This is a genomic window from Bradyrhizobium sp. 172 (assembly GCF_023101065.1).
GTDB lineage: Bacteria > Pseudomonadota > Alphaproteobacteria > Rhizobiales > Xanthobacteraceae > Bradyrhizobium > Bradyrhizobium canariense_D.
Window position 1 is genome coordinate 620,648 of the sequence record NZ_CP064701.1, and the last position, 57,671, is coordinate 678,318.

The window sequence follows — 57,671 nt, forward strand, 5'->3', positions numbered from 1 at the left end:
TTCACGATCGCCGCATAGTCGTTGCGGGAGAAGCCGAGGTCGATCACGAACGGCGCGGTCATCGTGCCGGAAAAGGCATCGGTGAACTTGAACAGCACGACGAAGGCGAGTGCCGCAAGCGCGTCCTTGCGCGTCAGGAATTCCGAGAAGGCGCCGATTGCCGCGTGCAGCACGCGCGCGAGCGCGGTCTGCGTCTGCGTCGCGGCTTCCGCCCGCAATGACTGCTCGGGCTCGGTCGCGACCAGCGCCGTGATCGTCCCGATCAGGACCATCGCCGCCATCACCACATAGCCCCACATCCAGGCGGACGTGCGGGTGATGCCGGTGCTCTCGAAGCCGGAGACGATGAACAGCGCGCCGGCGGTCGAGACCAGCATGCCGATGCGATAGGCCGCGACATAGGACGCCATGCCGGCGGCCTGCTCGCTCTCCGGCAGGCTCTCGACGCGGAAGGCGTCGACCACGATGTCCTGCGTCGACGAGGCCGTCGCCACCAGCAATGCGCCGAGCGCGACGTAGAACGGCGAGCGCGCGGGATCGGTCAGCGCCAGCAGCAGGATCGCTGCGATCAGCAGCAATTGCGAGAACAGCAGCCAGCCGCGGCGCCGCCCGAAGGCGCGCGTGAACAGCGGCACATGCATCGCATCGACCAGCGGCGCCCAAAGGAATTTCAGCGTGTAGGGCGTGCCGACCAGCGCAAACAGCCCGATGGTCTTGAGATCGACGCCGGATTCCCGCATCCACACCAGCAGCGTCGAGCCCGACAGCGCCAGCGGCAGCCCGGACGAGAAACCGAGGAACAGCACGATCAGCACCCGCGGCTGCAGGTAAACGGCAAGGCTGTCACGCCAGGAGGTGGGGGCCGTGCCGGGGCCGGCAGGGGAGGTCGCGTCGGGTGCGGTCATGGGGTGGTGTTAGCAGATTCTGAGAGCCACAAGTGAGGTGTCGTCGCCCGGCTTGACCGGGCGACCCAGTATTCCAGAGGCCGGAGTTATGGAGGGCCCGCGATCTCCGCATAGAGATCGTTCCAATCGGGATTATCCTTCTCGATCAGCGCAATCTTCCAGGCGCGCGTCCATTTTTTCAGGCGCTTCTCGCGTTTTATCGCATTCTCGGGATCATCGAATTGCTCGAAATAGACTAGCTTCACAACGCCCTATTCCTTCGTGAAGCTCTCGACTAACTGCAATTTGTGTTCGGCCACACGGCGGATGAGATCGTTCGTTACGCCAATGTAGAGCGTGTCGCCCATCTTGCTGGCGAGAATGTACACGTAGTAGCAGCGCCCGCCCATCTGCCGTCTCTGGGATACTGGGTCGCCCGGTCAAGCCGGGCGACGACAGTGTGTTCTATATTCTACTCCCCCGCCTGGAGCTTCCTCGGGAACAACTCGGCAGCGCCGGTCGCCACGAGATGCGGGGCTTCGGGGGCATCGCTCTTGCTGAAATCGAGCTCTTCGATGCGCCCCGCGCGCTTCTCGATCTTGTCGGCGGAGATCAGGATCTGGCGGACGTCCTCGTTCGCGTCGGCAAAGTGCTTCTGCAATTTCAGCACGCGATCGCGCAGGCGGCCGAGGTCGTCGCCGAGCTTGATCACTTCGGTCTGGATCTGGTCGGCGGCATCGCGCATGCGCGCGTCCTTCATGATCTGCTGCATCACCTGGATTGCGAGCATCAAAAGCGACGGCGACACCAGCACGACGCGGGCGCGATACGCCTTCTGGATCACGTCGTCGAAACCGTCGTGGATCTCGGCGTAGACCGATTCCGACGGCACGAACATCAACGCCATTTCCTGGGTCTCGCCGGCGACGAGATATTTTTCGGCGATGTCGCTGACATGCTTCATCACGTCACCGCGCAGCCGCTGCGTGGCGATGCGCTTTTCCTCGTCGGTGCGCGCATCATGCAGCGCGGTCATCGCCTCCAGCGGAAATTTCGCGTCGATGCAGAGCGGACGCTGGTCGGGCAGGAACACGACGCAGTCCGGACGCTTGCCGGTCGAGAGCGTGAACTGGAACTCGTAGGCGCCCTTCGGCAGACCGTCCTGGACGATCGCTTCCATCCGCGCCTGACCGAAGGCGCCGCGCGACTGCTTGTTGGCGAGCACGTCGCGCAGGGTCGTCACCTGCGTGGTGAGGTCGGTGAGGTTCTTGTGTGCGCTGTCGATGATGCCGAGCCGCTCGTGCAGCGCGTGCAGGCTCTCCATGGTGTTGCGGGTCGAGTGCTCCATGGACTGGCCGACGCGGTGGGTCACCGAATCCAGCCGCTCGTTGACCGCGCGCGCCATGTCGGCCTGGCGGCCGGCCAGCGTCTGGGTCATGGCGTCGACTCGCCCCGAAGCCTCGCTCTGGGCGTGCAGCATCTGGCTGATGCGCTCCTCGAGCTCGTCGGCGCGGATGGCGTTGGCCATCGCGAGTTCCGCGCCGCGCCGCCCTGACCGCGCGATCACGACGGCAATCACGAGCAGCAGGATAAGGACCAGGGCGCCGAAGCCGATCAGCGCGTCCACGGTGCGCACCGGCCAGTCGCCAAGCATGAAAATGATCTCGTTCATGCCCCTGCTTCTAGCCGATTCGCTTCGAGACACGAACGAATAGCGAACATTTATGGTAAATGCTCTGTTAATTTTTATGGTTAACGAAACCTGAAGTTTTATGGTTAGCGGAGGGTTAACGGGGTTCCCGGCCGCATTGACCGCATCGAACGCGCGGCTTAAATCGCGGCCATGGCCCTCAGAGAAATCATCATCCTGCCCGACAAGCAGCTGCGTCTGGTCTCCAAGCCGATCGAGAAGGTCACGCCGGAGATCCGCAAGCTTGCCGACGACATGTTCGAGACCATGTACGACGCGCCCGGCATCGGGCTCGCGGCGATCCAGATCGCGCAGCCGTTGCGGCTGATCACCATGGACCTCGCCAAGCCCGACCAGGACGGCGAGACCAAGCCCGAGCCGCGCGTCTTCATCAATCCGGAAATCATCGCCTCTTCGGAGGACCTGTCGGTCTACGAGGAAGGCTGCCTGTCGATCCCCGAATATTACGAGGAGGTCGAGCGCCCTGCGAAGGTGCGGGTGCGCTACACCGATCTCGACGGCAAGGTGCACGAGGAGGACGCCGAAGGCCTCTACGCCACCTGCATCCAGCACGAGATCGACCATCTCAACGGCGTGCTGTTCGTCGACTATCTGTCAAAGCTCAAGCGCGACCGCGTGCTGAAGAAGTTCGAGAAAGCCGCCAAGCGCGCGGAGTGAGGTTCTCTGTCGATGCCCCTCCGCCTGATCTTCATGGGCACGCCCGATTTCTCCGTGCCGACGCTGCTCGAGCTCGTCGCGCATGGCCACGAGATCGCGGCCGTGTACACGCGCGCGCCGAAGCCCGGCGGACGGCGCGGGCTGCAATTGCAGCCGACCCCGGTGGAAGAGGCCGCGCGAAAGCTCGGTGTGCCCGTGCTGACGCCGAAGACTTTGAAAACGCCGGAGGCGCTGGAAGAGTTTCGCGCCTTTGACGCCGATGCGGCCGTCGTCGTCGCCTATGGCATGATCCTGCCGCAGGCGATCCTCGATGCGCCAAAGCTCGGCTGCTACAACCTGCACGCCTCGCTGCTGCCACGCTGGCGCGGTGCCGCTCCCATCAACCGCGCGATCATGGCCGGCGATGCCGAGAGCGGCGTGATGGTGATGAAGATGGATGTTGGCCTCGACACCGGCGACGTCGCTATGGCGGAACGGCTCGCGATCACGGACAACATGACCGCGCTCGATCTGCACGATCGTCTGTCGCGGCTCGGTGCCGATCTGATGGTGCGCGCCATGGCCGCGCTGGCGCGCGGCGGGCTTCAGCTGAAGCAGCAGAGCGAGGACGGCGTCACCTATGCCGCCAAGATCGACAAGGCCGAGGCGCGGATCGACTGGACCAGGCCCGCGCGCGAGGTGCTGCGCCATATCCACGGCCTGTCGCCGTTTCCCGGCGCCTGGGCCGAACTTGAGAATGCGCGGGTCAAGATCCTGCGCTGCGAGCTGGCGAAAGGCACGGGCGCACCCGGCGAGGTGCTCGACGATCACCTCACCATCGCCTGCGGCGAGGGTGCAATCCGTCTGATCGAGCTCCAGCGCGAAGGCAAGGCACGCATGCAGGCCGCGGACTTCCTGCGCGGCGTGCCGTTGAAGACCGGCGCCAAATTCACCTGACGCTGTCATACCCTGCGAAGGCGGGGTATCCAGTACGCCGAGGCTTCTCGGTCGAACGGATAGGCTGCGGAGTACTGGATTGCCCGGTCGAGCCGGGCGATGACAGCGAAACTGGACAAGATGCCCCGCTACAAGCTCACCATCGAATATGACGGCGCGCCGTTCTTCGGCTGGCAGGTGCAGGAGACGCTGCCCTCGGTGCAGGGCGCGTTGGAGGCCGCTGTGAAGGCGATGACCGGCGCGGATGCGCGCGTCCATGGTGCCGGCCGCACCGATGCCGGCGTGCATGCGCGCGGCCAGGTCGCGCATGTCGATGTCGGCAAGCAGTTTCCGCCGGGCCGTTTTCGCGACGGCTTGAATGCGCATCTGCGCCCGCATCCTGTCGCGGTGCTCGAAGCGGATATCGTGCCTGATAGTTTCGAGGCGCGCTTTTCAGCCATCAAGCGCCACTACCGCTACCGTATCGTCAACACTCGCGCCAATCTCGCACTCGATGCCGGCCACGCCTGGCGCGTGCCGCGCCGGCTCGACGCCGATGCGATGCATGCGGCGGCACAACGCCTGCTCGGCAAGCACGATTTCACCACCTTCCGCGACACCGAGTGCCAGGCCAGGTCGCCGGAGAAGACGCTCGATCAGCTCGACGTGCTGCGCGACGGGCGCGAGATCACCATAGTCACCTCGGCGCGCTCATTCCTGCACAGCCAGGTGCGTTCGATGGTGGGGTCGCTGATGTGGGTCGGCGAAGGCCGCTGGACCGCCGATGATCTCTCCGCAGCGCTCGCCGCACGCAACCGCGCCGCCTGCGGCATCGTCGCCCCGCCGGACGGGCTGTATCTGATGCAGGTGGATTACTGATGGGATGAGGGCGCGTACTCTCGCTACATCCCCCCACTGTCATGCCCCGGCTTGACCGGGGCATCCAGTAGCCGTGGCCTCTCGGCTCAGTCACTGTCGTCTCTGGAATACTGGATCGCCCGATCAAGTCGGGCGATGACAGCGGAGTGGGCAGGCGGAAGAGCCTACCCAAAATACCTCGCCAAAATCCCGCGATACACCTTGGTCAACCGCTCCAGGTCCCTGACCGGCACGCGTTCGTCGATTTGGTGCATGGTCTGGCCGACCAGGCCGAATTCGATCACCGGGCAATAGCTTGAGATGAAGCGCGCGTCCGAGGTGCCGCCTGAGGTCGACAGCTCCGGCTTGCGGCCCGTCACTTCTTCGATCGCGGACACCGCGAGATCGGTGAACGGGCCGGGCTTGGTCACGAACACGTTCGAGTTCGAGGGCTCCCAGACGATGCGGGCGCGAATGCGGTTGCCGCAGGCTTTTGTCAGCCGCATCTCGACCAGCTCGCGCAGGCTCGCCTGAGTGTGGTTGTCGTTGTAGCGGATGTTGAATTTTGCGCGCGCTTGTCCCGGGATGACGTTGTTGGCGGTGTTGCCGACGTCGACCGAGGTGAATTCGAGGTTGGAGGCCTGGAACTGCGCGCTACCATGGTCGAGCGGCTCGTCCGAGATGGCCACGATCAGCCGCGCGATATCAGGCACCGGATTGGCGGCGCGGTGCGGATAGGCGACATGGCCCTGCACGCCGTCGACATACAGCGTGCCGGATTGCGAGCCGCGGCGGCCGACCTTGATGGTGTCGCCGAGGGTCTCGACATTGGAGGGCTCGCCGAGCACGCAATGGTCGAATTTTTCGCCGCGCTCGGCCGCCCACTGCAGCAGCTTGATGGTGCCATTGATGGAGACGTCTTCCTCGTCGCCGGTGATCAGGAAGGAGATCGAACCTTTGCCGTCGCTGCGCGGCTTGCCGTCGTTCGCGGCCAGATGCTCCAGCACCGCGGCGACCGAACAGGCGATGCCGCCTTTCATGTCGACCGCGCCGCGGCCGTGCAGAAAGCCGTCCTTCACCTCGCCCGAGAACGCGCCGACGCTCCAGGCGCTCTCGTCGCCCGGCGGTACCACGTCGGTGTGGCCGGCAAAGGTGATGTGCGGCCCGTCAGTGCCGATCCGCGCAAAGAGATTGTCGACGTCGGCGGTGCCGGGCTCGCTGAAAGTCACGCGGTGGCATGTGAAGCCTGCCGCATTGAGGGCTTTTTCGAGCACGCCCAGTGCACCGGCATCGGCGGGGGTTACCGAGGGGCAGCGGATGAGATCGCGGGCAATCGAGAGAGCATCGGTCATGCGCCCCGCTTAACATGCATGCCGCCGGGTGGGCTAGCACTGGGCGGGACAAATTCGATCTCGCTCTGCTGGTCCCAGCTTTTCGTCGAAGGTGCGGGCGCGGAGCCATCTTCAAGGACGGCCAGTGGATCGGGGCCGAACCGGTTGTCGCCCGAGGTGCCGGGCACAATGAACATTTCCACGAGGCCCCAAAACCACGGAATGTGCACGGCCCAGGCGACGGCAAGAACCCAGTTTGAATTGGTGGGCAGCAGGTCCGAGAACTGGTCGAACAACGCAGGCACGACGAAGAACGGAACCAGCCACCAGCCGCTCCGGTCGCGATCGTGCAGCCGCTTGGTCGCGGTTGCGAGATAGATCCACAGGAATAGCAAAGTGCCGAACACTTTGAGGATGAGGGTCGCGCGATCGGCCGTAGCCAGCTGACGATAGGCCCTGGGATCGACCACGTTGAAGATGTCGTCGACACCGAAATCGAAGTCGACCTTGAAGTTGAAGGCGAAAGTTGCCGCCCCGTTCAGCACCTTGATGGCCTGGTCGATCATCCCGAGCATGCAGGCCAGCATCATGACGAGCAGCAGCGCCTGCCACAGCAGCGCGCGGTTGATGCGGCCGTCGAAGCGGAAGAGATACCAGATCCAGTCCATTCCAAAGGCTCCGGGCGGGAAAGGTCGCCCGGATGTTGGTCGCGATGGGGGGAGGGCGGGTTCGATGGACCCTCGGTGTCGTACGGCAGCTGGTGCCGCGAATCAATCCCGCAGCAGCTCGTTGATGCTGGTTTTGGAGCGCGTGCGCTCGTCGACGCGCTTGACGATGACGGCGCAGGCGGTGCTCGGGCCGATCTGGCCGTTCTTCATGGGCTTGCCGGGCAGCGCGCCGGGAACGACGACCGAATATTCCGGCACCTCGCCGATGAAGATCTCGCCGGTCTCGCGATCGACGATCTTGGTCGACGCCCCCAGGAACACGCCCATCGACAGCACCGCGCCCTTGCGCACGATCACGCCCTCGGCGACCTCGGAGCGCGCGCCGATAAAGCAATCGTCCTCGATGATCACGGGCTCGGCCTGCAGCGGCTCGAGCACGCCGCCGATGCCGACGCCGCCGGAGATGTGCACGCGCTTGCCGATCTGCGCGCAGGAGCCGACGGTCGACCAGGTGTCGATCATGGTGGATTCATCGACGTAGGCGCCGAGATTGACGAAGGACGGCATCAGCACGACGTTGCGGGCGATGAAGGCGGAGCGGCGCACGATGGAGCCGGGGACGGCACGGAAACCGGCATCCCGAAAGCGGTTCTCGCCCCAGCCGTCGAACTTCGAGGGCACCTTGTCCCACCAGGCCGCCTTGCCGGGGCCGCCGGAAATGGCGCCCATGTCGTTGAGGCGGAACGAGAGCAGCACCGCCTTCTTCAGCCATTGATTGACCTTCCACTTGCCGTCGGCCCCGCGCTCGGCAACGCGGGCCTCACCCTTGTCCAGAATCTCCAGCGCGTGATCCACGGCCTCGCGGACCTCGCCCCTGGTCGAGGTCGAGACGCCGTCGCGCGCCTCGAAGGCGCCGTTGATGGTGGATTCGAGGACGGACAGGGACATTTGGCGATCCTTGAGCAGCATTTGCGGGGAATTTGGATCGCTTTTTCGGGACTTGGAGCGAGAGAGTCAAGAACGCAGTCGGCCATGTCCCGGCGCGTTCGGACGCGCCCGGGACATGGCCGGCGGCTATTTTGATGTGCCCGCGAGATCGATGCCGTTCACGATACCCTCGCAGAGGCCGGCGAGCTCATTTCCGAGTTCGGTCAATGCCGGTGAACGGTAGCGCGCGAAGGCCATAGCCGGATCAAGCCATCGCAGTTCGGCTTGACCGTCTGGAAAGCCGATCACGGCGAACTTCAGGGGGGCCTCGAGCAGCGCCGCGCTATCGGCGGTCAGCAGCCGCGACATCAGGCGTGGGTGGAAAAACAGGACCTGACGCGCGGGGCCGATGGCGAAGCCGCCACGACTGAGCAGCATTTGCGGGTCGATCTCGTGCAGGATCCAGAGGTCTGCCGCAATGATTCCCTGCTTCAAGCGGGTGACCACCTCTTCGACGGTCAACGAAGAGGTGACCGACCGTTGAAACGAGCTTGCGGCCGAACCGCATCCGGAGAAGGCCACAGGTTGCGGTGTTTGCGTCATCGGATCAGCCTTCGCCCGGCTTCGGTGCCCGGCTCGCATCGAACGCTTCGAGCGTCCGTGCCGAGTAGACCAACGACGCCCCCGCACCGATCGCAATCGCCACGCCGAGGGCCTCGGCGAGCTCCTCACGGCTCGCGCCGAAACGTGCGGCGGCGGCGGCGTGAACCGCAATACACCCGTCGCAGCGGGCGGTCACGGCCGCCGCCAGCGCGATCAACTCGCGCGTCTTTCCGTCCAGCTTTCCTGTCTGGGGGCCAGCCGCGCCAAGTTCGCGATAGCCCTTCAGCGTCGCCGGGCTTAGGGCACCAATGTCGCCGATCCGCGCCAGCAAGTCGCTCCGATAGGCGCTCCAATCCATCATCATTGTCTCTCTCCTCGAACGGCGGGTTGTTGCCGAGCTCGAGAGATAGACGTGCGGTCTCGCGGGAGCCATCAGCTATGGGCGTATGGCCGCTATACAGCTTGCCGAAGCGTCAGGCGAATTGACGGAATTCTCCCGCGATGAAGTCCACCACGGCGCGAACCCGCCGGACCTTGCCGGTGTCGCGATGAAATCCCAGCCACAGCTCGCGGCTCGGGACGGGCGCCGGCGTCTTGATCGAACGAAGCGCGGGATAGGCCGAGGCCAGCCGAGTCGGCAAGCAAACCAGCCCCGCGCCGGCGGCGGCCGCAGCGGCCTGACCATCGCGGCTATTGCTGCAGAATCCAACATGTGCCTGCGGCAAATAGCGACGCAGCCACTTCGTCTCCGCAACGCTTTCGGCGAGCGCCGCGTTCATTGTAATGAGCGCAGCGTCGGCGCCACCGTCCGAAAAATCGGGCGGTCCCTTTGCCTTGAGATAGGCAGCAGCAGCATAAAGCTGGAACGGAATGCTGCCGATCTTCCGCTGCATCAGTCCGTCCTGCTGGAAGCGCCCGAAGCGTAGGGCGACATCTATCTCCCGCCACGTGAGGCTCAGGGCCTCGGCGTCAGTAACCAGCTCGACGGTGACGGTCGGATGCGCCGCGCAGAACTTCGCCAGCAAAGGCGAGAGGATCCGTGCCCCGAGCCATTCGGGCGAGGTCACGCGCACCGTTCCGGTCAGTCCAGCGCTGCTGCCGACTGCGATCCGCTGCGCCGCCAGTGCTGCGTCCTCCATCCTCTCGGCATAATCGAGAATCTGCCGTCCGGTGTCGGAGAGCCGAAGGCCGGACGGAAGGCGGTCGAACAGGATCGCACCGAGCTTGCTTTCGAACAGTTCGAGGCGCCGGCTCATTGTCGGTTGCGTGGTGCCCAGCTTTCGTGCGGCACCCGAGAGGCTTTTTTCGCGAGCCAGGTGCAGGAAGTAGCGCAGGTCTTCCCATTCGATCGCAGCCAAGTCTGTCGGCTTCTGAGGCACGGTCGCTCCTGCGTTGCTGCGGGGGTCAGCCGATCGCGAGCGACTGCAGAAACCCAGTCAGATCGTCGGTGACGTGGTCGACATGGGCCGCATCACGGCCCGCCAGTTCCCAATCTTCACGCACCACTTGCTTGGTGCCGTCCGACACCACGAGTATCGTGGTCATGCCGAGCTCGTGCGGAACGGTGAGGTTGCGGGCGAGGTCCTCGAACATCGCTGCGCGGGTCGGATCGACCGAATGGTCGGCGAGAAACTTCCGGTAGGTCTGTGGCGCCGGCTTCGGCTCGAATTCGGCGGCGATGATGTCGAACACGCCGTCGAAATGCGTGGCAAAGCCGAGTCGCGCCAGCACCGCATCGACATGATCGACCGAGCCGTTGGTCAGGATCAGCTTTCGTCCCGGCAGTTTTGCAATGGCCTCGCCCAGGGCCGGGTTCGGCTCCAGCGGGGAATGGTCGATCTTGTGGACATAGGCGAGATAGTCGTCGGCGCGTACACCATGCAGGGTCATCATGCCACGCATGGTGGTGCCGAAGCGCTGGTAATAATCCTTCTGGATCTTGCGCGCTTCCACCGGTGTCAGATTGAGCCAGTTGCAAACGAACTCGGTGATCCGCGCATCGACCTGCTGCCACAGATTGACGTGGTGCGGATAGAGCGTGTTGTCGAGGTCGAACACCCAGGTGTCGATATGGGCAAAGGCGCGGGAGGAGGTCATTTTCACTCTCTATCCGTTGACCGCGGCGGCGCCCCACCCTCAATCGTCGTCCTGGCGAAAGCCAGGACCCATACGCCGTGACCGATCATTGGGACACTGCGGTCGTCGTTCTTCGCCAAATCCAATCCTGGGGTAATGGGTCCTGGCTTTCGCCAGGACGACAGCGGCGTGCGTGGCACCCGTACCATCACAACAGCACCCGTCACGGCATTGCAAACCGCAGCGTCTTGCCGCCGCTCGACATGTCCACCGCGCTAAAGCCCGTGGCCGCGAAACCGCGCGCGCCGCAGTCGGTCTGCTCGTTGGTCTCGAACTTGGTCTCGCGCGTGCAAAGCTGCTTGTCGCCGCCCCAGTTCAGCGGCTTGTCCTTCAGCTTGACGATTCGGTTATCGGCGTCGATGGCTTCCGCGAAGCTGAATATCTGCTTCGGCTGGCCGCTCACATCAGGGTGCAGGCAGGTCTTGGGGTCGATGCGATACCAGCCACGGCTCGTCACCGATTTGCCGTCGTCGGTGGCGACCGCCGCCATCACCTTGTGCGCGGTGTCGTTGCACCAGGTGAGGCCTGTCGCAGACGGCGTCTGCACGGCATCGACCATGGTCTTGAAGAAGTTCGGCGACGACAGGATGTCGGACGACAATCCGCGGCTCTTCAGGAAAGCGGCCAGCGCGCCTTGCGTCTTCGGCCCGTCGACGCCGTCGATCGGCGCGGCGTCGTAACCTGCGATCACCAAAAGCCGCTGGATGCCGGCGAGGCGGGCCTGCTCGTCGTCATACTCGGAGTCCTCGGCGAGATAGGCGACGAAATTGCCGTCCGCGCCTTGGGTCGGGGTGATCTGGGTGAAGGCGGCTTGGGTCTGGCCGCTGCGGCACTGCCGCGCTGCCGCGATGACGAAATTGTCCTGCGCGACGCACAGCGTGTCGCTGCCGTTCTGCGGGATCGGGGATGCGCCGTAGACGCCGAGCGCGCGGGCGTTGAGCAGGATGCGGTCGGCGGAGAGCGTGCCCTGCACCACCACGCGGCAGGTGGCGGGGTCGATCCTGAACCAGCCGCGCGTCGCGGTCGCCGCCTTGTCGTCGATGCCGATCGCGGCCTCGACGACATAGGACATGCGGTTGCAGATTTTCAGGTCGGCGAAGGCCGGTGCGGAGGAGAACACGAACGAGATGGCTGCGGCAGGGAGCGTCATCAGGAAGCGCGTCAGGACGGAGCGGCGAGGCCGCCGCTCTCCCAGCACTGTTCCTGTCCGCTCTTCTCTCACTTGTGGATCAGCGTGCCCGTGCCGGTATTGGTGAAGAGCTCGAGCAGCACCGCGTGCTGCATCTTGCCGTCGATGATGACGACGCCCTCCACGCCCTGTTCGAGCGCGTAGATGCAGGTCTCGACCTTCGGGATCATGCCGCCCGATATGGTGCCGTCCGCGATCAGCTTTCGCGCGTCCTTGACCGAGAGCTGCGGGATCAGCTTCTTGGACTTGTCGAGCACGCCCGGCACGTCGGTGAGCAGCAGCAGCCGCTTTGCCTTCAGCGCGCCGGCCACGGCACCTGCGAAAGTGTCGGCGTTGACGTTCAGCGTCTGCCCCTCTTTCGAGGTCGCGAGCGGCGCGAGCACGGGGATCAGCTCGTAGCCGATCAGCTGGTTGAGCAGCGTGAGATCGACTTTCTCGGGATCGCCGACGAAGCCGAGATCGACCGCCTTCTCGATGTGCGAGTCCGGATCCATGATGGTGCGCGTCGTCTTGGACGCCTTCACCATATTGGCGTCCTTGCCAGAGAGCCCCACGGCCTTGCCGCCGGCCTCGTTGATGTAGCCGACGATCTGCTTGTTGACGGAGCCGGCGAGCACCATCTCGACGATCTCGATGGTGGCGGCATCGGTGATGCGCAGGCCGGCTGCGAATTCCGAGACGATGCCGAGGCGCTTGAGCATGGTCGCGATCTGCGGGCCGCCGCCATGCACCACCACCGGATTGATCGCGGTCTGCTCGAGCAGCACGATGTCGCGGGCAAAATTCTTCGCGGTCTCCTCGTCCCCCATGGCATGGCCGCCATACTTGATGACGATGGTTTCCTCGTCATACTGCTGCATGTGCGGCAGCGCTTCGGACAGGATGCGGGCCTGGTCGAGCGGGGAGATTTCGGTCATGAGGCGGATCTCGCTGGCGGGATACTCGGGCCGCGTTCTATCCGATTGGCGGGCGGGGCGCAAAGTGATGTTCTTCCCCTCTCCCCTTGCGGGAGAGGGTGGATCGCCGCGATAGCGGCGAGACGGGTGAGGGGTTCTCTCCGCGCGCGCAATAGTGAGTTCGTGGAGAGAACCCCTCATCCGGCGCTTCGCGCCATCTTCTCCCGCAAGGGGAGAAGGAACAAAGAGCCACTATTTCTTTCCCACCACCGCCGCGAGCGTCACTGCCAGCCAGCTCAAGATCATCACCGATCCACCCGTCGGCGCCGCATATGGAAACAGCGAATGGCCGGCATATTGCCGCAAGGTGAGGTCGCCCGCGAACAGCGCGGCGCCGGCTGCGAAGCCGGACGCGGCGATGATGCCAATTCCGCCGTGCAGAAGGCCGCGCCCGAGCAGGGCGACGGTCGCGAGTATGGCGGTTGCATGAAACAGCAGCATGGCGCTTGCGGCGGCGAGCCGGCTCGCATCGCCGCCATGCGCGGAAGCGGCGGCCAGCGCGACGCCGGCGGCGCCCATCATACCGGCAAGCCCGATCAACAGGCGGAACGCCGCCATTACGAGGTGCGCTCTTCCAGCAGCTTGGCGATCGCGGCGCGCAGCTCGGCCATGCCGGTTGCGCTCCGCGACGAGGTCGCGAGCACGTTCGGGAACGCGGCCGGACGCTTGGCGAGCGCGGCCTCGGTCTCGACGATGCGCGATTGAAGCTCGGCGGCCTTGATCTGGTCGGCCTTGGTCAGAACCAGCTGGTAGCTGACCGCGGAGCGATCGAGTGTCTTCAGGACTTCGAGATCGACGTCCTTGAGGCCGTGCCGCGCGTCGACCAGCACGTAGACGCGCGCGAGGCTCGCGCGTCCGAGCAGGAATTTGTGGATCAGCTCGGTCCAGGACGCGACCTGGCTCTTCGGTGCCTTGGCATAGCCATAGCCGGGCATGTCGACCAGGCGCAGGTCACTTTTCCCGGGGACCTCGAAGAAGATCAGCTCCTGGGTGCGGCCCGGCGTATGCGAGGTGCGCGCGAGCGCGTTGCGGCCGGTCAGCGCGTTGATCAGGCTGGACTTGCCGACATTGGAGCGGCCGGCAAAAGCGATCTCCAGCCCCGCCATCGGCGGCAGCGTTTCAGTCGAGGGCGAGGCCCAGATGAACTGCCAGTCGCGCGTGAACAGCTTTCGCCCGACCTCGATCAGCTTCGCATCTTTGTCGTCGGTCATGCGAAGGCTTTCTGTTTGTCCGCGTCATTGCGAGCGAAGCGAAGTAATCCAAAAATGCATCCGCGAAGGGACTCTGGATTGCTTCGTCGCTTTGCCTCGCAATGACGACCGCTACGTCGCCTTCTTCGCGAACGTCGCCTTGAGATTGTCGAACAGCTCCACCTTCACGCCGTTGCGGCGCATGATGAAGCTCTGCTGAAGCACCGAGAGCGTGTTGTTCCAGGCCCAGTAGATCACGAGGCCCGCCGGGAAGCCCGCCAGCATGAAGGTGAAGATCAGCGGCATCCAGTTGAAGATCATCTGCTGCGTCGGATCCGGCGGCGTCGGATTCAGCTTCATCTGGAACCACATCGTGATGCCCATGATGATCGGCCAGATGCCGAGCGCGAGGTAGTGGCCGAACACGGGAATGGTGGTCGGATCGAACGGGATCAGCCCGAACAGAGTGAACAGGTTGGTCGGGTCCGGCGCGGAAAGATCCTTGATCCAGCCGAAGAACGGCGCGTGCCGCATCTCGATGGTGACGAACAGCACCTTGTACAGCGAGAAGAACACCGGGATCTGGATCACCACGGGAAGACAGCCGGCGACCGGATTGATCTTCTCCTTGCGGTAGATCTCCATCATCTCCTGCTGCTGCTTCACCTTGTCGTCAGGGTAGCGCTCCTTCAGCGCCTGAAGCTGCGGTTGGACCGACTTCATCTTCGCCATCGAGGCGTAGGACTTGTTCGCCAGCGGGAAGAACAGGAGCTTCACGATCACGGTCACGAGCAGGATCGAGATGCCGAAATTGCCGAAGAAGCGGTAGAAGAAGTCGAGGCCGAGGAACATCGGCTTGGTGATGAAGTAGAACCAGCCCCAGTCGATCAACAGATCGAAATGGTTGAGGCCGAGTTCCTTGTTGTAGCCGCCATGGCCGGCGAGCGGGAAGTTGATGCCGACAACGCTGGCTTCCTTGGCGCCGGCGAACAGCCGCGCGTTCGCGGTCGCGGAGCCGCCGATCGCGACGGTGACCGGATCGAGCAGATAATCGGTCTGGTAGGTGTGGACGTTGCCACTCGGATTCGACGAGAAGCGCGCCTGAATCTGCGCACTGGTGTCCGGCAGCAGCGCCGAGGCCCAGTATTTGTCGGTCATGCCGAGCCAGCCATTGGTGGCCTTGAAGTTCACCGTCCTGGCTTCGTCGATTTTCTTGTAGGCGTATTCCTGCAAGCCATCGAGATAGCCGATCAGGCCTTCATGCAGGATGTAGTAGCCGGAGACCTGCGGCGTGCCGTGGCGCGAGATCAGTGCGAACGGATAGAGCGTGACCGGCGCGTTGCCGACATTGCTCACCTCGTCCTTGACGGTAAAGAGGTAGTGGTCGTCGACCGAGATGGTGCGACGGAAGTTGAGGCCCTCGCCATTGTCCCATTTCAGCAGCACCGGGGTCGTCGGCGTCAGGCTGCCGCTGCCGTCCTGCTGCCAGACGGTCTGCGCGTCCGGCAGTTTCGCCGTCACGCCCGTCGCCGGTACCCAGCCGAACTCGGCGTAATACGGCTCCGCGGTCCCCGAGGGCGAATACAGAATAATCGGCGGTGACTTCGGATCGACCGTTTCGCGGAATTGCACCAGCGCGACATCGTCGATGCGTCCGCCCTTCAGCGAGATGCTGCCGGCGATCCGCGGCGTCTCGATCTTCACGCGCGGGCTGGCAGCAATGGCGGTGTCACGGCTTTGAACCGGCTGGGCTTGCTGGTTCGCGCTCGGCGTCGACGGCTGGGCCGTGCTGCCGGCCTGCGGCGTGGCGCCCGGCGTAGCGGAAGCCGTCGGCTGCGGCGTGGTCTTCTGCAGCTCGGCCTGCGCCTGTTGCTGGGCGCGCTGCTTCTCCATCGCCGGCATGTTGTAGAAATATTGCCAGGCGATCAGCACGAAGCCCGACAGAATGACGGCGAGGATGGTATTGCGGTTGTCGGTCATCATTCTCTCGTCATCAATCCGGTTTGCGGCTGGTCGCAGGAGCGGGGCCGGGCTTTAAGCCGTCGGTTGTTGGGCTGCTTTTTGAGCCGCGTCCCTTGTGCGTATGCCGCGCGGGCTTCGCGAACGCTATGCGCAGATCGTCGAGCATGGTGGCGAAGCCGCGCGAGAGCGCGTCCCTTCGGCCGACCAGCACATAATCATGATGGGGCTGCATCGACACCGGATCGAGCCGCTTCACCAGTTCGCGAAGCCGGCGCCGGATGCGATTGCGCTCGGGGGCGTTGCCGTTCTTTTTGGTGACGGTGAAGCCGATCCGGATTGGGCCGCTATCGTCGCGACCGCGGCTTTGCAGGACGAACGCGGGGCTATTCACCCGCGCGCCATTGGCAACGGCGAGGAAATCCGCTCGCTGCCTCAGCCGATCCATGATGAAATCCCAAAAAGGGGGTCCGGCTCAGGCGCTCAGACGCTTGCGGCCGCGAGCGCGGCGGGCGGCGAGCACCTTTCGGCCGCCGGCCGTGGCGAGACGGGCACGGAAGCCGTGACGGCGCTTGCGCACCAGTTTGCTGGGTTGATAAGTCCGCTTCACGGGTTTTTCTCCGCTGACCGGGCAATTTGCCTGTAGAATTGATGATAAAGTCCGGAAGATGCTGCCCAAAACGGGCCTTTTTCGGCCCCAAGAGAGCCGCTCCCGGCGGTCACACCGGGTCATCGCGGACAATTGCGCGGCTTATAAGCGAGCGCCTTCTTTTCGTCAACGCCGCACAAGAGCTCAATTCCGGCGAATATCGCTGTTTGTGCGGGGTTTTTAACCCTTGAGGTAGCGACTCGCCAAATCTGCGCTTACATCCGACCTTGGCAGATTGACGATCTGTAATTTGACCGCGCTGGGGGCGGGCCGCATCTTCGTACGCGCCAAACCCTTCACCAGCCAAATCTTCAACCCGGTAAAGGCAGCGAGGGCGAATTTCGTGGCAGCGACAGACCTCCAGCCGATCCAGGATGGGGATCAGCGGGACCCGCCGGCGGCGCTGCCGCGTGGGACGCGCGGACTTGGGCTGTCCGGCAAGCTGCTGCTGCTCACCGTCCCCCTGGTGATGATCGCGGCCATCCTGCTCTACGTGCCGGCCATCGCCAACTTCTGGGTCAACCGGCTCAACGACCGCGTCGCCGCGGCCAACACGGCGGCGCTGGTGCTCGATGCGGCGCCGCTCGGCATGGTCCCCGATTCGCTCTCGCGCGAGATCCTGAAAAGCATCAATGCGCGCGCCGTCGCCATCAAGATGGGCCAGCAGCGCCGTCTGCTCGCCAGCGACAATCTGCCCGCCGCGATCGAGCACGACATCGACCTACGCGACATGACGGCGTGGGAGGCGATCACCGGCTCGTTCCGGATGATGCTGGAGACCGGCAACCAGGCCATCCGGATCGTCGGGCCCGGCGTCGGCAACGCCCAGTTCATGGAGATCGTCACCGACGAGCTGCCGCTGCGGCAGTCGATGTACCGCTTCTCCCGCAACGTCGTGGTGGTCGCGCTGATCATCGCTGTGTTGACCGCGGGCCTCGTCTATCTCGCCATGCATTATCTCTTCGTGCGCCCGATGCGGCGGCTGACCGCGAGCCTGGTCGGCTTCCACGAAAATCCCGAGAGTTCGGCGGGGATCATCGTGCCGAGCCAGCGCAGCGACGAGATCGGCGTTGCCGAGCGTGAATTGTCGGACATGCAGCGCGACCTGATGTCGATGCTGCATCAGAAGAGCCGGCTCGCCGCCCTCGGCCTCGCCGTCTCCAAGATCAATCACGACCTGCGCAATCTGCTGGCCTCGGCACAACTCCTGTCGGACCAGCTCGCCAGCGTGCCGGATCCGCGGGTGCAGCGCTTTGCGCCAAAACTCGTCCGCTCGCTCGAGCGCGCCATCGCCTTCTGTCAGTCGACCTTGTCTTACGGCCGCGCCCAGGAAGCCGCGCCCGACCGGCGCATGATCATGATCGAGCCGGTGGTGCTTGAGGTGCGCGAGACCGCTGGCCTTGCCTCCGACGCCTCGATCTCCTGGGTCGCCGCAATCGAGCGCGGGCTCGCGGTCGATGCCGATCCCGACCAGCTCTTCCGCGTGCTGCTCAACCTCGTCCGCAACGCCGCCCAAGCGCTGGAAAGCCATGCGTCCGCCGAGGGCGGCGCGCAGCAGATCCGGATCACGGGAAAACGCGAGGGCGCGGTCGCCATCCTCGAGGTCTCCGATACCGGCCCTGGCGTGCCGCAGAAGACTCGCGAACACCTGTTCGAGGCGTTCCAGACCTCCGGCCGCCCCGGCGGCAGCGGCCTCGGCCTTGCCATCGCCGCCGAGCTGGTCCGCGCCCATGGCGGCGACATCCATCTGGTCGAAGGCACCATCGGTGCCACCTTCCGGATCGTCATCCCCGACCGCCCCGTGGAACTGCTCTCCGTCCGCAACGAGCGGGCGCGGGCGTAGGTCGGCCGGCGGCTGAGTGCGGAAACCGTCATTTCCCAGCAAAATCACCTCAATCCGGACCTTGCCAATTGGGGCAAGAGCGGTTAGTCAGGGCGCTCTTTCGCACCCCTCCGGCGTCGCCGGGGGCTGCCTGCGGGCCACGCCCGCAATGTCAGCGAAAAACGCGCCCGTAGCTCAGCTGGATAGAGCATCAGACTACGAATCTGAGGGTCGGACGTTCGAATCGTTCCGGGCGCGCCATTTTCGAATACGCGATCGACGCCGATTTCCCGCATCCATTCGTTTCGTCCGCAGGCGGCGCACCCGTTTCGGCGCGATGACAATCAATTGCACTGTTCGGGATTCTGCGTACCGCCGACAAAGCCCGCTTTAGCGCCGCCCTACATCTTGCGCCGCCGGATCCGAACCAAGCCCCTTGCTCGTCAGCAAACGGTTGAACTGATCGGCGGAAAAAAGCTGCCCGTCCGGAGCCGTGATCGACACCACAAAACCATTCACCGCATGCTTGCGGGCCAGGATCACCGCAACGATCGCGCTGTCACGGAAATCCACGGTGCGGCAGTCGTCTTTTACAGCTTCGATGATGAATGTCATTTGGCCCACGACCACCGTTGGCACGCGCCAATTGCGCGCCCGGCCACTCAATCCCGTATCGGTGAAAATGATATTGCCGACAAGCCGGCTATTGACCCGATTGAACCGCAACCATACCCATATTGGGGGAACAGCAGACCGGTCCTGCCTCACGCGTGGTGCGCCACGGATACATAGAACCGGCTTGTGGGCGTCGGACCGGACATCTGTAGAAGCGGGGACTGGTGATGGTTGGTACGACTGAAGGCGAGGACATCGCGTCGGATTTGATCCGAACCGTCTCCCGCCACTCGTTGGCCTACATGCTGTGCGCAGCCAGCGAAATGTTCCGCCACTACGATTTCGATCCGCTGGACTTGATGATCATTCATGCGGTCCTGAACGCCAACGTTCTCAAGATCATGAAGACCCCCGAACTCGACCGGCAATTTGGCAGTATCCAGGCGGTGGAGCCGGACAAGATCAAGCAGGGCGTTTCCCGTGCCGCCCTGTCCCGCTTTTTCGGTCTGCCGATCGAAACCGTTCGGCGGCGCGCCGATCGCTTGAAGAAGCAAGGCATTTTCCGCGAGACCGACCAGGGTCTGATCGTAACCGAAGCCAACCAGTTCAAGTTCGGCAATAATCACGAGTTGCAGAGAACTAACATGCTCCTGGTGCGGAAATTCCTCCGTGACCTGACGGAAGCGGGCGTTGAGCTTCCCGGCGGGATTTGATGGACCATTGGCGCTTCCGAATCGGGACCGCACCAGACGGTGCGCCATTCATCATCCGGCTTTCACGCGCTCTTCGGCCGAAAAGCGACGATGGATCCGCTTGGCTCGTCTTCGCGCATTGCCGCCTCGATTGCCTTCGCCAACGCAGCCTGGTCGAATGGCTTTGATAAACGCGGCAGGCTGGATCGTTCGTTGCTGGGAATCTCTGCGTATCCCGTGCTCAGGAGGATGACCGTCCCGGGGCGCTCCGCGGCGACAGCGCCGGCCAGCTGCAGTCCAGTCATCCCAGGCATGGCAAATTGTCCTCCCCTGACGACGCCGAATCATCCTCGGCACCAAGATCGTTTCCGCCTGACAGGGACCGCGCCGATGAGCGGCCGCGACATCCGTACCTCGTCAGACGAGAATCAGTTGAGAATAATACCGGCCGCGAGCCTGCACCGCAAAGTGGCAGCAAGTCGGCTGTTTCCCGCATAAGATGTAGGTCGCGCGACCGCCCGTGATACGCGAGGGGCACGTCACGCGCTGCTGCGCCGGCAAGAGCGTGGTGCTCTATGAATGGTAAGATCCAGGCACGCTCGGCCGGCGGTGTAAGGTGCAGCACGCAACATCACTTGTAATCTGCTTCACACGCAAATGCGCCCAATGACGCTAGACAAAACAGGTCGCGCCTTCGCGCGGCCTGTTCGGAGCTGGCGATGATGGCTGCACTGGCAAAGGCGATATCCCGCGCGACGAGAACCAACGTTGATGTCGAAACTCTGAAAGTCCTCGTGATCTTTTCGGGCGCGGGCTTGCTGCTCTCTCTCGTGGCCGCAATGATCTACGGGCAGGCTGGCAACGCCGCTTTGTTTTGAGATCCGGCGCGCCGGGTCGTCGAAGCGCAAGAAAGTCTTCCGCAAGCGTCCGCGCCAACCAATAGCGGACTTTATGCATTCGGTGTCGCCCGGTATCCGGACGCACGGAACCCCTCTCCGCGCAGGGCCGTGCGTCGTCTCCTTAACGAATCGTTTACCGAGCTTCGCGGCAGCCGTAACCGCGGGTTAACCATGGATATTTACGGTGCAGCAAGTCTCTAGGCTGTGCCTGTTAGTTGATTTCGAGTCCAACCCCATGGCGTTCGGTAGAAGCGCATCTCCGCGAAGCATCGCCCCGACGGAGCCCGCGGCTTCGTGGGAAGCGCCGCGGGCTGCGGCGGCGACCCCCGACAACACCGCCCCCGCGCTGATCAAGGGATCGCTGACCCTCACCGGCGCGTTCTCTTTTCTGCGTGAGAACGGCCGGCGCATCCTGATGCTGGCGCTGGCACTCTTCGCGCTCGGCGTCGCCGTGCTGATGGTGCTGCCGGTCCGCTATGCCGCGACGGCGCTCGTCGTGGTCGATCCCCGCGAGCTGCGCGTGACCACGGACCAGGACGTGCTGCCTGGCATCGGCCAGGACGCCGCTGCGCTTCAGAGCCAGATCGAGATCGCCAAATCGGACGGCTTTCTCCGGCCCCTGATCGAGAAGCTCAAGATCGCCGACGACGAGGATATCGCAGGCGGTCATACCGACATGACGCGCCTGCTCGAAAAACTCCGCAGCCGCCTCGATATCTCGCGTCGCGGCCTGACTTACGTCATCGCCATCTCGTTCACCTCGAACAGTGCGGAGCGGGCAGCGTATTATGCCAATGCCATCGCAGAGGCGTTCGTCGCGACCCAGAGCCGCGTGCGCAGCGATGCGACGGACGAGGCGGCCGACTGGCTCAAGGACCGGCTGAAGACGCTCAGCGAGCGCCTGCGCGTCTCGGAAGACGCCGTCGCAGCCTTCCGGCTCGAGCACAAGATCCTCAATGCCGGCAAGGATTCCACCACCCAGCAATTGCGGGTGACCGACCTGAACCAGCAGGTCTCCGCGGCTCGTGCGCGCACCGAGGAAGCCAAGGCGCGTTACGAGCAGGTGCAGCGCGATCTCAAGGCCAATGTCGAAGGTCCGGTGAAGCAGGATCTCCTGAGCATGCTGCGCGCGCAGCGCTCGACCCTGAACGACCAGATCGCACAGAAGAAGGCGGTCTACGGCGACCGCCATCCTGATCTTGCGATCTCCTACAGCCAGTTGGCTGACATCAACAGGCAGATCGAGGTCGAGCGGAAGAAGAACATCGACACCGCGAAGTCCGAATACGAGGCCCAGCTCGAGCAGCAGGCCGCGCTGGAAAAGCAGCTCAAGGCGGTCGAGACGCAGATGCTGGTGGACGGCCAGGCGCTCGTGAAGCTGCAGGAGCTGCAGCGCGATGCCGATGCCAACAAGAACATCTACGAGCAGTTTTTGTCGCGGTTCAAGACGACCAACGAGCAGCGTCAGCTTCAGAGCTCGCAGACCAAGATCGCTTCGCCCGCGATCCCGCCGCTGCGCTCGACGCGTCCGCCGCTCGCCCTGCTGCTCGCCGCGCTCGCGATCGGCTCGCTGCTGACGTCAACCGCTACGGTTGCGGCGATGACGAGCATGTCCGACAAGTCCGATCCTGCCGAGGCTCCGGCTCGAACGCCCACGCGTGCGGAGGCGAGGGAGACGCCGAAGCGGCAAGCCAAGCGTCCGGCTCCGGCCGTGCAGCAACCCGAGGCGATGCCGAACCTTCCGGTCTGGTCCCGCATTCCCGAACTGATGTCGGGAGCTGCGCCCAACACTGTCTGGCAACGACCGATTGCCGCCCCAGCCGAGCTCGATCTCGGCGCTTACTTGCGTCCGCTGCTCGAGCGTATCGATCGTGCCCCGGTGCGTGGCTGCAAGGTCGCCCTCGTGCTGTCGGTCGGCAAGAGCGCCGGCGGCAATACCGTTGCGCGCTCGCTCAACCGCGCGGCCGTCAATCGCGGCATGATGAGCGTGCTGATCCGGCTGCAGCCGGAATTCGCGGGCGCCCAGCCGCCGGTGACCGAATGGCAGGACGGCTCGACCACGGCAGGACTCCAGTCGATCGACGAGCTGCTGAGCGCCGGCAGGAAGGCCGATGCGCGGCCGGAGGACGACATTCGCTCGGAGTTCGACCTGATCATCGTCCATGCGAACAATCTTGCCTTGCAGCCAGATGCGATCGCGCTCGCCGCGCACGCGGACCTGATCATCCCGGTGGTGCGCGCCGGCGAGCTCGGTTCGGCGGCGATGCGACGGGTGACCGCCGCGCTGTCGAAGTACGACACCGTGCCGACCGGTCTCGTCGTCAATCATGCGCCCGCCGGCTCTGCCGCGCCTCACCCTGACGGCGGTGCGCTTAGCAGGGCGGTTTGACGATGGCGACGCCGTGCCGTCGTCTGCTCCTTGCCACGATCTTGCTATCCACGATCTTGATGCCAACGTCGCTCGCCTCCGCGACATCGGCCGAAACTTGCGTACCTGCCTCGCAGACCGTCGCGCCGCACAGGCTCGCCGCACTGTCGCGCGGGTTCAATGCCGACGGCTGGATCAATGGCGAAAAATCCGCGCCTCCAACTCGCGAATTGCTGCAGCAGCTTCGCAAGGCGGGGATGAGTCATGTCCGCTTGCCGGTGCCGGCCGAGCGCGTGATGCTGCGCTTCGCTTCGAAAGCGGAACGCGATGAGACGCTGCGTGCGCTCGACAAGGCATTGAAGCAGCTCATCTCGCTCGGCTATTCAATCTCCGTCGATCTTCATCCCGGCGATCGTTTCAATCGCCTGCACAAGGACGACGCCGACGCCTCGCTGCGCGAGCTGGAGGATGCGTGGGGCACGCTCGCCCGGGTCATTCAATCGTTCGCGGCCGACCGCGTGTTCGCCGAGCTGCTCAATGAGCCCGACATCGAAGCCGGCAGATGGCAAAAGCAGGTCGAAACGCTCGCCGCCTTCGTTCGCCAATTGCTTCCCGCGACCACGCTGATCGTCGGCCCGGTCGACTGGCAACGCGCGGACTCGCTGCCGCGGTTTCGCCCGTTGCCGGATCCAAACGTCGTCTACGCCATCCATTTCTACGATCCCATGGTGTTCACACACCAGGGCCACTGGGACGTGCAGGATCCGCTGCACGACATCACGGATCTGCGTTATCCGATCAGCGCCGGCGATCCCGGGGTTCAGGCGCTCCGCCGGGATTTGCAGGACAGAGGCGCGACGAAGGCGCTCCTCATGCTCGACACGGCGATTGCCGCCGCCAGGGACAAGCCGGATGTCAGCCGCTGGCTCGCGCCCGCGGTCGCGTGGCAGCAGCAATTTTCGCGGCCGATCATCATCAACGAATTTGGCGTGTTGAAAGCCGCGGCGCCCCGGGACAGCCGCGTACGCTGGCTCGCGGCCGTGACCGCATATGCGCGGGCGCATTGCTGGGGCTGGGCGCATTGGGAGCTGGCGCAGGGATTCGGCCTGCTCGAAAACGGGACCGGCAAGCCCGATCCCGACGTCATGCGCGCGCTGTTCGGCGCCGCGAAGCCGGGCCGCCGCTGAAGCCGGTCCGTCATCGTTAACGAATCCTTACGCATCCTGCCGCTATCGTGGCCGCCGCGCTGCGCCAAAGGACGAGTCATGAGTGGCGGGACCTCACCGCATCTTCAAGCCGTGCAGGCGGGCTGTCCCGAGCCTTCGCGTTCGCCTTCACGTTCGCCTTGGCGCGAGCTGATCCCGACGCTCTGCATCGCCATCGCAACCATCGGCTTTGTGCCGGTCCTGCACGGGGCGAGCCCGGTCCTGTCCCTGACCGTCGAAGTTCTCGTCGCCATCGCCATCGTGGTTGCGGCTCCAACCTACGCGCCGGCGATCGCGATCTTCGTCCTGTTCTTCCAGAACCTGTTCGTCTCGATCCTGTCGCCGCTGATTTCGGCGCCGTCCGACCTGGACTTCATCAAAGGCTATAATTTTCTCGTCTGCTCCGTGATGTGGCTGACGACATTTGGGCTCTACGTCGCCGGCCAAAGGAACCGGTCGACTGAGGTCAATCAGATCATGCGCTGGGGCGTCGTGACCCTCGCCGTGGTGTCGTTGTATTTCGCGATCGGCTTCGTCCAGGACGGCCAGGCGGCAACGGTCTATCTGCGCAACATCGTGCTGCCGCTGTTCCTGTTTCAGCTCTCGCTGCTGACGGCCGCGACCTATGAGGTTCGCGCCACGCCGTTCCTGGTGACGCTTGGAGTCATTCTGATCCTGTGCGGATACGTCGAGTTTGCGTTTCGGGATTTCTGGCTGGCCGTCACCAACGGCTACACGTTCTGGGGTTTCGACGAGCTCAAGGCGGCCCGCTCCGGCGCTTGGGAAGCCGAGATGCGCGCCACCGGCAACGTGCCGGTCGATCTGAAGGATCGCTTCAGCTTCGACTTTCTCAATACGCCCCTGCTCGAAGGGTTCGGCGTGTCGAAGATCCTCCGCATCCACGGGCCGAATATGCACCCGATCAGCTTCGCGTACGGGATCGCGTTTTTCGGGCTTTTCCTGTTTTCGGTAGGGCGTCCGGTTCTGGCCCTCGTGGCGTTGCCGCTGCTGATCGTTTGCAGCGTGAAGGGAGCGCTCATCGTGGTGGTGTTCGTCGCCACGGCCTGGATATCGACCCGTCTGCTCGGCGCCGTGGTGACGCTATGGCTCGGCTTCGTGGCCTTGATCGTGTTTGCAATTGTCGCGATCCGCGTCGGCTTGCAGATCGGCGACTATCACGTCCTCGGCCTCATGGGCGGCTTGAACGGATTTCTCGAAAAGCCGTTTGGCCGCGGCCTGGGCGTCGGCGGAAATCTGTCGGACGATTATTTCTCGATCGACTGGAGCGCCGCGCAGGCCGCCGGAACGACCAACGGCGCCGTCGAGAGTGCGATCGGGGTCCTGCTGTACCAGATGGGCATCGCCGCCCTCGTTCCGCTGGCGTTTCATTTCGCGGTGGCGCTGAAGGCCTGGCGTCTTTATGCGTTCTCCGGATATCTGACGCAGGGGCTCGCGGGCTTCGGCGTCATGGTCGTGCTGCTGAATGGATTGTTTCAGGAAGAGGCCTTGTTCGCGCCGCTGGCGCTGGGGCTCATGCTCTCGCTCACCGGACTGGTCATCGGCAGCCAGATCAGGGCGCAGACGGTCTCCGTTCCGGATGCCGATCCGGAGCGGCTGGCACACTACCAGCCCGCGACGTAGCCTTTAAAAGCCGTAACCTTTAAAAATTGTGCGGCAGTCCAGGCGTCACCGCACCCCAGCGCAGGCGCCACATGCGTGAGGATCGCCTCGATGGCGTGCGCGCAATAGTCGACGCCGAGCTGGTTCGGAATCGTCAACAGCAACGTGTCCGCCTCGGCGATCGCCTCGTCCGTTCGGAGCTGCTCGATCAGCACATCAGGCTCCGCCGCATAGGAGCGGCCGAAGATCGCGCGGGTGCGCGGGTCGATGAAGCCGACCTGGTCCTCGCTGCCGCGCTCGCCGCCGAAATAGGCGCGGTCGCGATCGTCGATCAGCGCGAAGATGCTGCGGCTGACGGAGACGCGCGGCTCGCGGGGGTGGCCGGCCTCTTTCCAGGCTGCGCGATAGGTACGGATTTGCGCGGCCTGCTGCACGTGGAAGGCTTCGCCGGTCTCGTCGTTCTTGAGCGTCGAGCTCTGCAGATTCATGCCGTGCCTGGCGGCCCAGACCGCCGTGGCGTTCGAGCCGGCACCCCACCAGATCCTCTCGCGCAGACCTTCCGCATGCGGTTCGAGCCGCAACAGCCCCGGTGGATTTGGGAACATCGGCTGCGGGTTGGGTTTTGCAAAACCTTCGCCGCGCAAGATGTCGAGAAAGACCTCGGCATGACGCCGGCCCATGTCGGCGTCGCTCTCGCCGTCGGCCGGCCCGTAGCCGAAATAGCGCCAGCCATCGATCACCTGCTCGGGCGAGCCGCGGCTGATGCCGAGCTGGAGGCGCCCGCCGGCGATGAGATCGGCAGAGCCTGCGTCCTCCGCCATATACAGCGGGTTCTCGTAGCGCATGTCGATCACGGCCGTGCCGATCTCGACCTTGCTGGTCCTGGCGCCGACCGCGGCCAGCAGCGGAAAGGGCGAGGCGAGCTGGCGCGCGAAATGGTGCACGCGGAAATAGGCGCCATCGGCGCCGAGCTCTTCCGCCGCAACCGCAAGCTCGATGGATTGCAGCAGCGTGTCCGCAGCCGAGCGGGTCTGCGATTGCGGCGAGGGCGTCCAGTGCCCGAAGGAGAGGAATCCGATCTTTTTCATGGAGGCAACATATGGAGGACGGGAGGAGTTTGCGACACTTCGGCCGGAGGAAAGATGACGACCTGGGAAGCGCGTATGGGTAAGTGCCGCTCCTCGAGGGGGAAGCGGACCGAAGCAGACATCGCTGCCAGCTGGCCTTTTGGCCTAACTGAGACATGTGCGCCGCAGGATTGTTGCGTTGCAGAGCGCGTGGATATAAAAGGACGGCGGCGGCAAGATCCTCTGCAACGCCGGCTGCGCTACGCCCCTCCCCGGCATGCGGTACCTGATCCCATGACAAAAGCGCGCGCCGTGCCGATGCCCAGCAACAGCGTGCTTGCGCCGCTTTACGCGGGCGCGGACCTTTTGGACGCCTTTGCAATTCAACTGCCGGCGGGCGCCAGCGATGATGTAGAGGTGCTGGCACGCGCCGCGCTCGAGCGACAGGCGTGGTGGATTCGTGCGCTCACGCGTGTCCGCGATGTGGTGATGGCGGCAGTCGCGGTCAAATCGTCGCGCGCCGTCGGTCTTGCCGCGGCGGCGCGTGGGCCGGTTATCGGCTTCTTCCCGGTGCTGTCAAAGAGTGCGACGGAGTTGGTCGTGGGTGCGGATGACCGGCATCTCGACTTCCGCGTCACCATTCAACTTCGCGCCGATGCAGCAAATGGGCGCGAGCTGGTCGCGGGTACCGTGGTGCATTGCCATAACCGACTGGGGCGCATCTATCTTGCTACGATAGCACCGTTTCATCGCGTGATCGTTCCGGCCAGTTTGGAACAGGCGGCAAGAGCAATGAAGAATTGAGCAGGCTTGGTGGTCGTGACCGGCTGCGGTCGACCAACGAGTCGGCTTCTGGCCTCTCAGCTGACTTGCCGCGCAATCTGTCGAGGACCGCTTGTGTGAAGGGTTTCGGATGCCGGCCGCATGATTGACGGCGCGGCACATTCGGGCGGCCGGCGTCCGAAAGCCTCCAAGGGAGGAAACCGCGCATGGTGGGCAGGACTGATGCGGCAGGCTCTATGGGGATTTGAGCGCTGCAGGCGAGTTTGGTGATGGAGTTCGAACCGGTGCAGCGCGCGGCACGACGCTGTCGCTATCATGGAATGGGCGGTGGACGTTGTCGAACGCGATCAATGATCGACGGATGGGCGACGACCGATGAGCGTTCGGGTGCGCTGCGCCGTGGCCGGTCGATGAGCGGCGGGCATGACGAACAGCTTTGCGGAATGGCCGATGCGCGGTCATGAGGTGTCGATCCTGATGGCGCTGATTGGCGCGGTCGATTGACGGTGCGGCATTGCACCTCGCTCAAAAACCTCGATGACGATCATGCGGCCGCCGCAGCATGGACACGGTGGCTTGCCGCTGTCGACGATGGTCTCGGTCGGTTCATCCTCACGATCGCTGACGGCGAGCAGTTCGCGCGCGCGTGCGACATTGTCGGCGCAGACGCCCCGTGCGAGCAGGCCGTAATGGCGGATGCGGTGAAGGCCTTTTGGCAGCACGTGGATGAGGAAGCGGCGGATGAACTCGTCTGTGGCGAGCGTCATCCGCTTTTGCCGGTCGCGGCCTTCGACCCGATAATCCTTCCATCTGAAGGTGACATCGTGCTGGTCGAGGGCGATCAGGCGGCTGTTGGCGATGGCGACGCGGTGAGTATAGCGCGACAGATAGGCCAGCACGGCTTGTGGTCCGCCGAACGGACGCTTGGCATAGACGACCCATTCCGTCTTGCGCGACGCTGCAAGCAATGCGGCGAATGACTGCGCTGCAGCGAGATGAGCGTCGTTGCCGAAGAAGCTCAGGCGCCCGGCCTGGTGGAGGGCGGCGAGGCGACCTAGGAACAGCCGCCGAAACAGGCGTGAGAGCACGCGCACCGGCAGGAAGAACCCCGGCCGGCAGGACACCCAGCGCTGTCCGTCGGGCGAGATGCCGCCGCCTGGCACGATCATATGCACATGCGGGTGGTGGGTCATGGCCGAGCCCCAGGTGTGCAGCACGGACGTGATACCGATCCTGGCGCCGAGATGCTTCGGATCTGCGGCGATCGTCAGCATCGTCTCGGCCGAGAGCTTGAACAGGAGATCGTAGATGATGGCCCTGTTCTGGTAGGCGATGTCGGCGATCCGGGCCGGCAGCGTGAACACGACGTGATAATATGGCACCGGCAGCAGCTCGGCTTGGCGATCGGCGAGCCACTGCTTCGCCGCGGCGCCCTGGCACTTCGGGCAGTGCCGGTTGCGGCAGGAGTTGTAGGCGATGGACGTGTAGGCGCAGTCCTCGCAGCGCGCGACATGGCCGCCGAGCGCCGCCGTGCGGCAGCTCTCGATCGCCGACATCACCTTCAACTGGTCGAGGCTGACACGGCCGGCATGGGCCTGCCGCCATGCCGGGCCACGGTCGCGGAAGATATCCGCAACCTCCAGAGCCGGACGAGACACGCCGGCCTCGCGTCAGCCGGGCGGCCGGGCCTCCTTCAGCTTGATCGCGATGTGCTCCAACGGGCTCATGACCTCGCTGATCGTCTTGGTGGCGACGCGGGTATAGAGCGCGGTCGTATCGAGCTTGGCGTGACCGAGCAGAACCTGGATCACGCGCACGTCGATGTTCTGCTCCAAGAGATGAGTGGCGAAGCTGTGCCGCAAGGTGTGCAGCGAGACCCGCTTGTTGATCTCCGCCATCTGGGCAGCGGCGTGGCAGGCGCGGTTGAGCTGGCGCGTGGTCATCGGCTGGGCCGGATCGCGGCCAGGGAAGAGCCAGCCCTGTGGCCGTGCCGCCTTCCACCAGGCGCGCAGCAGATCGAGCAGGTGTGGGGAGAGCATGACGTTACGGTCCTTGCCGCCCTTGCCCTGTTCGACCCGGATGATCATCCGCTTGCTGTCGATGTCGGAGATCTTGAGCGAGACGACCTCGTTGGCCCGCAGGCCGGCGCCATAGGCTACGCTGAGCGCCGCCTTGTACTTGAGCCCCGGTGCCGCATCGAGCAGGCGCGCCACTTCTTCCGGGCTCAGCACCACCGGCAGCTTGCGCGGCTCGTGAATGACGTGGGTGTGCTCGACGATCTCGTTGCGCTTGAGCGTAACCTTGAAGAAGAACCGCAGCGTCGAGACGGTCTGGTTGATAGTCGGCACGCCAACGCCGTTCGATGCCAGATGCAGCTGGTAGCGCCGCACGTCCTCAAAACTCGCCGTTTCCGGCGATCGCCCGAGGAATACCGCGAAGTTCTTGACCCTCTGCACATAGTCATGTTGGGTCTTCGGCGCGAACTTGCGGATCGTCATGTCTTCGATCATGCGCCGCCGCAACGGGCTCGTGGCCTCGTCGGTCATGGGGATGCTCCTGTCTTGGGTGAAGGTTGCGAACCCCTCATCTCAAGACAGGACGCCTCGTTGCGCTATCCTCTCAGCCGCGCTGCCGGCCGTCGTGCCTACCGCGCGAGCGGTTTAGTCCTTTGACCCGAAGCGGACCTAAGCCGCGAGGAAAACCCCTGGCTGTTTCCGGATGTCTTTCAATCATTGGAGGTTCCCGCGTATGATGGGAGGTCACAAGAGGCCGGCCCATCACAGTACTTGGCGCCGGCCGTCGGGATGAGAATCGCGCCTGAGACGCGATCAAGAACCGGGGGATCGACATGGGTGTGGTGGGTACGACAGCGCGCTGGACGTGGATTTGGCCGGCTCTCGCCTGGGCCATCTTGTTGCTCAGCCTGGTTCTCGGCGGCGGCGGAATTGTATACGCAGCCGCCGGCGCGGCCCTGTTCGGCACGGTCTTCGCCGCCGTATACCACGCCGAGGTGGTCGCTCACCGCGTCGGCGAGCCGTTCGGCACCCTGATCCTCGCGTTAGCGGTGACCGTGATCGAGACGGCGCTCATCGTCTCGGTGATGATCGCAGCGCCTGCCGAGAAAGCCGGACTGGCCCGGGACACGGTCTTCGCGGCGGTCATGATCGTCTGCAACGGCATCGTGGGGGCCTGCCTGCTGTGGGGCGGCGTCCGGCACCGTGAACAGGGTTTCCAGGCGCAAGGCGCCGGCGCCGCTCTCGCCGTGCTCGTCGCTCTCACCAGCCTCACGATGGTGCTTCCGAACCTTGCGGCGCAAGAACTCGGCCCGCTGTACAACACCTCGCAGCTGGTGTTCGCCGCGCTTGCGTCCTTGGTTCTGTACCTGGCGTTCGTTTTCGTTCAGACGATCAGGCACCGTGACTATTTCCTGGCCGCGAAGGGTGCCACGGCGGACGAGCATTCGCCTCCTCCGGACAACAGAACGACCGGTCTGAGTGCCGCTCTCCTCGTCGTCTCCCTTGTGGCCGTCGTGGGCCTTGCAAAGGTCCTGACCCCCAGCGTGGAGAGCGCCATCGATTATCTTCAGGTGCCCAAGGCAGTCGTCGGCACGATCATCGCCGCGCTCGTTCTTCTTCCCGAGGCGGTGGCGGCCGTGAAGGCGGCCCAAAGCGACCGGCTGCAGACCAGTCTCAACCTGGCCCTGGGCTCGGCGCTTGCGACCATCGGGCTGACGATCCCCGCGGTCGCCGCGGTCTCGATCGCGATGGGTTATCGGCTCGAACTCGGGTTGGACATAAAGGATTTGGGCCTGCTGATGCTCACGCTGCTGTTGAGCGTAATCACGCTCGGGACCGGGCGCACCACGGTGCTGCAGGGCGTCGTCCACCTGGTCATCTTCGCCGCGTTTCTGTTTTTCGCGGTGGTGCCGTGATTTGCCGGAACTACGCGGCCGCTCCGAACGGTCGAATTCGGCAGGACTCGAGGAATGCCCGATGATCCGACATCTCGCGCGATTCACCGCTTTGGGCCTCCTTGTCGTCGGCCTGCAGGGCTGTGGAGAGAAGAAGAAGGAAGCGAACGAACAGCCTGTCCGCGGTCTGCGCGCCTACAAGGTCGCTGCGACAGCCGAAAGCCGTGTTCGGCGCTTTCCGAGCGTGCTGCAGCCGGCCGACGTCAGCAGCCTCTCGTTCGAGATCGGCGGGCAGTTGAAGACCGTTGGCCTCACCGTCGGCCAGAAGGTGCAACTCGGGGACGTCCTCGCCGAAATCGACCCGAGATCGCTGCAGAGCCAGGTGGACCAGGCCAGCGCCGGTGTGCAGCAGGCGCAGGCGCAGCTCGACAACGCTCAGTCGGACTTCCAGCGCAAGGAAGAGCTCCTGAAGCGGGGCGTCTCCACCCAAGCGGCTTTCGAACAGTCGAACGCCACCCTGCTCAGCTCCAGGGCCCAAGTTGACCAGGCACGGCGCCAACTCGAATTGGCCAACCAAAACCTGGACCGGAGCAAGCTGCTGGCCCCCTTCGCCGGGACCATCTCCCGGGTCGAAGTCAAATCGTTTGCGCAAGTCGCTGCGGGGCAGCCGGTGGCCACGCTCTACAGCGACGACAGCTTCGAGATGTCCTTTCTGGTCCCGGCCGCGACTTTCCAGAATCTAAAGGTTGGAGCCAAGATTGCGGTCAAGGTCGCCGACAAGCCTGACCTGCCGCTCAAGGGCGAGATCAAGGAGCTCGGGTCGAAGGCGGAGCAAGTGTCGGCCTTCCCGGTTGTCGTCCGGCTCGAGAACACCGCCCCGGGTCTGAACGCCGGCATGTCGGTCGAGGTCACGATCGAAGAGCCCTTGGTCGTGGGTCGCAGCGGCTTCCTCGTCCCGCTCAGCGTGCTTGTGCCCGACGGCGGAAGGGTGCTGCAGAATACCGGGACCGTGTTTGGTTACGACGAGGCAAGTTCGACTGTGAAGAAACGCACCATCACCGTCGGCGGGATCCGGGACAATCGCCTGGTCGTCGTGGAGGGCGTCAAGCCAGGCGATATCCTGGCCTCGGCCGGGGTGTCGTACCTCGCCGACGGACAGAAGGTGAAGCTGCTTCCCTTGGAGGACGCCGCGCCGTGAATCTCCTCACCCGATTCGGACTTGCACGGTCTCGATTCACGATCATGGCCATGATCGGGCTTCTGATCGCCGGGATCGGGCTCTATCCGAACTTCCCGAAGCGCGAAGACCCCGTGATCGTCATCCGGACTGCGGTCGTGTCGGCCCTCTTCCCGGGCATGGCCCCCGAGCGGATGGAAAATCTAGTCGCGATTCCCATCGAACGAAAAGTACGCGAGCTCGCCGAGGTCAAGGACATCAGGACGCTTGCGGGCGAAGGATCCCTGACGATCTATGTCGACTTGAAGGACGAGGTCGCGAACGTCACTGCCACCTGGCAGCGGCTTCGCGACAAGATGGCCGATGCTAAGGTCGAACTGCCCGACGGCGTCGTTGGACCCTTTGTCAACAGCGACTTCGGCGACGTTGCGATCGCCACCATCGCCATCACGGGCGAAGGCTTTTCGCCGCGCGAGCTGAAGGATGCGGCCGAGGATTTCCGGAAGAAGCTGTACCAGATCGCCGGCATCTCCAAGGTCGAGCTTCACGGCGTACAGGACGAACGGGTCTGGCTCGAACTCGATACCCGGAAGTTGGCCGCGATCGGCGTTCAGGTGAACGCTTTGATCAAGGACCTACAGGGGCAGAACGTGGTGCTGCCGTCCGGCAACATCAACGCGGACGGCACGCGCCTCCTGCTGGAGACCTCCGGAGATTTCCCGAACGTGCGGGCGATCGAGACCATGCTGACCCGTGTGGGCAGCACCGACAGCCTGGTCCGGCTCGCTGACATCGTCACTGTCCGCCGGGATTACGTCTCTCCAAAGGTTAAGCCGATCTATTTCAACGGCCGTCCTGCTGTAGTCCTCAGCGTGATCATGCAGCCGGACCAGGATGTCACCCAGATCGGTGTCAAGCTCCGTACGGCGGCACGCGAATTTGAGCAGCGGCTCCCGATCGGCTTCGCCCTCTCCTTCCCCACCTACCAGGCCGATCAGGTCAGCGCCTCCGTCAATTCGGCCCTCTCCAGCGTGGCCCAGACCTTCGTCGTGGTGGCCGTGCTGGTGGTGGTCTTCTTGGGCCTGCGGGCGGGCACCATCGCCGCGATGATCGTGCCGTTCGCCGTGATGTTCTCGTTGATCGGGATGCGGGCTCTTGGGATCGCGCTTGAGCAGGTCTCGATCGCGGCGATCATCATCGCGCTCGGTCTGCTGGTCGACAATGGCGTCGTGATCGTCGAGGACATCGTGAGCCGGATCGGCCGCGGAGTGCCTCCCGAGGAGGCCGGATTGGCGTCCGGAGCACAGTATGCGCTGCCGCTCCTGATCTCTTCGATCACTACGATAGCGGCGTTCTTGCCGCTCATGCTGCTGTCCGGAGCGTCCGGCGAGTATGCGTTCTCGCTCGCGGCCGTGGTGGCGCTCACGCTTGGGGGATCCTGGATCACGGCGCTGTACATCCTTCCCGCTTTGACCGTGTGGCTCATCGGCCGGCGAGCCGGCTCCGGAACGGAGGATGCCGCGCCCTCACGGCTGCAGCGGCTCTATGCCACCGCGCTCGGCCGGGCCTTGCGCTTCTCGCCCATCGTCCTCGCCGGTTGCGTCGCGCTGGTCGTGATCGCGCTTACACAATTCCCACGCATTCCAAAGGAGATGTTTCCGCTCAGCGAACGGAGCCAGTTTCTGGTCTACATGAACATGCCTGACGGGACCGACATCTCGCAGACCGAAGCTCGCGCGCGCGAGATCGAGCGATGGCTGGGCGACAAAACGGCCAACCCTGAAATCTCCAGCCAGATCCTGTACGTCGGAGATGGCGGCCCGAGGTTCTACCTCACCTTGACCCCCGTCCCTCCGGACCCGGCGTCCGCTTTCTTCCTGGTCAATACCACGGACTATCAAGGCGCGGTGCGTGCGGCCGATCGCGCCTGGAAGTATCTCTACGCCAACCATCCGGAGGCAAGCTTCAAAATCAAGCGGCTGGCCATGGGCGCGGTGGAATCCGGCGTCGTGGAGCTCGAGATCTCGGGGTCCGATGGGGACCGGCTGCTTGGCTTCAGCGAACGGGTCCGATCCCTGCTGCAGGCGGCTCCGGACGTGCGCGAGAACGACGACGATTGGGGCAACAAGATCGTCAAGGTGGTCGTCGAGATCGACCAGGACCGTGCCCGCCAGCTCGGGGTGACCTCGGAGGAAGTGACCCGACTGCTGAACACCTACTTCAGCGGCACCGCGGTCTCGATATACCGCGAAGGCGACAACGCCATCCCCATCGTACTGCGCGCCGGCGCCTACACCTCGCAGAGCCTGGAAGGCCTCACCAGCGCCACCTTCGCGAAGAACGGCGGGCTTATCTCGCTGGCGCAGGTCGCCAGGCTGAAGCCCGGGTTCGACTTCGCGCGGATCCGCCGCAAGAACCAGGAACGGACGATCACGGTCACGGCCCGCAGCACCTCCCTGACGGCCGGGCAGCTACTGGAATCGATCCAGCCCCGGCTCGACGAGATGGACATGACCGGCGGCTATCACGTGACCGTGGGGGGCGAGATCCAGAAAAGCGCCGAGACGAACCAGAAGCTGGCCGCCGGCTTTCCCGTCGCGCTCGCCGTGATGGTGCTGGCGATCATCCTGCAATTCAACTCCTTCCGTCGTACGCTCCTGACCTTCGTCAGCATACCGCTGATCCTGATTGGCATTCCGTTCGGGCTGTTGGCGACGGGACAACCGCTCTCGTTCTTCGGCACGCTGGGCATCATCAGCCTGTCGGGGATCATCATCAACAACGCCATCGTGCTGATCGATCAGATCGACATCGAGCGCGAGACGCTCCCGCTGCGGAAAGCCCTCGTCGCTGCGTCGGAAAAACGGCTTCGTCCGATCCTCCTGACGTCCGCCACCACGGTGCTCGGGCTCGCACCGATGGCACTGGCCGGCGGCGCGTTGTGGCAGCCCATGGCGGTGCTCATGATGTCGGGACTAGCCGTCGCATCCGTCCTGACACTCTTCTTCGTGCCGGCAGGATACTTTCTGCTGTTCCGCTCGGCTAAAGGAGCCTGACTCCCTTGTGGCGCGCGCCCCTCAGCCATGGCGAAACCGGGAAGATCTGCCGGTCAACCCTCGGCCTCATCGTCTTGGCGCTGTGCTGCTGCGCCTGCAGCCGCGTGCCTCTGGACACGCTGCTACCCGTCGGACAGGTCGAAGCGGAAGGCGTGTCGGTCGTCCCGCTGCTGGTGGCAACGACGCGCAACCGAACGGCTGCCGGAAATGCAGCGATGTTCGACAGCGAACGGGCGGACCAGGTGAACTACGCCTCCATCGCCGTTTCCATCCCGCCGGACGCATCGCGCACTGTCGGTCAGGTTCAGTGGCCGACTTCCTCGCCCGGGGATCCACGACTAAACTTCGTGACGGTCTCGGCCGAAGCGGCCGAAAAACCGGCATTTGGCGCTGCGCTGGCGGCGGCCGCAAAGAAGCCGCGAGCACGTGGAAGAGTCCTTGTATTCGTCCATGGCTTCAACAACAGGTTCGATGAAGCCGTGTACCGGTTCGCCCAGATCGTTCATGATTCCGGAGCGCCGGGGGCTCCCGTCCTGTTCTCCTGGCCGTCGCGGGGGTCCGTCAGCCTGGAAGCCTACAAGGAGGATGCGGAGAGCGCGGCGCAGTCTCGAGATGCATTTTCGCAAGTGCTCGATGCGATCGCCGCTACTCCGAACGTCAAGGAAGTGACCGTCCTGTGTCACTCGATGGGGTGCTATCTCACGTTCGAAACCTTGCGCGCGCGAGCGATAGCTGGCCGCATTGGGGCCAAGATCAAGAACGTGCTGTTCGTTGCGCCCGACGTAGACGCCGACAGTTTCCGTACGCAATTGCACGACATGGGAGCGGTACGGCCACGCTTCGCATTGTTCGTGTCGCGGGACGATGCCCCATTGAAGCTATCGAAGTCTCTCCATGGAGGCGCAATCCGCCTCGGCGGCATCGATCCGGACCAAGAGCCGTATGCCGCTGAATTTCGGCGGGAGGGCGTCGAGCTATTCGATTTGACCCGCCTGCATGGACGCGCTCATTCGCGAGCGTTCGACGACGTGACGACCGTCATGAGTATGATCCAGGCACGCCTTGTCGGCGAGCAGCAGGGTACGGGCGGCGTCTCGAGGCGCCAGGGAGCCGCGGTGCGATGATACGGTGGAGTGGACTCGCATTGCTCATTCGGAAGGCATCGGCCGAAATCGAAACCCAATCAGTTGGAAGGCGCCCTTGATCAAGCGCGGAGAAACACCATCCGATTCCATAGCTGAGGAAATCCCTGAGCCCCTGGCAGAGCCGATTTCCCATTCTTCCGCGGGGCGCGGTGTGCTCACCTACCTGCTCTTGATGGCGGTCCAATTGTTCGGATCGGATTTCATCGTATGGAAGGGCCTGCCGGCCTTCCGGGAGCTAGTGCTCGCGCCTGGTCAGCAGCCGGCCAATACGCCCTATGACGACAATCTGACCCTTGCTGTTCTCATGCTTATGCAGGCGGCTTACTGGTACCGCCTCTTGAAGGTGGCGATCCCGTTCAAAGGCGGACGGCTGTCCCTGAGCCACCTCTTCCTGTTCCTAGGCCGGCTGAACTTCATCTTCGGCAGCGCTGTGTTCTCGATCGTGCTGTTTCGCCACCTTCCCGAACTCGGCCCCGATACCGACGTGGTCTTGATGGCCCGACGTGGGGTGTTGATGGTGATTACGCTGTTCGCGCTGTTCTGCTTCACGTTAGAACTCGAGCGTCTGGGGGATGCACTTGGCGAGAACAAACGAGAGTAGCGCATGCGGCTCGACCGCGCTCTCCACCGAGGTCTGCCGGAGACTATCACCGCTACTACCAGGCCGCCGCGATTACTGTCCAATTTCCTCCTGTGCTTCGGAGGGACCAGGGATCCCGAGCGGAGCGACGCGAAGTCACCGTACTCTGCGATCGCCCCCCTTTAAGAGAGCACTGTCATGACCGCTGTTGGCCCCTAGCTGACTCACAAGGCGGGACTGGCTATGTCCGGTTTCGCGGACAGAGCGGACACCGGCTACCCCGCGAGCTATCGGGTTTACGACTACGCTCCCCAGCGCATCCGGGCGCGCATCGACGCCTGCTGTGTTGAATGGATTCAAGTCGGAGGACGGTTGCTTCGAGCCTCCGCGCGGGACGCGGTGTGAAGCTCGAGGATATCGATACGGAGTAGCGGTTGGGGCTCGCCCTGCCACGCGTGCCGCGACAATGGCATCTTGCGCCTGTTTTGCCCGACGAGTCAATATTTCGTCAAAACATAATTTCGGTTTTTCCGTTATCTCACCCCGCGGATTCAACGGATTCGGCAATCGCCTAAGTCATTGATCCCGCTCATGCCGGCTACTGTGCATGGGGTTGTTTTCGAGGTTTTTGTTTTGAGGGCGACAATGCGAAGCTGAACCGGACCTGATCCGGCTCGCCCGCTACTTCATCACCCGCAAATTCTTGGTCGTGAACCGCTGCGTCTTGCCGTCTGGACGAACCGGCCGCCGCGTGCCGGCGGCCTTGCCGGTGCCGGGCGGCTGGTGCGCGGGGACCAGCTGGTCGGGGCGCGAACCGATCAGATCGGCGCGGCCCATCTCTTTCAGGGCTTCACGCAGCACCGGCCAATTGTCGGGGTCATGGTAGCGCAGGAACGCCTTGTGCAAGCGACGCTGGCGCAGGCCCTTGATCGCCTCGACCTTGTCGCTGCCACCGCGCCGCACGCCGCGCAGTGGGTTGACGCCGGTGTGGTACATCGCCGTCGCGGTCGCCATCGGCGAGGGCAGGAAGGTCTGCACCTGATCCGCGCGGTAGCGGTTCTTCTTCAGCCATAGCGCCAGGTTCATCATGTCCTCGTCGGTCGTGCCCGGATGTGCCGCGATGAAATACGGGATCAAATAGTATTTCTTGCCGGCCTGTTCGGCCGCGGCATCGAACATCCGCTTGAACTGGTTGTAGGCGCCGATGCCGGGCTTCATCATCTTGTCGAGCGGCCCGCGCTCGGTATGTTCGGGCGCGATCTTGAGATAACCGCCGACGTGATGGGTGACGAGCTCCTTGATGTATTCGGGGCTCTCGACCGCGAGGTCGTAGCGCACGCCGGAGGCGACCATCACCTTCTTGATGCCCTTGGTCTCGCGCACCTTGCGATAGAGCCGGATCAGATCGTCATGCGAGGTGTTGAGATTCGGGCAGATCTCGGGGAAGACGCAGGACGGCCGCCGGCACGCGGCCTCGACCTTCGGGTCCTTGCACGCCATCCGGTACATGTTGGCGGTGGGACCGCCGATGTCCGAGATCACGCCGGTGAAGCCCGGCGTCTTGTCGCGGATCTTCTCGATCTCGCGCAGGATCGAGCCCTCGGACCGGTTCTGGATGATGCGGCCCTCGTGCTCGGTGATCGAGCAGAAGGTGCAGCCGCCAAAACAGCCGCGCATGATCGTCACCGAGAACTTGATCATGTCCCACGCCGGGATCTTCGCGTCAACGTAGGACGGATGCGGGGCGCGCGCGTAAGGAAGATCGTAGACGGCGTCCATCTCCTCGCTGGTCAGCGGAATCGGCGGCGGGTTGAGCCAGAGATCGCGATCGCCGTGGCGCTGCACCAGCGGCCGCGCATTGCCGGGATTGCTCTCCCGGTGCAGCACGCGTGACGCGCGCGCATAGGCTTCCTTGTCCTGCTCGACCTGCTCCAAAGCGGGCAGCCGGATCACGGTCAAGCCTTTCGTGCGCGAAGCGCCCTCATCGGCGGAGTCGATATCGTCGGCGTGCAGCTCGGTGTAATCGTCGGGCACGCGGCGGAACAGCGCGACGCCCCTGATGTCGTCGAGCTCGCGCGGCGCCTCGCCGGCGGCGAGACGATTGGCCACTTCGACGACGGCGCGCTCGGCATTGCCGTAGAGCAGCAGGTCCGCCTTGGCGTCGGCCAGCACCGAGCGGCGCACCTTGTCGGACCAGTAATCGTAATGCGCGATCCGGCGCAGCGAGGCCTCGATGCCGCCGAGTACGACCGGGACGCCCTTGAACGCCTCGCGGCAACGCTGCGCGTAGACGACGGTGCAGCGGTCCGGCCGCTTGCCACCTTCGCCGCCCGCGGTATAGGCATCGTCATGGCGCAGGCGACGATCCGCGGTGTAGCGGTTCACCATCGAATCCATGTTGCCGCCGGTGACGCCGAAGAAGACTTTTGGCTTGCCCAATGCCTTGAACGGCTCGGCCGAATGCCAGTCCGGCTGCGAGATGATGCCGACCCGAAAGCCCTGCGCCTCCAGCAGCCGGCCGATGATGGCCATGCCGAAGCTGGGATGGTCGACATAGGCATCGCCCGTCACCAGCACGATGTCGCAAGCGTCCCAGCCGAGCGCATCCATCTCGGCGCGACTCATCGGCAGGAACGGCGCCGGCTTGTGCGGGCGTGCCTGCGCCATCAGGGGTTTTTCGGCGGCGATGATCTGGATGTCCATGGCGCATACGCATAGGACTCCGGGCCTCCGAATACAACCGACGGGCAGGTGAAAGATCCGGTTCCGCGACCGGCAGCCCGGGCGTGCGACCGCGTTAACCGTTCGCGAGCGCCGCCATCAGCTGTCTGCACCTTCTCGGGTCACGCGCAGGAACCAACTGCCCTCGCGAACATTCTGATGCAGGGTTGCGCTGGGCCCGGCTGGCGCGCGCTCGCCTCCGGGGTGTAATATTGCCTCGATGTTCGCCCCTGGCGGATGGGGGAGCCGTGAGTACAGTCATAGAGAACTTGCTGCTCCGAAAGCAGAAGCTGGTTGAGCAGCTCGAGAAGGCGCCCACGGCCGAGGACCGCGACAAAATCGAACACCAGCTCGAACAGATCAACACCGCGCTGGATTTTCTGGACAGGCCCGGCACGAAAAATGCGCGGTAGCAGCGCTCAATCGACCTGCAGCGCTTTGGCGTAGACCACGCCAGAATTGGTGACGTGCGTGGTCATCAGCGTCGCGAAGGCGGCAAACTCGCCGCGGGCGAACAGATCGAGCAGCTTGCGATGCTCGTCGAAAGACGTGCGCGTGCGCACGTCGATCGGCGAAGTCAAATTGGTGCGGAGTGCCGCGACGCGGCTAGATGCGAGCTGATAGGATTCGGCGAGATAGCGGTTGCCGCAATGGGCGAACAGCGCCTCATGGAAAGCGGCATCGGCGCGGCCATAGGCGATGTTGTCCCTGGCTGCAATCGCCGGCTCCATCGCCGCGATCGCCTCGCTCATCGTCGCGATCGCACCGGCGCGATCATGGCGGAAGGCGAGCTCAGCGGCCTTGGGCTCCAGCGCGATCCTGAACGTGCAGAGCGCGGTGATGTCTTCCGCGCTTGGCGTAAAGACAAAACTGCCGACCTGCGGCCGGATCACGACGAGGCCCTGCGCCTGCAGCTGACCCATCGCCTCGCGCACCGGGGTGCGGCTGACGCCGAAGGAGTTTGCCACCATCTCCTCGGAGATGGCGGCGCCGAGCGCGAACTCGCCGTCGATGATGGCCTGGCGCAGCCGCTGCATCACCCGCTGCGACAGCGATTTCGGCGCATCGAGCTTCAGCGATCGCATTGGCTCTCTCAGATCACCTTGCCGGGGTTGAGCAGATGATCGGGATCGAGCGCGGCCTTCAGCGTTCGCATCAGCGCGATCTCGGCCTCGCTGCGGGCATGACCCAGCCACTTCTTCTTCAACGTGCCGATGCCGTGCTCGGCCGAGACGCTGCCGCCCATCTCGCGCACGAGACCGTAAATGATCGCGTCCATCTCTTCCTTCGGCTGCTGCTCGACGGCAAGGCCGGTGACCCAGGAGACGAGATGCAGATTGCCGTCGCCGATATGGCCGTAATAGACGCTTTCGCATCCCTCGACGCCATCAGCCAGCGCCGCCTTGCAGCGCGTGACGAACTCGTCCATCCGCGCCACGGCGAGGCCGATGTCGTAGGAGATGTGCGGACCCAACACCTGGCCGAACTCGGCGCAGATGTCGCGCACGCGCCAGAAGCTTCGCGTCTGCGCCAGCGATTGCGCCACGGCGGCGTCGGCGAGCAGCCCGCGCTCCATCAGCTCTTCGAGCCAGCTTTGGAAGCGCGGTGCGTCGAGGCTCTCGTCGGTGCCCTGCGCTTCCACCAGCACGTAGAGGCCATGGCCTGCGGCGACCGGCGGCTTGACGCCTGCGCGCGACGTGATCACGTCCCAGTAATCCGGCCACATCACCTCGAACGCCGACAGCAGCGGGCCGAGCCCGCTTCGCGCGGCGCCGAGCAGCGCGATCACCGCGGCATAGTCCTCGAGCGCGCAGAGCGCGGCCATGGTCGAACGCGGTTTTGGAAACAGCCGCAGCACCACGCGGGTGATGATGCCGAGCGTGCCTTCCGAGCCGATGAACAGATGCTTCAGATCGTAGCCGGCATTGTTCTTCATCAGCTTGTTGAGGCTAGTGATGATGGTGCCGTCGGGCAGCACGACTTCGAGCCCGAGCACCAGTTCGCGCGTCATGCCATAGCGGATCACGCGATTGCCGCCGGCATTGGTCGAGAGGTTGCCGCCGATGGCGCAGGAGCCGCGCGAGCCGAGATCGAGCGGAAAGAAGAAGCCGGCTTCGTCGGCTGCCATCTGGATCGTCTGAAGCGGCGTGCCTGCTTTCACCGTCATCGTCATCGAGGCCTGATCGATCTCCTCGATCCCGCTCATGCGCTCGAGCGAGATCGCGACCCAGCCTGCTTCAGGCGATGCGCCGCGGCACAGCCCAGTCAATCCGCCCTGCGGCACGAACGGCAGATGCGCCTGCCGGCAGGTCAGAATCGCGTCGGCCACGCCTTGCGCATCGACCGGGCGGATCACCGCGAGCGGCGTTTGCGGCAGGCTCGCGCTCCAGTCGTTGCAATTGCGCGCGGGCACGTCCGGGCCAACGAGCACGGCGGCCGCGCCGAGGCTGTCGCGCAAGGCGCCGAGCAACTGGGTGGGCCGCTCGACCGGGGTCACCATGTCCATGCGAGACCTCCTCGGAATCTGGCTGCGTGTTATGCGCGCCATGACGGCGGAAAGGATTTGCGCCTTTGTTGTATGTAAGGTACAAGCCCGAAAGTAAAGCAAAAACAAGGCTTGCCAAGCTCTGGTTTGATCGTCCGAGACCAGACGCCTGGTCCGAAGCCACAGCAACGGATGGTGCGTGATGACGGAGGCAATTCGCGGGTTCTGGGTGGCTTCGGCGACGCCGCTGGCGACGGACGGCAGCGTGGACTCCGCCAAGCTCGCCGCCCACGGCAAGCAACTCTTCGGTAAGGGCATCGACGGTGTCGTGCTGTTCGGCACCACCGGCGAGGGCACCTCGTTCAATGTCGCCGAACGCGTCGCGACCATCGAAGCCGTGCTCAAGGCCGGCGTTGCGCCGGACCGAATTGGAATCGGCGGCGGCTTCCCCGCGATCGGCGACAGCATCGCATTGACGCGTGCCGTGCTCGGTCTCGGCCTGCGTCACGTGCTGTATCTGCCGCCTTACTTCGACCGAAGCGTCAGCCCTGAAGGCATCGAGGATGCCTTTGCGGCGATCCTCGACGGCGTCGCCGACGATCGCCTGCGTGCCTACCTCTATCATATCCCGCAGATCTCGGGTGTCGCGATCCCGACCGGCGTCGCCGCGAATTTGCGCAAGCGCTACGGCAAGGTCGTTGCGGGCCTGAAAGACTCTAGCGGCGACTTCAAGCAGTTCCAGGCGTTCCGTGCCGCCGCTCCCGAGCTCGCCATCACCGTCGGCAACGAGGTTGACATCACCCGCGCGATCGCCGCCGGCGGTGCCGGCACCATCTGCGGCATGGCCAACATCGCGCCGGAGCTGGTCAAGGCAATGATCGACGGCAAGGATGTCGAAGCACGCATGCAGGCTGCCGTGGACATCGTGGTGAAATCACCATCCTTCCTCACGACGCTGAAAGCCATCCTCGCGGCACAGACGGGCGACGCGAGCTGGCTACGCGTGCGGCCGCCGCTCCGGGCCTTGTCCGACGGCACCGCGCTCAAGCGCAAGCTCGACGAGCTGATGGCTCCCGCGATCGCGTGAGATCGCGGGAAGCCGCGACACGTTGCCGCGAATTCGCGCGCTGCGTGTCGCGGTCGCTGCGCAATCCATCGAGGATTGTCGAATAGCGATCAAAGCCTAGAACCATTCAACACTAGAGCGATTCAAGGCCGCTTGCGGTTCTCTTCACGAACAACGGCTGTTAGACGCGCCAGCTTCTGCGTCTGACTTGGAAGTGAATCGAAAGTGCGTGCTCATCTGGATGGCCAGCGCGTCAGCGGCCGTCGAACTCCTGCCGGCACGAGCTGCGCAGTCCTCCTCATTGGAGCAGCCGTTCTGCTCGGCGCACCTTCCTTCAGCGCGACGGCCGCCCAAGCGCAATCGGCTCTGCCGCCGGTGACGGTCGAGGCGCCGGCACCGCGGCCGAAAGCGGCGCGTGCATCGGACCAGTCCCCACGCCGCGCTCAGACCGCCGCGCGCCAGCGCAATCGCAATCCCGCACCCGCAGCGCCGACGCTCTCGGAGCGCGCGGCCGCGGAAGCCGCCGCGCAACAGGCCGCCAAGCTCGGCTACCGCGCGATGCCGAGCGCGACCACGCTGCGCAGCGGCGCTTCGCCGCTCGATACGTCGCAGGCCGTCAACGTGGTGCCCGAGCAGGTGCTGAAGGACCAGCTCCCGCGAAACATCGACGACGCGCTGATCAACGTCAGCGGCATCACCCAGACCAACACGCTCGCCGGCAGCCAGGACGCGGTCATCCGCCGCGGCTTCGGCGACAACCGCGACGGCTCGATCATGCGCAACGGCATGCCGCTGGTGCAGGGGCGCAGCTTCAATCCCGCAGTCGAAAGCGTCGAGGTGCTGAAGGGGCCGGCCTCGCTGCTCTACGGCATCATGGATCCCGGCGGCATCGTCAACACGATCAGCAAGCGGCCGGAGCTGTACCAGCACGGCTCGGTTACGCTGCTTGGTTCGGCCTTCAGTGCTTCCAAGACCGGCGCCGACGGCTTGCTCGACATCACCGGTCCGATCGGTGATCAAGGCCTCGCCTATCGCTTCATCGGCTACAGCGTCAGCGAGGATTACTGGCGGAATTTCGGCCGCCACCGCGAGATGCTGGTTGCGCCGTCACTGGCCTGGTATGGCCAGGACACCACGGTGCAGCTCAACTACGAGCATCGCGAGTTCATCTATCCGTTCGATCGCGGCACGGCGTTCAATCCGGTGACGAAGGCGCCGCTGGCAGTTCCCACGACGCGCCGGCTCGACGAGCCCTTCAATAACACGTGGCGCACGTCGGACCTGATCCAGGCGTCGGTCGAGCACCGTTTCAATCATGATTGGAAGCTCTACGCCGGCTACAGCTACAACACCGAGACCTTCAGCGCCAACCAGCTTCGTATCACCGGCATCAACTTCACGACAGGCGCCGAGACCCGCAGCAACGACGGCACGCAGGGTTCGCTCAGCAACGCCAGCTATGGAACGTCCTATATTTCAGGCGGCTTCTGGCTCGGCGACATGCGCAATGATGTGGTGTTCGGTGGCGACGGCCAGTATCGCACCATCTACCGGGACAATCTGATCCGGCAGATAACGCCCGCCTTCAATGTCTACAATCCCGTTTACGGCCTGATCGGGCCGGGAACGACGGTGTCCAATCCAGACAGTGCGCAGACCGACAAGCTCGGCCAGTGGTCGATGTTCGTCCAGGACACGTTGCATCTGACAGAGCGGTTCGCCTTGGTCGGCGGCGTGCGCTACATGGACTACGACCAGATCGCCGGGCGCGGGAAGCCGTTTGTCACCAACACCAATGTGTCCCAGGACAAGGTGCTTCCGCTCGGCGGCGCCATTTTCAAGCTCACCGACCAGATATCGCTCTATGCGAGCTATACTGAATCGTTGAAGCCGAATTCGACCATTGCGCCGATCGGCGTCACGATCGGCTCCAACGTCGCGCCGGAAGAAGGCGTGTCATACGAGACCGGCGTCAAGTTCGATTTGAACAAGCGCATCTCCGGCACGCTGGCGCTCTACGATCTCGACAAGAAGAACGTGCAGACGACGAAGACGAACAGCGCAGGCGTGGTAGAACTCCACACCGTGGGCCGTGCCCATTCGCGCGGTGTCGAGTTGGACGTCACCGGCAGGATCACCGATAGCTGGGCCTTGATCGGCAGTTATGGCTACACCGACGCCCGCGTGACGGCATCCGAGGACATCACGCTGCTCGGCAGGAAGTTGCAGAACGTCGCGCTGAACACGGCCTCGCTCTATCTGGTCTATGACTTCGGCACAGCCCTGCCGGGTCAGCTCCGCCTCGGCGGCGGCGCGCGTTATGTCGGTGATCGTCCCGGCGATTCGATCAACTCCTTCTTCCTGCCCTCTTATGTGGTCGCCGATATTTTCGCGACCTATGAGATGAAATACCAGAACACGCCGGTGATCTACCAGCTCAACGTCAAGAACCTGTTCGACACTGTCTACTATCCCTCCGCCGTCAATAATCTGAACGTCGCCCTCGGCGACGCGCGGCGGGTCTCGCTGTCGGCGACGGTGAAGTTTTAGCGATGGGCATGTCGCGCAGGGACGCCCTTCGGATGATCGCGCCGAGCAGGAGGGCTCGCGCCGATGCGTGAGTCCTGGCGCGCGATCAAGGCCGCTCTGCTTCATGTCCATTCCATCGCGGGCCTCGTGCTGGCGCTGCTGCTCGCCGTGATCGCACTGACCGGTGCGATCATGAGTTTTGAGGACGAGATCGTCGATCATCTCAACGCCGGCATCATGCAGGTCGCGCCGCGCCAGGCACCGGCGCTGATGCCGGACGAACTGGTTGCGCGCCTGACTGCGGCGCAGGACGTCGGCAAAATCTCCGCCGTGACGCTGGCGAGTGATCCGTCCGCCGCGGTGCATGTGCGCTTCGCCCGCGACGAACGAGGCGCGCGGCCGTCCTCGCTCTATGTCGATCCCTATGACGCGCGCGTGTTGGGCACACCGGACGGCGAAGAGTTTTTCGCGACCGTGCGCAAGCTTCATCGCTGGCTGTTGATTCCCGGCGATGCCAAGGGCTGGGGGCGCCAGATCACGGGCGTGGCCGCGCTCGGCCTGATCGTGATGCTGATCTCGGGCCTCGTGCTGCGCTGGCCGCGTCGTGCAGGCAGCGTGAAGATGTGGCTGAAGCCGAATCTCGGGCTCAGTGGCCGCGGTCTGCATCGGTCGCTGCATGCGGTGATCGGCACCTGGGTCCTGCCGGTCTATCTGGTGATGACGTTCACCGGGCTCTGGTACTCGTTCGACTGGTACAAGGATGGCGTCGTCTGGTTGCTGTCGCGCCCGCAGATCGCCGCGGCGAAGATGCAGCCCAAGATGCCCACAAAGGCGTCGCGTGCTGCCGGTGTCAGCGAGACGGCACAGCCGATCGGCTTTGATCGCGCGTGGGCCGCCTTCCTGCACGAAGAGGGCGGCCGTTTCTCCAAGGCGTTGCTGACGCTGCCCGCCGGTCCGGGCACGGTGATACGGATCCGCTCCTGGGGGAAAGACTCGACCCTCGACACCACCCGTGACGAATTCCGCGTCGATGCCATCACAGGCCAATTCGTGTCTGCGGAGCGTTATTCCGATAAGACCCTCGGCGAGAAGACCATCGCGAACGTGCTCGATATCCACCGCGGCGCATTTCTGGGCTGGCCCGGCAAGCTCGCGTTCATGCTCGCGGCTGTGCTGATGCCGCTGTTCGCGGTCACCGGCGTTTTGCTTTATTTGTCGCGTCGAAAGCTGAGGCGGCTGGCGCAGCCACGGCTCGGGCGGCTCGTTCCCGGCGAATGAACGGGCTGCCGCAAAGGCTAGCCAACACTTCTGCAATCGTTCAAAAGCCCATGGCCAATCCTCGTCAGGGTTTACGCCATGAAGATCACCACCGTCACTCCCGCCGACATCCGCCGTGCACTGCTGCTCCGCGAGGAGATCGCGTTGCTTGATCTCAGGCACGAGGCTGGTTTCGCGACGGGACATCCGCTGTTCGCCGCCAACATGGCTGCCGATCGGATTGCGATCGAAGCGGACGTCAGGCTGCCGCGCAAGAATGTGCCGATCGTGCTCTATGATGACGGCGAAGGGCTCGTCACCGCGGGTGCCGAGCGGCTGGCCGCGCTCGGCTATACCAACGTCCGCGCGCTCGAGGGCGGACTGAAGGCCTGGCGCGACGCGGGCTATCAAATGTTCGAGGACGTCAACTCCTACTCCAAAGCCTTTGGCGAGCTGGTCGAGTCGCGTAGGCACACGCCCTCGTTCAGTGCCGACGAGGTGGCAAAACTCATCGCGGACAAGGCCAACATTGCCATCCTCGACGTCCGCCGCTTCGACGAATATGCTACCATGAACATTCCGGGCTCGGTCAGCGTGCCCGGCGCGGAGCTGGTGCTGCGGGCAGGACAGGCGGCACCCGATGCCGACACCACCATCATCGTCAATTGCGCCGGCCGCACCCGCTCGATCATCGGCACCCAATCGCTGATCAATGCCGGCGTGCCGAACAAGGTCCGGGCGCTGCGCAACGGCACCATCGGCTGGACGTTGGCGCGGCACACGCTCGACCATGGTGCTAACAGGCGTGGCGCGATCGGGTCGTTCGAGGGCGGCCCGGCCAATGCGCGCGACGTCGCCTATCGCGCCGGTGTCCGCCATATCGGCGCGAGCGAGATGGCTGCGCTTGTCGCGCAGACCGATCGCACGCTCTATCGCTTCGACGTGCGTGACGCCGAGGGATATGCCGCAGGCCATCTCCCGGGCTTTCGCCACTATCCCGGCGGACAGCTCGTCCAGGAAACCGACATGGCCGCACCGGTGCGCGGCGCGCGTATCGTGTTGACCGACGATAAGGGCGTCCGCGCCGACATGACGGCGTCCTGGCTCGCGCAGATGGGCTGGGAGGTCTATGTGTGGGAGGGCGGCTATGACGGCGCGCTCGAAATCGGTCCGCCGCACGTCCTGCCCAAGCCCGACCCCGCCCACCGCTACCGCCGCCCCTATGAAGGCACCGGCGTCGACGAACGCGCGATGCAGGCCTATCTCGACTGGGAATATGGCCTGGTCGAACAATTGCGTCTGGACGGGACGCACGGGTTTTACGTGATCTGACGACCGCTCCGCCATCTTCTCCCCGTATCCGAACCCTATTGTGCTGCGCATCCCCCGCGGTCTATGAGCTGCGGCGAAGCTGTGACCCACGGAGATTTCATGTCAGTCCCAGGCCGAAGCCCTGAGCGGAGCGCGAAGGCGCTGCTGCTCGAAGGCGTCAATGACAGCGCCGTGGACCTGTTCAGAACGGCGGGTTTCACCAATGTCGAGCGCCTGACCAAGGCGCTGGACGGCGAGGATTTGCGGCGGGCGCTCAAGGGCGTGTCGCTGCTCGGCATCCGCTCGCGCACCCAGATCACCGATCAGGTCCTGGAAGCGGCCGACCAGCTTCTCGCCGTCGGCTGCTTCAGCGTCGGCACCAACCAGGTCGATCTGCTGGCGGCGCGCAAGCGCGGCATTCCGGTGTTCAACGCGCCGTTCTCCAACACGCGCAGCGTCGCCGAGCTCGTGATCGGCGAGATCGTGATGCTGCTGCGGCGCATTTTCCCGCGCTCGGTGTCGGCCCATGAGGGCGGCTGGGACAAGTCGGCGACCGGCAGCCGCGAGGTGCGCGGCCGCACCCTCGGCATCATCGGCTACGGCAATATCGGCTCGCAGCTCTCGACCCTGGCCGAGGCGATCGGCATGCGCGTGATCTATTTCGACCGCACCGACAAGCTCCGCCACGGCAACACCGAGCCAGTCGAGAAGCTGGAGGAGCTGCTCGCGCAGAGCGATGTCGTCAGCCTGCACGTGCCGGAGACGCCGGAGACATCAGGGATGATCGGCGAGAAGGAGCTGCGGGCGATGAAGCCCGGCTCCCTTCTGATCAACAACAGCCGCGGCACCGTCGTCGATCTCGATGCACTGGCGGGGGCTCTGCGCGACGGCCATCTCGCGGGTGCCGCCATCGACGTGTTTCCGGTCGAGCCGTCCTCGAATTCGGACCGCTTCAACAGCCCGGTGCAGGGCCTCGGCAATGTCATCCTCACGCCGCATATCGGCGGCTCGACCGAGGAGGCGCAGGAGCGCATCGGCGGCGAGGTGGCGCGCAAGCTGGTCGACTTTTTCATCACCGGATCGACCACGGGCGCGGTGAATTTTCCGGAAGTGCAGCTGCATCTGCGTCCCTCCGGCGCGCGCTTCAGCCACGTCCATCGCAACGTGCCCGGCATGCTGCGCCGGCTCAACGAGGTCTTCCTCCAGCGCGACATCAACATCGCTGCGCAGTATCTGGAGACCTCCGGCGACCTCGGTTACGTCGTGCTCGATGCCGACCTCGGCGGCCAGGATTCAGGCGCGCTGCTCCAGCAGATCCGCGCCCTCGACGGCACCGTCGGCGCGCGGCTGGTGTTTGAGCACTAGCACTGCATTGACGAGCGGCCGCAGGGCGCCTTGAATGCGGCCTGCTGACATAACGAACAGAAACTCAGGGGGAAACGATGGCGCAAATCCATGTGAAGCTGTGCGCATTGCTGGTGGGCGCAGCGGGCGCGCTGGGCGCGAATTCCGCTTCAGCGGTGACGCTGACTGAGGATGCGGACACTGTCTGCAAGGGCCTCGTCGGCGGCGCTGACGCCGTGAAGGTGGATTCGGCGACGTTGCTGGCGCCGTCGCAACTGGCCGTCGCCGAACGCGGCCCGACGCCGTCGGGGCGCGTCACGCCCGCCAATCCCGGCTTCTGCAAGGTGCTCGGCCACATCGATCCCACCGATCCCAAGGCGCCGCCGATCAAGTTTCAGGTCAATTTGCCCGTCGAATGGAACGGCCGTTCGCTGCAATATGGCGGCGGCGGATTCAATGGCGTGCTGATCACGGGCCTGGCGCTGCCGCCGGCCTATCCCTTCGACAAGCCGTCGCCGCTCGCGCGCGGCTTCGTCACCTACGGCACCGATTCCGGTCACGAGTCCAAGCCGGGCGAGCCGCCGCAGCTGTTCGCGCTCAACGACGAAGCCTTCGAGAATTTCGCCCATCGCGCCTACAAGAAGGTGCGCGATGCCGCCGTCGCGCTGATGCAGCGCGCTTACGGCAAGGCGCCGGAGAAAATGTACTTCATGGGGTCGTCCGAAGGCGGCCGCGAAGGCCTCACCATGGCGCAGCGCTACCCTGATGATTTCGACGGCATCTTTGCTCGCGTGCCCGTCATCAACTGGGTCGGCCTGCAGCATGCCGGCACGCGTTCGGGGCTCGTGACCATGGGTGATGGCTGGATCAATCCGGCGCAGGTGAAGCTAGTCGGCGATGCCGTGCGGGCCGCTTGCGACAAGGCCGACGGCTCCGATGACGCGCTGGTGCAAGATCCCGTTTCCTGCAAGGCGGCCTTCAAGGTGGAGACGCTGCGTTGCGCGAGCGGCAAGACGGGCGATCAGTGCCTCACCGACGCACAGATCAAGGCGATCGAGACCTTGCATGCGACCTACAAATTCCCGTTCGCGCTCGCCAATGGCCTCGACGATTATCCGGGCTGGGGCGTGTCGGGCGAGGACACGCCGGCGGTCGGCCCGACCGGCGGCTGGGTCGCGTGGTGGCTTGGCACGGCGCCTCCCGCGCAGCCGCCCGCGCCCAATAATGGCATCGCCTGGATCTACGGCGCCGGCGGCATCCAATACGTGTTCGCGCGCGATCCCAAGCTCGACGTGACGACGTATAAGCCCGAAGCGCACAAGGCGCGGCTGCTCGAGGTCTCCAGCCTGATGGATTCCACCGACCCCGACCTCAGCCGCTTCCGCGCTCGCGGCGGCCGGCTGATCATGCTCGAACATATGGCGGACTACGCGCAAAGCCCCTATGCCGGCATCCGCTATTTCGAGAACGTCGAACGCAAGGTCGGCAAAGCCGAGACGGCCGAGTTCGCGCGGCTCTACACCGCGCCAGGGGTCGACCATGTCGGCTCCGGCGCGCCGGCCAATGTCGACATGCTGAGCGTGCTGGTCGACTGGGTCGAAAAGGGCAGGGCGCCCGGCGATCTGGAAGTTACCGAGCAGAAGGTCGAGGCGCCGTCGTTTGCGACGCTTCGCGCGCTGCCGCTGTGCCGCTGGCCGGCCTGGCCGCACTACAAGAGCGGCCCAGTGACGGAGGCGTCGAGCTTCATGTGCGCGCCGTAGCAGGCGCGCCACTTCGGAGCGTCACCCGGTGGCCATTGCCTGCGCGCCGCCGAGCAGCTGCGCGTTAAGCCGGCCGCCGGAGAACAGCATGTCGTCAAGCGCCTCGTCGATATCGGCCGAGATCACGGTGTTGCCGCCGTCCCGCGCGATGCTTCCTTGCGCCAGCCGCCGCATCAGCTCCTTGATGAAGGCGCAACTCGTGCCCTCGCTGCGTCGGGCAGCCTCCGCGATCACGGCCCCCTCGAGCGGCAATCCCCTGCCGTAGAGCCGGACCAGCTTGCCGCGGCCGGTCTCGTCTGGCAGCGGCACTTCGATGGCTTGATCGATGCGGCCGGGGCGACCCGCGAGAGCTCCCTCGAGGTCCTCCGGCCGGTTGGTGGTCAGGACGAACAGGATGTCGGCGTCTTCCTTCAGCCCGTCCATCTCGTTGAGCAGCTTGTTCAGCATGGATTCCTCACACGGCCCCATGTCATCGCGGTCGCGGGCGATGAGATCGACATCCTCGATCACCACCATCGACGGCTGGAGCAACCGTGCCAGGCTCATATAGGCGCCGAGCAGACCGATCTGCTCGGCCGTGATGATCAGCGTCGTATGCCCGGGCAAATGCGTTGCGAGATAACGGATCGTGTGGGTCTTGCCAGTGCCCGGCGGCCCGTACAGCAAGATGCCTTTGCGTGTCGATTGACCCAGCCGGCGCAATTGGTCTCGGGTGTTGACGAAGGTCAGAACGTTGCGATCGAGCAGCCGCAGGGTCTGCTCCGGCAGGATCACCTCGTCGCGCGCGACCTGCGGCAAGCGATGCACCGTGATGCCGCGCGAGCGACCGCGATAGTCGGAATCGGCATCGAGCGACAGGATCTTGCCGCGATAGGTCCGCGCAGCCTGTACGGCTTCTTCCAATTCACTGAAGCATTGCTGGACGAGAGCCGCGCCTGCGGAACCTGAGGGTACCAGGATTTCGATCCGAATTCCGGGCTCGCGACTGTATTCGCGGTGTGCGCAGAGCAAAACCGCATAGCGGAGATGATCCTGCTCACACAGCCACAGCCCGTTATCCAGACACTTGACCGGGCTCTTCTCGCCTACGTCGACGTCGGAATATTGCAGCGGGGCAATCGCGATCGCATAGCGGCCCTCCTTGAGCAGTCGTGGAATCGACAGCGTTTCGTAGCGCTGCTCCTCGTTCAGTCCCACCAGCCGGATGGCCTTGCCGAAGAGCCGGTCGACGGCGGCCTGGAGATCGACCCGCATGTGGCCGGGAAATTGGCGGATCGTGGTCACGAGTTTGCTGCGCGCAGTGCTGGCAAGGTGCCAATCGAGAATGTCGCATGCAAAGTCGAAATTCTCCTCTCGCTCGTTCGAGGGCTCATCCGCCGCACGCATGCATTCGCTGCACAGCCAGACCGTGCGGCTGCCGATACGAACGTCGGTCTGTCCCTCAGGCTTGCCACAGAGTTCGCAAGGACTCTTGACCGCCTCTAGCGTGACCTGCAGTTGGTGGCCGGCCAATTCGATGGATTGTTGCGCAGATTTGAAAAGGGCTTCGGCAACCGATTGCGGGTAAGGTCCGCAAACCGCTTTTTCCTTCTGCTCGATCTGGGTGATCAGCGCGGTCGCTTCACGGTCTGATTTGCCGAAAACCTGCCGAAGCAGATCCATCACGAATTGGTCCGGCGTATCATCGTCATTATGAATTATGAGCTGGGTCGGCTGGTTCTCGCCACGCATACTGTTCATCACGAAAGGCCTCCGGGACAATCTATGATTGAATAGAACGAATAGAGAACATAAAGGGAAGCGGCCGTCAAGCGTGACGGCGGCGGCTAATTGCGATTGGTGGGTGAGGTCCTGGTGCGCCGGGGCGGCCCTGTTCCTCGACGACTGCCGCGGCACATGTCCAGCTGCCGTCCTTTGACAATCTGATCCGCCTCGATTATCTATTTCGCATGCGAAATAAAGACGAGGGCGCGAGACACCATCGGTTGATCTACCTGTTGAGCGTGGCGCAGCGGCGCGTGCAGCGCTGGATGGCGGCGCAGCCTTCGAGCGAGGTCACGCCGGCGCAAGCGGGGCTGCTGTTCATCCTCGGCAAGCAGAACGGCGTCCTGATGGGTGAGGTGGGCGCGGCGCTCGACATGGGGCCGGCCGGCATCTCGGGGCTGGTCGACCGTACGGCGGCGGCTAAACTGGTCGAGCGGCGCGCGGATCACGAGGATGGTCGCGCCTGGCGCGTCTGGCTGACGCCGAAGGGGCGGACGGCACTGGCGCAGGCGAAGGCCAGCGCGGCACGGGTCAACGCGGCGTTGACGGACGGATTCACCAGTGCGGAGATCGATATCGTCGCGCGCTGGCTGACCAGCATTCAGGACAAGTTTCCAAGACAGCTTTCAACAGAGCTTTCTAGAGATCCATAGGAATAGAGGAGAGACCCATGACCGAGCACGTCCGGATCCGGAACGACGGCGGAATTCTCACGCTCACGCTGGCACGCCCCGACAAGAAGAATGCGCTGACGGATGCGATGTACGGCAAGCTCGCCGATGCCATCGAATCAGCCGAGCACGATCCGTCGGTCCGCGTGATCCTGATCCGCGGCGAAGGCGACATGTTTACCGCCGGCAACGATGTCGGCGAGTTCGCGGCGGTCGCGGCGGGCAAGTCGGAAGGAAGCCGCAACGTCGTGCGCTTCATCCAGTCGCTGGCGCGCTGCTCCCGGCCCTTGGTGGCCGCGGTGCAGGGCCGCGCCGTCGGCGTCGGCACCACGATGCTGCTGCATTGCGACCTCGTCGTGCTTGCCGCCAACGCGCAATTGTCGACGCCCTTCGTCAGCCTCGCACTGGTGCCGGAAGCAGCTTCCAGCCTGCTGATGCCGGCGCGCATCGGCTATGCGCGGGCCTACGAGATGTTCGCGCTGGGCGAGACGGTGCCGGCCAAATCCGCGCTGGAATGGGGGCTCGCCAACCGCGTCGTGCCGCTCGACAAGCTCGATGCCGAGGCGCTCGCGCTGGCGCAGCGTCTTGCCCGTCAGCCGGCCGGCGCACTCACCGCCACCAAGAAGCTGATGCGCAACGGCGAGACGCTGGTCGCGCAGATGAATGCCGAAGGCGAGCAGTTCGGGCTGCGCCTGCGCACCGCTGAGGCGCGCGAGGCCTTCACGGCGTTCGCGGAACGCCGCCCGCCGGATTTCACCAAGGTTGCGTGATATCCGGGACTGCGCTGAGGCTCGTCGGGCCGGAAACTCACGCCCATTCGATTAAAACCTTAACGGAACATTGGCATGTCGCGGGCAAGGTGGCGCTCGAAAGAATAGGCCCCCGACCCAGGCCCCCGACACCATGGCAATGTTTAAGAAATCGGTAAGTTCGCTCCTTCTGACCTTGATGGCCCTGCTGGCTGCGGGTGCGCTGGCCTCCACGGCGATCCAGATGGTTGGGGCGTTCGGCCGCTATAGCGACAGCCTCGAGACCGCGCGGCTTGCCGCGGCCGACAAGGCGATCTTCCATGGCGTGCTGGCGCTGCGCAACAATCGCGGCGATGCCCAGAGCGCGATCCTCGGCGAGGATGATCCGCGAGCAAAACTCGAGGCGGCGGAGAAGGCCGAGCAGGGCGGCTATGACGCCATCGGCGCCGCGCTCGCCACCGTCGATTTCGCCCGCCGCGACGAACTCGCTGGCACATTGAAGCAGGGCTGGAGCGCCGCCGCGCCGCAGTTCCAGCTGTTCTACGACGAGGCCAAGCGCCCGCGCGCGGAGCGCAAGATCGAGCGCACCAACTCCTGGTATGATGGCGTCACCAAGGTGATCGAAACGGCCAACCTCGCTTCCACCGCGGTGTCGAACCGCGCCTGGATGGACGACCCCTTCATCGCCCGCATGATCCAGGTCCGGCGCTTCGCCTGGCAGGTGCGCGATCGTTATGGTATCCATTGTTCGTCCCTTCGCTCCAACGTCAACGCCAGCAAGCCGCTCGACGACGCTCAGAAGCGGTCAGTGGCGCAATGGGATGGCACGATCGCCTCCGGTTGGGCGGGCATGGCCGAGTTGCTGGCCGCGCCCGGCGTGGCGGCGGAGCTGGTGACGGCAGCGGCGGACGCGAAGGCCAAGACCGACGGTGCCCTCAAGCAGATCGGCGACCTCACCAAGAATTTCGACGGCAGCGGTAAGCCCGCGATGCCCGCCGCGGAATGGAATACGCTGTGTCAGTCACCCTTTGCGTCCATCGTCGCGGTGGCGAACAAGGCGCTCGACCAGTCGATCGTCCGGGCGGAAACGGTGCAGGCCAAGGCGCTCACCAATCTCGTCGTGCAGTCGCTCGCGTTCCTGCTCGCGCTGGCCGTGACCCTGACCGGCGTGTACGTGGTGCGCAATCGCCTGATGCGCCCGGTGCGCGCCATCCTGGACGCGATCGCCAAGATCAGCGCCCGCGACTACGCGACGCCCGTCCCGCAATCCAGGTATCCCGACGAGTTTGGCACCATGGCGGCCGCACTCGAAAGCCTGCGCGAGAGCGCGGCGACCGCGGAACGCCTGGGCCAGGAGCGCGAATCGCAGCAGGCGCTCCAGCTCGCCCGCTCCGGCACCGTCGATGCGGCCTGCCGCAGTTTCGACGACACCGTGCAAGCCGTCATTCACAGCGTTGCGGCGTCGACCAAGGAGCTCGATGCCACCGCGACTGACGTCCGCTCACTGGTTTCGGAATCGAGCAGCCAGACCGCGGCGGTCTCCTCCTCCGCCGAGCAGGCCACCAACAATCTCGAGACCATCGCAGCGGCGACCGAAGAACTCTCGGCGTCCGTCGGCGAGATCTCCGCGCAGGTGCAGGCCAGCGCCCGCGAGGCCCGCGAAGCCGTGTCGCAGGCAGCGCAGACCAATGCGACGGTCGAAATCCTCGATCAGACCGCTGGCCGCATCGGCGAGGTCGTGAAGATGATCAACGCCATCGCAGGGCAGACCAATCTCCTGGCGTTGAACGCCACCATCGAAGCCGCGCGCGCGGGCGAGGCCGGCCGCGGCTTCGCCGTGGTCGCCGGCGAGGTCAAGAGCCTCGCTTCGCAGACGGCGACGGCGACGGAAGAAATCTCCCGCCAGGTCGCGGAGATCCAGGGCGCGACGGGCCAGGCGGTCGCGGCCATCCGCGCGATCGGCGGCGCGATCAGCGGCATCGACGAAAAGATGACGGCGATCGCGGCAGCGGTCGAACAGCAGCGTGCGGCCACCACCGAGATCTCCCGCAACTTCCAGCAGGCCGCGCAGGGAACCCGCGAGGTCACCGACACCATCGGCAGCGTCGCCAGGCTGAACCAGGAGACCGGCAATGCCGGTTCGGTCCTGTCGGTGTCCGTGACGAAAATGTCCGCCGACGCCGATCGTCTCCGCGTCGCGGTCGAGGGCTTTTTGGGCGCGGTGAGGACCGCATAGCTTCGACAATCTTCCGTCCTTACGTCGCGCGATCGGCATTGCCGCCGATGCGCGCGGCGGGTACATCTGTGGCGCTGTGCGAGCGTCGCGGCAGATGTAAGAGATATCAGGGATGGAGAGTTCGATGCCGGTCACGCCCCACCACAAGGCCCAGCGCCCCTATCGCGGCGTGTTCCCGGTCGCACCCACCATCTTCGACGAGCGCG

General features: G+C 64.5%; 49 protein-coding genes, 1 tRNA gene and 2 pseudogenes (2 of these 52 running past the window's edge). 27 read left to right on the forward strand and 25 right to left on the reverse strand.

The window, feature by feature from the left end:
- From IVB07_RS02825 to rmuC, 3 genes and pseudogenes are all read right to left on the reverse strand, one after another.
- On the reverse strand, positions 1–905 hold the 5' portion of the coding sequence (locus IVB07_RS02825; RefSeq protein ID WP_018453019.1) for an MFS transporter. It extends 460 nt beyond the left edge of the window; only the first 905 of its 1,365 coding nucleotides appear in the window; its start codon is at positions 903–905; its stop codon lies beyond the left edge, outside the window.
- 86 nt (positions 906–991) lie between these two features.
- Positions 992–1,294 (reverse strand): annotated as a pseudogene (locus IVB07_RS02830) (GIY-YIG nuclease family protein).
- A 62-nt stretch (positions 1,295–1,356) separates the two neighbouring features.
- On the reverse strand, positions 1,357–2,556 hold the full coding sequence (gene rmuC, locus IVB07_RS02835) for a DNA recombination protein RmuC (RefSeq protein ID WP_018453022.1): 1,200 nt from the start codon (positions 2,554–2,556) through the stop codon (positions 1,357–1,359).
- Between the two features lie 171 nt (positions 2,557–2,727).
- On the opposite strand from rmuC, the gene def reads away from it, so the two are divergent.
- The 3 genes from def to truA all read left to right on the forward strand — a co-directional run bounded on the left by def (position 2,728) and on the right by truA (position 5,046).
- Positions 2,728–3,252 carry a peptide deformylase gene (def, locus tag IVB07_RS02840; RefSeq protein ID WP_007597693.1) on the forward strand — a complete coding sequence of 175 codons (525 nt, stop codon included), beginning with the start codon at positions 2,728–2,730 and terminating at the stop codon, positions 3,250–3,252.
- A 12-nt stretch (positions 3,253–3,264) separates the two neighbouring features.
- A complete protein-coding gene (gene fmt / locus IVB07_RS02845) occupies positions 3,265–4,188 on the forward strand; it encodes a methionyl-tRNA formyltransferase (RefSeq protein ID WP_018453023.1) in 924 nt (307 codons plus the stop codon).
- A gap of 120 nt (positions 4,189–4,308) precedes the next feature.
- On the forward strand, positions 4,309–5,046 hold the full coding sequence (truA, locus tag IVB07_RS02850) for a tRNA pseudouridine(38-40) synthase TruA (protein ID WP_026232440.1): 738 nt from the start codon (positions 4,309–4,311) through the stop codon (positions 5,044–5,046).
- A gap of 164 nt (positions 5,047–5,210) precedes the next feature.
- Here the strand turns inward: truA and dapE are convergent, their stop codons facing one another.
- The 14 genes from dapE to rpmH form a co-directional block, all read right to left on the reverse strand.
- Entirely contained in the window at positions 5,211–6,377 is a 1,167-nt protein-coding gene (gene dapE, locus IVB07_RS02855; protein WP_018453025.1) for a succinyl-diaminopimelate desuccinylase, read from the reverse strand.
- A complete protein-coding gene (locus IVB07_RS02860; RefSeq protein WP_018453026.1) occupies positions 6,374–7,024 on the reverse strand; it encodes a DUF805 domain-containing protein in 651 nt (216 codons plus the stop codon). Before IVB07_RS02860 ends, dapE begins: the two co-directional genes overlap by 4 nt.
- 102 nt (positions 7,025–7,126) lie before the next feature.
- Positions 7,127–7,972 carry a 2,3,4,5-tetrahydropyridine-2,6-dicarboxylate N-succinyltransferase gene (gene dapD / locus IVB07_RS02865; RefSeq protein ID WP_026232441.1) on the reverse strand — a complete coding sequence of 282 codons (846 nt, stop codon included), beginning with the start codon at positions 7,970–7,972 and terminating at the stop codon, positions 7,127–7,129.
- 126 nt (positions 7,973–8,098) lie between these two features.
- Positions 8,099–8,554 (reverse strand): DUF302 domain-containing protein, encoded by a 456-nt coding sequence (locus IVB07_RS02870; protein ID WP_231189775.1) that lies wholly within the window; start codon positions 8,552–8,554, stop codon positions 8,099–8,101.
- A 4-nt stretch (positions 8,555–8,558) separates the two neighbouring features.
- Positions 8,559–8,918, reverse strand: coding sequence for a carboxymuconolactone decarboxylase family protein (locus IVB07_RS02875; protein ID WP_018453029.1), 360 nt, complete (start codon positions 8,916–8,918; stop codon positions 8,559–8,561).
- A gap of 109 nt (positions 8,919–9,027) precedes the next feature.
- On the reverse strand, positions 9,028–9,933 hold the full coding sequence (locus IVB07_RS02880) for a LysR family transcriptional regulator (protein ID WP_018453030.1): 906 nt from the start codon (positions 9,931–9,933) through the stop codon (positions 9,028–9,030).
- 25 nt (positions 9,934–9,958) lie between these two features.
- Positions 9,959–10,651, reverse strand: coding sequence for a pyrimidine 5'-nucleotidase (locus IVB07_RS02885; RefSeq protein ID WP_018453031.1), 693 nt, complete (start codon positions 10,649–10,651; stop codon positions 9,959–9,961).
- A gap of 202 nt (positions 10,652–10,853) precedes the next feature.
- Positions 10,854–11,840, reverse strand: coding sequence for a DUF1036 domain-containing protein (locus IVB07_RS02890; RefSeq protein ID WP_018453032.1), 987 nt, complete (start codon positions 11,838–11,840; stop codon positions 10,854–10,856).
- 68 nt (positions 11,841–11,908) lie between these two features.
- Positions 11,909–12,796 carry an acetylglutamate kinase gene (gene argB / locus IVB07_RS02895; RefSeq protein WP_007597683.1) on the reverse strand — a complete coding sequence of 296 codons (888 nt, stop codon included), beginning with the start codon at positions 12,794–12,796 and terminating at the stop codon, positions 11,909–11,911.
- A 231-nt stretch (positions 12,797–13,027) separates the two neighbouring features.
- A complete protein-coding gene (locus tag IVB07_RS02900) occupies positions 13,028–13,393 on the reverse strand; it encodes a DUF423 domain-containing protein (protein ID WP_018453033.1) in 366 nt (121 codons plus the stop codon).
- Complete coding sequence (yihA, locus tag IVB07_RS02905) at positions 13,393–14,046, reverse strand: ribosome biogenesis GTP-binding protein YihA/YsxC (RefSeq protein ID WP_018453034.1); 654 nt, start codon at positions 14,044–14,046, stop codon at positions 13,393–13,395. Before yihA ends, IVB07_RS02900 begins: the two co-directional genes overlap by 1 nt.
- 111 nt (positions 14,047–14,157) lie before the next feature.
- Positions 14,158–16,005, reverse strand: coding sequence for a membrane protein insertase YidC (gene yidC, locus IVB07_RS02910; protein ID WP_026232445.1), 1,848 nt, complete (start codon positions 16,003–16,005; stop codon positions 14,158–14,160).
- Positions 16,006–16,018: 13 nt separating this feature from the next.
- Positions 16,019–16,432: a ribonuclease P protein component gene (rnpA, locus tag IVB07_RS02915; protein ID WP_018453036.1), complete on the reverse strand. Its 414-nt coding sequence runs from the start codon at positions 16,430–16,432 to the stop codon at positions 16,019–16,021.
- A gap of 27 nt (positions 16,433–16,459) precedes the next feature.
- Positions 16,460–16,594, reverse strand: a complete 135-nt coding sequence (gene rpmH / locus IVB07_RS02920; protein WP_008542748.1) for a 50S ribosomal protein L34 — start codon at positions 16,592–16,594, stop codon at positions 16,460–16,462.
- Between the two features lie 382 nt (positions 16,595–16,976).
- Between rpmH and IVB07_RS02925 the strand changes: the two genes are divergently transcribed.
- Both IVB07_RS02925 and IVB07_RS02930 read left to right on the forward strand, forming a co-directional pair.
- Entirely contained in the window at positions 16,977–18,476 is a 1,500-nt protein-coding gene (locus IVB07_RS02925) for a HAMP domain-containing sensor histidine kinase (protein WP_026232446.1), read from the forward strand.
- Between the two features lie 163 nt (positions 18,477–18,639).
- Positions 18,640–18,716 (forward strand) — tRNA-Arg (locus IVB07_RS02930).
- 129 nt (positions 18,717–18,845) lie between these two features.
- Here the strand turns inward: IVB07_RS02930 and IVB07_RS02935 are convergent.
- Positions 18,846–19,070 (reverse strand): hypothetical protein, encoded by a 225-nt coding sequence (locus tag IVB07_RS02935; RefSeq protein WP_018453038.1) that lies wholly within the window; start codon positions 19,068–19,070, stop codon positions 18,846–18,848.
- 266 nt (positions 19,071–19,336) lie between these two features.
- On the opposite strand from IVB07_RS02935, the gene IVB07_RS02940 reads away from it, so the two are divergent.
- From IVB07_RS02940 to IVB07_RS02960, 5 genes are all read left to right on the forward strand, one after another.
- The gene (locus IVB07_RS02940) at positions 19,337–19,783 is read left to right on the forward strand and encodes a hypothetical protein (protein ID WP_247299217.1); all 447 of its coding nucleotides are present in this window, start codon (positions 19,337–19,339) and stop codon (positions 19,781–19,783) included.
- A 698-nt stretch (positions 19,784–20,481) separates the two neighbouring features.
- Complete coding sequence (locus tag IVB07_RS02945) at positions 20,482–20,640, forward strand: hypothetical protein (RefSeq protein ID WP_018453041.1); 159 nt, start codon at positions 20,482–20,484, stop codon at positions 20,638–20,640.
- A 256-nt stretch (positions 20,641–20,896) separates the two neighbouring features.
- The gene (locus tag IVB07_RS02950; protein ID WP_018453042.1) at positions 20,897–23,050 is read left to right on the forward strand and encodes a GumC family protein; all 2,154 of its coding nucleotides are present in this window, start codon (positions 20,897–20,899) and stop codon (positions 23,048–23,050) included.
- Between the two features lie 59 nt (positions 23,051–23,109).
- Positions 23,110–24,216, forward strand: a complete 1,107-nt coding sequence (locus IVB07_RS02955; protein ID WP_247767488.1) for a cellulase family glycosylhydrolase — start codon at positions 23,110–23,112, stop codon at positions 24,214–24,216.
- 78 nt (positions 24,217–24,294) lie between these two features.
- Positions 24,295–25,875 carry a hypothetical protein gene (locus IVB07_RS02960; RefSeq protein ID WP_018453044.1) on the forward strand — a complete coding sequence of 527 codons (1,581 nt, stop codon included), beginning with the start codon at positions 24,295–24,297 and terminating at the stop codon, positions 25,873–25,875.
- 53 nt (positions 25,876–25,928) lie between these two features.
- On the opposite strand, the pseudogene IVB07_RS02965 reads toward IVB07_RS02960, so the two are convergent.
- Positions 25,929–26,942: pseudogene (locus IVB07_RS02965) on the reverse strand (LLM class flavin-dependent oxidoreductase); the annotation flags it as partial.
- Between the two features lie 273 nt (positions 26,943–27,215).
- Here IVB07_RS02965 and IVB07_RS02970 point away from each other — a divergent pair.
- Positions 27,216–27,725 carry a DUF2867 domain-containing protein gene (locus tag IVB07_RS02970; protein ID WP_018453046.1) on the forward strand — a complete coding sequence of 170 codons (510 nt, stop codon included), beginning with the start codon at positions 27,216–27,218 and terminating at the stop codon, positions 27,723–27,725.
- 437 nt (positions 27,726–28,162) lie between these two features.
- Here IVB07_RS02970 and IVB07_RS02975 read toward each other — a convergent pair whose 3' ends face one another.
- Together IVB07_RS02975 and IVB07_RS02980 are read right to left on the reverse strand one after the other, a co-directional pair.
- Positions 28,163–29,362 (reverse strand): IS91 family transposase, encoded by a 1,200-nt coding sequence (locus tag IVB07_RS02975; RefSeq protein ID WP_085357181.1) that lies wholly within the window; start codon positions 29,360–29,362, stop codon positions 28,163–28,165.
- Between the two features lie 12 nt (positions 29,363–29,374).
- Positions 29,375–30,250 (reverse strand): tyrosine-type recombinase/integrase, encoded by an 876-nt coding sequence (locus IVB07_RS02980; protein WP_247390111.1) that lies wholly within the window; start codon positions 30,248–30,250, stop codon positions 29,375–29,377.
- A gap of 302 nt (positions 30,251–30,552) precedes the next feature.
- Here IVB07_RS02980 and IVB07_RS02985 point away from each other — a divergent pair, with 302 nt between their 5' ends.
- The 5 genes from IVB07_RS02985 to IVB07_RS03005 all read left to right on the forward strand — a co-directional run bounded on the left by IVB07_RS02985 (position 30,553) and on the right by IVB07_RS03005 (position 37,593).
- Positions 30,553–31,635 carry a hypothetical protein gene (locus tag IVB07_RS02985; RefSeq protein ID WP_018453047.1) on the forward strand — a complete coding sequence of 361 codons (1,083 nt, stop codon included), beginning with the start codon at positions 30,553–30,555 and terminating at the stop codon, positions 31,633–31,635.
- A gap of 91 nt (positions 31,636–31,726) precedes the next feature.
- Positions 31,727–32,812, forward strand: coding sequence for an efflux RND transporter periplasmic adaptor subunit (locus tag IVB07_RS02990; RefSeq protein ID WP_247360863.1), 1,086 nt, complete (start codon positions 31,727–31,729; stop codon positions 32,810–32,812).
- Positions 32,809–35,847 carry an efflux RND transporter permease subunit gene (locus IVB07_RS02995; protein WP_026232448.1) on the forward strand — a complete coding sequence of 1,013 codons (3,039 nt, stop codon included), beginning with the start codon at positions 32,809–32,811 and terminating at the stop codon, positions 35,845–35,847. Before IVB07_RS02990 ends, IVB07_RS02995 begins: the two co-directional genes overlap by 4 nt.
- A gap of 215 nt (positions 35,848–36,062) precedes the next feature.
- The gene (locus IVB07_RS03000) at positions 36,063–36,971 is read left to right on the forward strand and encodes an alpha/beta fold hydrolase (protein WP_247767489.1); all 909 of its coding nucleotides are present in this window, start codon (positions 36,063–36,065) and stop codon (positions 36,969–36,971) included.
- Between the two features lie 76 nt (positions 36,972–37,047).
- Positions 37,048–37,593: a hypothetical protein gene (locus tag IVB07_RS03005; protein ID WP_018453052.1), complete on the forward strand. Its 546-nt coding sequence runs from the start codon at positions 37,048–37,050 to the stop codon at positions 37,591–37,593.
- A gap of 660 nt (positions 37,594–38,253) precedes the next feature.
- On the opposite strand, the gene IVB07_RS03010 is transcribed toward IVB07_RS03005, so the two are convergent.
- On the reverse strand, positions 38,254–40,275 hold the full coding sequence (locus tag IVB07_RS03010) for a YgiQ family radical SAM protein (RefSeq protein WP_018453053.1): 2,022 nt from the start codon (positions 40,273–40,275) through the stop codon (positions 38,254–38,256).
- A gap of 266 nt (positions 40,276–40,541) precedes the next feature.
- On the opposite strand from IVB07_RS03010, the gene IVB07_RS03015 reads away from it, so the two are divergent.
- Positions 40,542–40,706 (forward strand): hypothetical protein, encoded by a 165-nt coding sequence (locus IVB07_RS03015; protein ID WP_162847272.1) that lies wholly within the window; start codon positions 40,542–40,544, stop codon positions 40,704–40,706.
- A 6-nt stretch (positions 40,707–40,712) separates the two neighbouring features.
- Here the strand turns inward: IVB07_RS03015 and IVB07_RS03020 are convergent, their stop codons facing one another.
- Positions 40,713–41,378, reverse strand: a complete 666-nt coding sequence (locus tag IVB07_RS03020) for a GntR family transcriptional regulator (protein ID WP_018453055.1) — start codon at positions 41,376–41,378, stop codon at positions 40,713–40,715.
- Positions 41,379–41,386: 8 nt separating this feature from the next.
- A complete protein-coding gene (locus IVB07_RS03025) occupies positions 41,387–42,799 on the reverse strand; it encodes an FAD-binding oxidoreductase (protein ID WP_247360868.1) in 1,413 nt (470 codons plus the stop codon).
- A gap of 181 nt (positions 42,800–42,980) precedes the next feature.
- Here IVB07_RS03025 and IVB07_RS03030 point away from each other — a divergent pair, with 181 nt between their 5' ends.
- From IVB07_RS03030 to IVB07_RS03055, 6 genes are all read left to right on the forward strand, one after another.
- Positions 42,981–43,865, forward strand: a complete 885-nt coding sequence (locus IVB07_RS03030; protein WP_018453057.1) for a dihydrodipicolinate synthase family protein — start codon at positions 42,981–42,983, stop codon at positions 43,863–43,865.
- 204 nt (positions 43,866–44,069) lie between these two features.
- The gene (locus IVB07_RS03035; RefSeq protein ID WP_247767490.1) at positions 44,070–46,394 is read left to right on the forward strand and encodes a TonB-dependent siderophore receptor; all 2,325 of its coding nucleotides are present in this window, start codon (positions 44,070–44,072) and stop codon (positions 46,392–46,394) included.
- A 63-nt stretch (positions 46,395–46,457) separates the two neighbouring features.
- Entirely contained in the window at positions 46,458–47,651 is a 1,194-nt protein-coding gene (locus tag IVB07_RS03040) for a PepSY-associated TM helix domain-containing protein (RefSeq protein WP_018453059.1), read from the forward strand.
- Positions 47,652–47,729: 78 nt separating this feature from the next.
- On the forward strand, positions 47,730–48,962 hold the full coding sequence (locus IVB07_RS03045) for a rhodanese-like domain-containing protein (protein ID WP_247360871.1): 1,233 nt from the start codon (positions 47,730–47,732) through the stop codon (positions 48,960–48,962).
- 99 nt (positions 48,963–49,061) lie between these two features.
- Positions 49,062–50,306, forward strand: a complete 1,245-nt coding sequence (gene serA / locus IVB07_RS03050; RefSeq protein WP_018453061.1) for a phosphoglycerate dehydrogenase — start codon at positions 49,062–49,064, stop codon at positions 50,304–50,306.
- 77 nt (positions 50,307–50,383) lie between these two features.
- The gene (locus IVB07_RS03055; protein ID WP_018453062.1) at positions 50,384–52,045 is read left to right on the forward strand and encodes a tannase/feruloyl esterase family alpha/beta hydrolase; all 1,662 of its coding nucleotides are present in this window, start codon (positions 50,384–50,386) and stop codon (positions 52,043–52,045) included.
- 21 nt (positions 52,046–52,066) lie between these two features.
- Here IVB07_RS03055 and IVB07_RS03060 read toward each other — a convergent pair whose 3' ends face one another.
- Complete coding sequence (locus IVB07_RS03060; RefSeq protein WP_247337563.1) at positions 52,067–53,785, reverse strand: ATP-dependent Clp protease adaptor ClpS; 1,719 nt, start codon at positions 53,783–53,785, stop codon at positions 52,067–52,069.
- 209 nt (positions 53,786–53,994) lie between these two features.
- Here IVB07_RS03060 and IVB07_RS03065 point away from each other — a divergent pair, with 209 nt between their 5' ends.
- The 4 genes from IVB07_RS03065 to IVB07_RS03080 all read left to right on the forward strand — a co-directional run.
- Entirely contained in the window at positions 53,995–54,462 is a 468-nt protein-coding gene (locus IVB07_RS03065; RefSeq protein WP_026232451.1) for a MarR family winged helix-turn-helix transcriptional regulator, read from the forward strand.
- A gap of 17 nt (positions 54,463–54,479) precedes the next feature.
- A complete protein-coding gene (locus IVB07_RS03070) occupies positions 54,480–55,250 on the forward strand; it encodes an enoyl-CoA hydratase (protein ID WP_018453065.1) in 771 nt (256 codons plus the stop codon).
- A gap of 133 nt (positions 55,251–55,383) precedes the next feature.
- Positions 55,384–57,465, forward strand: a complete 2,082-nt coding sequence (locus tag IVB07_RS03075) for a methyl-accepting chemotaxis protein (protein WP_026232452.1) — start codon at positions 55,384–55,386, stop codon at positions 57,463–57,465.
- A gap of 124 nt (positions 57,466–57,589) precedes the next feature.
- Positions 57,590–57,671 carry the 5' portion of a dihydrodipicolinate synthase family protein gene (locus IVB07_RS03080; RefSeq protein WP_026232453.1) on the forward strand. The gene runs 860 nt beyond the window's last position, so only the first 82 of its 942 coding nucleotides appear in the window; it begins with the start codon at positions 57,590–57,592; the stop codon falls past the right edge of the window.

What these genes read in the sequence shown, in the direction of transcription:
- rmuC (WP_018453022.1), bottom strand. Translation starts at nt 2,556, where the DNA reads ATGAACGAGATCATTTTCATGCTTGGCGACTGGCCGGTGCGCACCGTG.
- def (WP_007597693.1), top strand. Translation starts at nt 2,728, where the DNA reads ATGGCCCTCAGAGAAATCATCATCCTGCCCGACAAGCAGCTGCGTCTG.
- fmt (WP_018453023.1), top strand. Translation starts at nt 3,265, where the DNA reads ATGCCCCTCCGCCTGATCTTCATGGGCACGCCCGATTTCTCCGTGCCG.
- truA (WP_026232440.1), top strand. Translation starts at nt 4,309, where the DNA reads ATGCCCCGCTACAAGCTCACCATCGAATATGACGGCGCGCCGTTCTTC.
- dapE (WP_018453025.1), bottom strand. Translation starts at nt 6,377, where the DNA reads ATGACCGATGCTCTCTCGATTGCCCGCGATCTCATCCGCTGCCCCTCG.
- IVB07_RS02860 (WP_018453026.1), bottom strand. Translation starts at nt 7,024, where the DNA reads ATGGACTGGATCTGGTATCTCTTCCGCTTCGACGGCCGCATCAACCGC.
- dapD (WP_026232441.1), bottom strand. Translation starts at nt 7,972, where the DNA reads ATGTCCCTGTCCGTCCTCGAATCCACCATCAACGGCGCCTTCGAGGCG.
- IVB07_RS02870 (WP_231189775.1), bottom strand. Translation starts at nt 8,554, where the DNA reads ATGACGCAAACACCGCAACCTGTGGCCTTCTCCGGATGCGGTTCGGCC.
- IVB07_RS02875 (WP_018453029.1), bottom strand. Translation starts at nt 8,918, where the DNA reads ATGATGATGGATTGGAGCGCCTATCGGAGCGACTTGCTGGCGCGGATC.
- IVB07_RS02885 (WP_018453031.1), bottom strand. Translation starts at nt 10,651, where the DNA reads ATGACCTCCTCCCGCGCCTTTGCCCATATCGACACCTGGGTGTTCGAC.
- IVB07_RS02890 (WP_018453032.1), bottom strand. Translation starts at nt 11,840, where the DNA reads ATGACGCTCCCTGCCGCAGCCATCTCGTTCGTGTTCTCCTCCGCACCG.
- argB (WP_007597683.1), bottom strand. Translation starts at nt 12,796, where the DNA reads ATGACCGAAATCTCCCCGCTCGACCAGGCCCGCATCCTGTCCGAAGCG.
- IVB07_RS02900 (WP_018453033.1), bottom strand. Translation starts at nt 13,393, where the DNA reads ATGGCGGCGTTCCGCCTGTTGATCGGGCTTGCCGGTATGATGGGCGCC.
- yihA (WP_018453034.1), bottom strand. Translation starts at nt 14,046, where the DNA reads ATGACCGACGACAAAGATGCGAAGCTGATCGAGGTCGGGCGAAAGCTG.
- yidC (WP_026232445.1), bottom strand. Translation starts at nt 16,005, where the DNA reads ATGACCGACAACCGCAATACCATCCTCGCCGTCATTCTGTCGGGCTTC.
- rnpA (WP_018453036.1), bottom strand. Translation starts at nt 16,432, where the DNA reads ATGGATCGGCTGAGGCAGCGAGCGGATTTCCTCGCCGTTGCCAATGGC.
- IVB07_RS02935 (WP_018453038.1), bottom strand. Translation starts at nt 19,070, where the DNA reads ATGACATTCATCATCGAAGCTGTAAAAGACGACTGCCGCACCGTGGAT.
- IVB07_RS02945 (WP_018453041.1), top strand. Translation starts at nt 20,482, where the DNA reads ATGATGGCTGCACTGGCAAAGGCGATATCCCGCGCGACGAGAACCAAC.
- IVB07_RS02950 (WP_018453042.1), top strand. Translation starts at nt 20,897, where the DNA reads ATGGCGTTCGGTAGAAGCGCATCTCCGCGAAGCATCGCCCCGACGGAG.
- IVB07_RS02955 (WP_247767488.1), top strand. Translation starts at nt 23,110, where the DNA reads ATGCCAACGTCGCTCGCCTCCGCGACATCGGCCGAAACTTGCGTACCT.
- IVB07_RS02960 (WP_018453044.1), top strand. Translation starts at nt 24,295, where the DNA reads ATGAGTGGCGGGACCTCACCGCATCTTCAAGCCGTGCAGGCGGGCTGT.
- IVB07_RS02970 (WP_018453046.1), top strand. Translation starts at nt 27,216, where the DNA reads ATGACAAAAGCGCGCGCCGTGCCGATGCCCAGCAACAGCGTGCTTGCG.
- IVB07_RS02980 (WP_247390111.1), bottom strand. Translation starts at nt 30,250, where the DNA reads ATGACCGACGAGGCCACGAGCCCGTTGCGGCGGCGCATGATCGAAGAC.
- IVB07_RS02985 (WP_018453047.1), top strand. Translation starts at nt 30,553, where the DNA reads ATGGGTGTGGTGGGTACGACAGCGCGCTGGACGTGGATTTGGCCGGCT.
- IVB07_RS03000 (WP_247767489.1), top strand. Translation starts at nt 36,063, where the DNA reads ATGTTCGACAGCGAACGGGCGGACCAGGTGAACTACGCCTCCATCGCC.
- IVB07_RS03010 (WP_018453053.1), bottom strand. Translation starts at nt 40,275, where the DNA reads ATGGACATCCAGATCATCGCCGCCGAAAAACCCCTGATGGCGCAGGCA.
- IVB07_RS03020 (WP_018453055.1), bottom strand. Translation starts at nt 41,378, where the DNA reads ATGCGATCGCTGAAGCTCGATGCGCCGAAATCGCTGTCGCAGCGGGTG.
- IVB07_RS03025 (WP_247360868.1), bottom strand. Translation starts at nt 42,799, where the DNA reads ATGGACATGGTGACCCCGGTCGAGCGGCCCACCCAGTTGCTCGGCGCC.
- IVB07_RS03030 (WP_018453057.1), top strand. Translation starts at nt 42,981, where the DNA reads ATGACGGAGGCAATTCGCGGGTTCTGGGTGGCTTCGGCGACGCCGCTG.
- IVB07_RS03040 (WP_018453059.1), top strand. Translation starts at nt 46,458, where the DNA reads ATGCGTGAGTCCTGGCGCGCGATCAAGGCCGCTCTGCTTCATGTCCAT.
- IVB07_RS03045 (WP_247360871.1), top strand. Translation starts at nt 47,730, where the DNA reads ATGAAGATCACCACCGTCACTCCCGCCGACATCCGCCGTGCACTGCTG.
- serA (WP_018453061.1), top strand. Translation starts at nt 49,062, where the DNA reads ATGTCAGTCCCAGGCCGAAGCCCTGAGCGGAGCGCGAAGGCGCTGCTG.
- IVB07_RS03055 (WP_018453062.1), top strand. Translation starts at nt 50,384, where the DNA reads ATGGCGCAAATCCATGTGAAGCTGTGCGCATTGCTGGTGGGCGCAGCG.
- IVB07_RS03060 (WP_247337563.1), bottom strand. Translation starts at nt 53,785, where the DNA reads ATGAACAGTATGCGTGGCGAGAACCAGCCGACCCAGCTCATAATTCAT.
- IVB07_RS03065 (WP_026232451.1), top strand. Translation starts at nt 53,995, where the DNA reads ATGCGAAATAAAGACGAGGGCGCGAGACACCATCGGTTGATCTACCTG.
- IVB07_RS03070 (WP_018453065.1), top strand. Translation starts at nt 54,480, where the DNA reads ATGACCGAGCACGTCCGGATCCGGAACGACGGCGGAATTCTCACGCTC.
- IVB07_RS03075 (WP_026232452.1), top strand. Translation starts at nt 55,384, where the DNA reads ATGGCAATGTTTAAGAAATCGGTAAGTTCGCTCCTTCTGACCTTGATG.